Source organism: Cohnella yongneupensis (assembly GCF_042655785.1).
Taxonomy (GTDB): domain Bacteria; phylum Bacillota; class Bacilli; order Paenibacillales; family Paenibacillaceae; genus Cohnella; species Cohnella yongneupensis.
The window spans coordinates 1-57,671 of record NZ_JBHSNC010000012.1 but is presented as its reverse complement, the minus strand read 5'-3'; the positions used below and the strand labels follow the sequence as shown (position 1 = coordinate 57,671).

General features: G+C 50.9%; 57 protein-coding genes (1 of these 57 running past the window's edge). 8 read left to right on the top strand and 49 right to left on the bottom strand.

Going from position 1 to position 57,671, the window contains the following annotated elements:
• The 25 genes from ACFPQ4_RS04620 to ACFPQ4_RS04500 all read right to left on the bottom strand — a co-directional run.
• On the bottom strand, nucleotides 1-495 hold the 5' portion of the coding sequence (locus ACFPQ4_RS04620; RefSeq protein WP_378110599.1) for a carbohydrate ABC transporter permease. 402 nt of this gene lie to the left of the window's left edge; the window shows 495 of its 897 coding nt (coding positions 1-495); its start codon is at nucleotides 493-495; its stop codon lies off the left edge, out of view.
• Entirely contained in the window at nucleotides 492-3,071 is a 2,580-nt protein-coding gene (locus ACFPQ4_RS04615) for a DUF5696 domain-containing protein (protein ID WP_378110598.1), read from the bottom strand. The genes ACFPQ4_RS04620 and ACFPQ4_RS04615 overlap by 4 nt, the downstream gene beginning before the upstream one ends.
• 13 nt (nucleotides 3,072-3,084) lie before the next feature.
• On the bottom strand, nucleotides 3,085-3,702 hold the full coding sequence (locus tag ACFPQ4_RS04610; RefSeq protein ID WP_378110597.1) for a YIP1 family protein: 618 nt from the start codon (nucleotides 3,700-3,702) through the stop codon (nucleotides 3,085-3,087).
• Nucleotides 3,686-5,146 (bottom strand): gluconolactonase, encoded by a 1,461-nt coding sequence (locus ACFPQ4_RS04605; protein ID WP_378110596.1) that lies wholly within the window; start codon nucleotides 5,144-5,146, stop codon nucleotides 3,686-3,688. Before ACFPQ4_RS04605 ends, ACFPQ4_RS04610 begins: the two co-directional genes overlap by 17 nt.
• A gap of 14 nt (nucleotides 5,147-5,160) precedes the next feature.
• The gene (locus ACFPQ4_RS04600; protein WP_378110667.1) at nucleotides 5,161-6,027 is read right to left on the bottom strand and encodes a carbohydrate ABC transporter permease; all 867 of its coding nucleotides are present in this window, start codon (nucleotides 6,025-6,027) and stop codon (nucleotides 5,161-5,163) included.
• 5 nt (nucleotides 6,028-6,032) lie between these two features.
• Nucleotides 6,033-6,989 (bottom strand): carbohydrate ABC transporter permease, encoded by a 957-nt coding sequence (locus ACFPQ4_RS04595; RefSeq protein WP_378110594.1) that lies wholly within the window; start codon nucleotides 6,987-6,989, stop codon nucleotides 6,033-6,035.
• 14 nt (nucleotides 6,990-7,003) lie between these two features.
• A complete protein-coding gene (locus ACFPQ4_RS04590) occupies nucleotides 7,004-9,943 on the bottom strand; it encodes an extracellular solute-binding protein (RefSeq protein ID WP_417287992.1) in 2,940 nt (979 codons plus the stop codon).
• A gap of 124 nt (nucleotides 9,944-10,067) precedes the next feature.
• Nucleotides 10,068-11,441, bottom strand: a complete 1,374-nt coding sequence (locus ACFPQ4_RS04585; RefSeq protein ID WP_378110592.1) for an ABC transporter substrate-binding protein — start codon at nucleotides 11,439-11,441, stop codon at nucleotides 10,068-10,070.
• A gap of 438 nt (nucleotides 11,442-11,879) precedes the next feature.
• Nucleotides 11,880-12,893, bottom strand: coding sequence for a LacI family DNA-binding transcriptional regulator (locus tag ACFPQ4_RS04580; protein ID WP_378110591.1), 1,014 nt, complete (start codon nucleotides 12,891-12,893; stop codon nucleotides 11,880-11,882).
• Between the two features lie 407 nt (nucleotides 12,894-13,300).
• Complete coding sequence (locus ACFPQ4_RS04575; protein ID WP_378110590.1) at nucleotides 13,301-15,631, bottom strand: MMPL family transporter; 2,331 nt, start codon at nucleotides 15,629-15,631, stop codon at nucleotides 13,301-13,303.
• Between the two features lie 65 nt (nucleotides 15,632-15,696).
• Nucleotides 15,697-16,296 carry a TetR/AcrR family transcriptional regulator gene (locus ACFPQ4_RS04570; RefSeq protein ID WP_378110589.1) on the bottom strand — a complete coding sequence of 200 codons (600 nt, stop codon included), beginning with the start codon at nucleotides 16,294-16,296 and terminating at the stop codon, nucleotides 15,697-15,699.
• Nucleotides 16,297-16,704: 408 nt separating this feature from the next.
• On the bottom strand, nucleotides 16,705-17,367 hold the full coding sequence (locus ACFPQ4_RS04565; RefSeq protein WP_378110588.1) for a hypothetical protein: 663 nt from the start codon (nucleotides 17,365-17,367) through the stop codon (nucleotides 16,705-16,707).
• Nucleotides 17,368-17,391: 24 nt separating this feature from the next.
• Nucleotides 17,392-17,781, bottom strand: coding sequence for a DUF2500 domain-containing protein (locus tag ACFPQ4_RS04560; protein WP_378110587.1), 390 nt, complete (start codon nucleotides 17,779-17,781; stop codon nucleotides 17,392-17,394).
• A gap of 23 nt (nucleotides 17,782-17,804) precedes the next feature.
• The gene (locus ACFPQ4_RS04555; protein ID WP_378110586.1) at nucleotides 17,805-18,605 is read right to left on the bottom strand and encodes an APH(3') family aminoglycoside O-phosphotransferase; all 801 of its coding nucleotides are present in this window, start codon (nucleotides 18,603-18,605) and stop codon (nucleotides 17,805-17,807) included.
• Nucleotides 18,602-19,090, bottom strand: a complete 489-nt coding sequence (locus ACFPQ4_RS04550) for a P-loop NTPase family protein (protein ID WP_378110585.1) — start codon at nucleotides 19,088-19,090, stop codon at nucleotides 18,602-18,604. Before ACFPQ4_RS04550 ends, ACFPQ4_RS04555 begins: the two co-directional genes overlap by 4 nt.
• A 66-nt stretch (nucleotides 19,091-19,156) precedes the next feature.
• A complete protein-coding gene (locus ACFPQ4_RS04545; protein WP_378110584.1) occupies nucleotides 19,157-19,690 on the bottom strand; it encodes an AAA family ATPase in 534 nt (177 codons plus the stop codon).
• Nucleotides 19,687-20,223, bottom strand: a complete 537-nt coding sequence (locus ACFPQ4_RS04540) for a hypothetical protein (protein ID WP_378110583.1) — start codon at nucleotides 20,221-20,223, stop codon at nucleotides 19,687-19,689. Before ACFPQ4_RS04540 ends, ACFPQ4_RS04545 begins: the two co-directional genes overlap by 4 nt.
• A gap of 13 nt (nucleotides 20,224-20,236) precedes the next feature.
• A complete protein-coding gene (locus ACFPQ4_RS04535; RefSeq protein ID WP_378110582.1) occupies nucleotides 20,237-21,016 on the bottom strand; it encodes an alpha/beta hydrolase in 780 nt (259 codons plus the stop codon).
• Nucleotides 21,013-21,492 (bottom strand): GNAT family N-acetyltransferase, encoded by a 480-nt coding sequence (locus ACFPQ4_RS04530; protein ID WP_378110581.1) that lies wholly within the window; start codon nucleotides 21,490-21,492, stop codon nucleotides 21,013-21,015. Before ACFPQ4_RS04530 ends, ACFPQ4_RS04535 begins: the two co-directional genes overlap by 4 nt.
• A 42-nt stretch (nucleotides 21,493-21,534) precedes the next feature.
• Nucleotides 21,535-22,032 carry a DUF6933 domain-containing protein gene (locus tag ACFPQ4_RS04525; RefSeq protein WP_378110580.1) on the bottom strand — a complete coding sequence of 166 codons (498 nt, stop codon included), beginning with the start codon at nucleotides 22,030-22,032 and terminating at the stop codon, nucleotides 21,535-21,537.
• A 109-nt stretch (nucleotides 22,033-22,141) separates the two neighbouring features.
• Entirely contained in the window at nucleotides 22,142-22,519 is a 378-nt protein-coding gene (locus ACFPQ4_RS04520; protein WP_378110579.1) for a type II toxin-antitoxin system death-on-curing family toxin, read from the bottom strand.
• The gene (locus tag ACFPQ4_RS04515; RefSeq protein WP_378110578.1) at nucleotides 22,516-22,689 is read right to left on the bottom strand and encodes a DUF2281 domain-containing protein; all 174 of its coding nucleotides are present in this window, start codon (nucleotides 22,687-22,689) and stop codon (nucleotides 22,516-22,518) included. Before ACFPQ4_RS04515 ends, ACFPQ4_RS04520 begins: the two co-directional genes overlap by 4 nt.
• Nucleotides 22,690-23,473: 784 nt before the next feature.
• Nucleotides 23,474-24,292, bottom strand: coding sequence for a protein kinase family protein (locus ACFPQ4_RS04510; RefSeq protein ID WP_378110577.1), 819 nt, complete (start codon nucleotides 24,290-24,292; stop codon nucleotides 23,474-23,476).
• Nucleotides 24,293-24,721: 429 nt separating this feature from the next.
• Nucleotides 24,722-25,570, bottom strand: coding sequence for an alpha/beta hydrolase (locus tag ACFPQ4_RS04505; RefSeq protein ID WP_378110576.1), 849 nt, complete (start codon nucleotides 25,568-25,570; stop codon nucleotides 24,722-24,724).
• A gap of 18 nt (nucleotides 25,571-25,588) precedes the next feature.
• The gene (locus ACFPQ4_RS04500; protein WP_378110575.1) at nucleotides 25,589-26,251 is read right to left on the bottom strand and encodes an NAD-dependent epimerase/dehydratase family protein; all 663 of its coding nucleotides are present in this window, start codon (nucleotides 26,249-26,251) and stop codon (nucleotides 25,589-25,591) included.
• A 150-nt stretch (nucleotides 26,252-26,401) separates the two neighbouring features.
• On the opposite strand from ACFPQ4_RS04500, the gene ACFPQ4_RS04495 reads away from it, so the two are divergent.
• A complete protein-coding gene (locus ACFPQ4_RS04495) occupies nucleotides 26,402-27,490 on the top strand; it encodes a M24 family metallopeptidase (protein WP_378110574.1) in 1,089 nt (362 codons plus the stop codon).
• Nucleotides 27,491-27,564: 74 nt separating this feature from the next.
• Here ACFPQ4_RS04495 and ACFPQ4_RS04490 read toward each other — a convergent pair whose 3' ends face one another.
• From ACFPQ4_RS04490 to ACFPQ4_RS04480, 3 genes are read right to left on the bottom strand one after another with little or no spacing between them, the layout of a single operon-like run.
• Nucleotides 27,565-27,885 carry a YolD-like family protein gene (locus ACFPQ4_RS04490; protein ID WP_378110573.1) on the bottom strand — a complete coding sequence of 107 codons (321 nt, stop codon included), beginning with the start codon at nucleotides 27,883-27,885 and terminating at the stop codon, nucleotides 27,565-27,567.
• Complete coding sequence (locus tag ACFPQ4_RS04485; RefSeq protein ID WP_378110571.1) at nucleotides 27,882-29,150, bottom strand: DNA polymerase IV; 1,269 nt, start codon at nucleotides 29,148-29,150, stop codon at nucleotides 27,882-27,884. The genes ACFPQ4_RS04490 and ACFPQ4_RS04485 overlap by 4 nt, the downstream gene beginning before the upstream one ends.
• A 9-nt stretch (nucleotides 29,151-29,159) precedes the next feature.
• A complete protein-coding gene (locus ACFPQ4_RS04480) occupies nucleotides 29,160-29,531 on the bottom strand; it encodes a YhjD family protein (protein WP_378110570.1) in 372 nt (123 codons plus the stop codon).
• Nucleotides 29,532-29,677: 146 nt separating this feature from the next.
• Here ACFPQ4_RS04480 and ACFPQ4_RS04475 point away from each other — a divergent pair, with 146 nt between their 5' ends.
• Nucleotides 29,678-30,358 carry an SOS response-associated peptidase gene (locus ACFPQ4_RS04475; RefSeq protein ID WP_378110569.1) on the top strand — a complete coding sequence of 227 codons (681 nt, stop codon included), beginning with the start codon at nucleotides 29,678-29,680 and terminating at the stop codon, nucleotides 30,356-30,358.
• Here the strand turns inward: ACFPQ4_RS04475 and pyrH are convergent.
• The gene (gene pyrH, locus ACFPQ4_RS04470; RefSeq protein ID WP_378110568.1) at nucleotides 30,355-31,098 is read right to left on the bottom strand and encodes a UMP kinase; all 744 of its coding nucleotides are present in this window, start codon (nucleotides 31,096-31,098) and stop codon (nucleotides 30,355-30,357) included. The genes ACFPQ4_RS04475 and pyrH overlap by 4 nt on opposite strands.
• A gap of 286 nt (nucleotides 31,099-31,384) precedes the next feature.
• Between pyrH and ACFPQ4_RS04465 the strand changes: the two genes are divergently transcribed.
• The 3 genes from ACFPQ4_RS04465 (at nucleotide 31,385) to ACFPQ4_RS04455 (ending at nucleotide 34,159) form a co-directional block, all read left to right on the top strand.
• Nucleotides 31,385-32,230, top strand: a complete 846-nt coding sequence (locus ACFPQ4_RS04465) for a hypothetical protein (RefSeq protein ID WP_378110567.1) — start codon at nucleotides 31,385-31,387, stop codon at nucleotides 32,228-32,230.
• 105 nt (nucleotides 32,231-32,335) lie between these two features.
• Nucleotides 32,336-32,551 carry a hypothetical protein gene (locus ACFPQ4_RS04460; RefSeq protein ID WP_378110666.1) on the top strand — a complete coding sequence of 72 codons (216 nt, stop codon included), beginning with the start codon at nucleotides 32,336-32,338 and terminating at the stop codon, nucleotides 32,549-32,551.
• Nucleotides 32,552-33,181: 630 nt separating this feature from the next.
• Nucleotides 33,182-34,159, top strand: coding sequence for a Tle-like phospholipase domain-containing protein (locus tag ACFPQ4_RS04455; RefSeq protein WP_378110566.1), 978 nt, complete (start codon nucleotides 33,182-33,184; stop codon nucleotides 34,157-34,159).
• 78 nt (nucleotides 34,160-34,237) lie between these two features.
• On the opposite strand, the gene ACFPQ4_RS04450 is transcribed toward ACFPQ4_RS04455, so the two are convergent.
• From ACFPQ4_RS04450 to ACFPQ4_RS04400, 11 genes are all read right to left on the bottom strand, one after another.
• Nucleotides 34,238-34,771 carry an SRPBCC family protein gene (locus ACFPQ4_RS04450; RefSeq protein ID WP_378110565.1) on the bottom strand — a complete coding sequence of 178 codons (534 nt, stop codon included), beginning with the start codon at nucleotides 34,769-34,771 and terminating at the stop codon, nucleotides 34,238-34,240.
• 276 nt (nucleotides 34,772-35,047) lie between these two features.
• Nucleotides 35,048-35,803 carry a hypothetical protein gene (locus ACFPQ4_RS04445; RefSeq protein ID WP_378110564.1) on the bottom strand — a complete coding sequence of 252 codons (756 nt, stop codon included), beginning with the start codon at nucleotides 35,801-35,803 and terminating at the stop codon, nucleotides 35,048-35,050.
• Nucleotides 35,804-35,818: 15 nt separating this feature from the next.
• Entirely contained in the window at nucleotides 35,819-36,232 is a 414-nt protein-coding gene (locus tag ACFPQ4_RS04440; RefSeq protein WP_378110563.1) for a hypothetical protein, read from the bottom strand.
• A gap of 26 nt (nucleotides 36,233-36,258) precedes the next feature.
• Nucleotides 36,259-37,179, bottom strand: coding sequence for an SRPBCC family protein (locus tag ACFPQ4_RS04435; RefSeq protein ID WP_378110562.1), 921 nt, complete (start codon nucleotides 37,177-37,179; stop codon nucleotides 36,259-36,261).
• A 90-nt stretch (nucleotides 37,180-37,269) separates the two neighbouring features.
• Complete coding sequence (locus tag ACFPQ4_RS04430; RefSeq protein ID WP_378110561.1) at nucleotides 37,270-37,803, bottom strand: hypothetical protein; 534 nt, start codon at nucleotides 37,801-37,803, stop codon at nucleotides 37,270-37,272.
• Between the two features lie 59 nt (nucleotides 37,804-37,862).
• On the bottom strand, nucleotides 37,863-38,366 hold the full coding sequence (locus ACFPQ4_RS04425) for a GNAT family N-acetyltransferase (RefSeq protein ID WP_378110560.1): 504 nt from the start codon (nucleotides 38,364-38,366) through the stop codon (nucleotides 37,863-37,865).
• 41 nt (nucleotides 38,367-38,407) lie between these two features.
• Nucleotides 38,408-38,836, bottom strand: a complete 429-nt coding sequence (locus ACFPQ4_RS04420) for a hypothetical protein (RefSeq protein ID WP_378110559.1) — start codon at nucleotides 38,834-38,836, stop codon at nucleotides 38,408-38,410.
• Nucleotides 38,837-38,907: 71 nt separating this feature from the next.
• Nucleotides 38,908-39,516 (bottom strand): adenylate kinase family protein, encoded by a 609-nt coding sequence (locus ACFPQ4_RS04415; RefSeq protein WP_378110558.1) that lies wholly within the window; start codon nucleotides 39,514-39,516, stop codon nucleotides 38,908-38,910.
• A gap of 85 nt (nucleotides 39,517-39,601) precedes the next feature.
• On the bottom strand, nucleotides 39,602-40,096 hold the full coding sequence (locus ACFPQ4_RS04410; protein ID WP_378110557.1) for a hypothetical protein: 495 nt from the start codon (nucleotides 40,094-40,096) through the stop codon (nucleotides 39,602-39,604).
• 93 nt (nucleotides 40,097-40,189) lie between these two features.
• Entirely contained in the window at nucleotides 40,190-40,882 is a 693-nt protein-coding gene (locus ACFPQ4_RS04405; RefSeq protein WP_378110556.1) for a hypothetical protein, read from the bottom strand.
• A 333-nt stretch (nucleotides 40,883-41,215) separates the two neighbouring features.
• Nucleotides 41,216-41,467 carry a DUF6953 family protein gene (locus ACFPQ4_RS04400; protein ID WP_378110555.1) on the bottom strand — a complete coding sequence of 84 codons (252 nt, stop codon included), beginning with the start codon at nucleotides 41,465-41,467 and terminating at the stop codon, nucleotides 41,216-41,218.
• 100 nt (nucleotides 41,468-41,567) lie between these two features.
• Between ACFPQ4_RS04400 and ACFPQ4_RS04395 the strand changes: the two genes are divergently transcribed.
• The gene (locus ACFPQ4_RS04395) at nucleotides 41,568-42,104 is read left to right on the top strand and encodes a L,D-transpeptidase family protein (RefSeq protein ID WP_378110554.1); all 537 of its coding nucleotides are present in this window, start codon (nucleotides 41,568-41,570) and stop codon (nucleotides 42,102-42,104) included.
• A 5-nt stretch (nucleotides 42,105-42,109) separates the two neighbouring features.
• Here ACFPQ4_RS04395 and ACFPQ4_RS04390 read toward each other — a convergent pair whose 3' ends face one another.
• Complete coding sequence (locus ACFPQ4_RS04390) at nucleotides 42,110-43,942, bottom strand: ABC transporter ATP-binding protein (protein ID WP_378110553.1); 1,833 nt, start codon at nucleotides 43,940-43,942, stop codon at nucleotides 42,110-42,112.
• Nucleotides 43,923-45,680 carry an ABC transporter ATP-binding protein gene (locus ACFPQ4_RS04385; RefSeq protein WP_378110552.1) on the bottom strand — a complete coding sequence of 586 codons (1,758 nt, stop codon included), beginning with the start codon at nucleotides 45,678-45,680 and terminating at the stop codon, nucleotides 43,923-43,925. Before ACFPQ4_RS04385 ends, ACFPQ4_RS04390 begins: the two co-directional genes overlap by 20 nt.
• A gap of 190 nt (nucleotides 45,681-45,870) precedes the next feature.
• Between ACFPQ4_RS04385 and ACFPQ4_RS04380 the strand changes: the two genes are divergently transcribed.
• Nucleotides 45,871-46,626, top strand: a complete 756-nt coding sequence (locus ACFPQ4_RS04380) for a peptidylprolyl isomerase (protein ID WP_378110665.1) — start codon at nucleotides 45,871-45,873, stop codon at nucleotides 46,624-46,626.
• A 463-nt stretch (nucleotides 46,627-47,089) separates the two neighbouring features.
• On the opposite strand, the gene ACFPQ4_RS04375 is transcribed toward ACFPQ4_RS04380, so the two are convergent.
• The 7 genes from ACFPQ4_RS04375 to ACFPQ4_RS04345 form a co-directional block, all read right to left on the bottom strand.
• The gene (locus tag ACFPQ4_RS04375; RefSeq protein WP_378110550.1) at nucleotides 47,090-50,731 is read right to left on the bottom strand and encodes an Npt1/Npt2 family nucleotide transporter; all 3,642 of its coding nucleotides are present in this window, start codon (nucleotides 50,729-50,731) and stop codon (nucleotides 47,090-47,092) included.
• Nucleotides 50,732-50,816: 85 nt separating this feature from the next.
• The gene (locus ACFPQ4_RS04370) at nucleotides 50,817-51,539 is read right to left on the bottom strand and encodes an amino acid ABC transporter ATP-binding protein (RefSeq protein WP_378110664.1); all 723 of its coding nucleotides are present in this window, start codon (nucleotides 51,537-51,539) and stop codon (nucleotides 50,817-50,819) included.
• A gap of 14 nt (nucleotides 51,540-51,553) precedes the next feature.
• Nucleotides 51,554-52,204: an amino acid ABC transporter permease gene (locus tag ACFPQ4_RS04365; protein WP_378110549.1), complete on the bottom strand. Its 651-nt coding sequence runs from the start codon at nucleotides 52,202-52,204 to the stop codon at nucleotides 51,554-51,556.
• Nucleotides 52,205-52,292: 88 nt separating this feature from the next.
• Nucleotides 52,293-53,144, bottom strand: a complete 852-nt coding sequence (locus ACFPQ4_RS04360) for a basic amino acid ABC transporter substrate-binding protein (protein WP_378110548.1) — start codon at nucleotides 53,142-53,144, stop codon at nucleotides 52,293-52,295.
• 189 nt (nucleotides 53,145-53,333) lie between these two features.
• Complete coding sequence (locus ACFPQ4_RS04355) at nucleotides 53,334-54,398, bottom strand: LacI family DNA-binding transcriptional regulator (RefSeq protein WP_378110547.1); 1,065 nt, start codon at nucleotides 54,396-54,398, stop codon at nucleotides 53,334-53,336.
• Between the two features lie 105 nt (nucleotides 54,399-54,503).
• Nucleotides 54,504-54,908 (bottom strand): helix-turn-helix transcriptional regulator, encoded by a 405-nt coding sequence (locus ACFPQ4_RS04350; protein ID WP_378110663.1) that lies wholly within the window; start codon nucleotides 54,906-54,908, stop codon nucleotides 54,504-54,506.
• Nucleotides 54,908-55,285, bottom strand: coding sequence for a hypothetical protein (locus tag ACFPQ4_RS04345; protein ID WP_378110546.1), 378 nt, complete (start codon nucleotides 55,283-55,285; stop codon nucleotides 54,908-54,910). The genes ACFPQ4_RS04350 and ACFPQ4_RS04345 overlap by 1 nt, the downstream gene beginning before the upstream one ends.
• Nucleotides 55,286-55,661: 376 nt before the next feature.
• On the opposite strand from ACFPQ4_RS04345, the gene ACFPQ4_RS04340 reads away from it, so the two are divergent.
• Nucleotides 55,662-57,593: a methyl-accepting chemotaxis protein gene (locus ACFPQ4_RS04340; protein ID WP_378110545.1), complete on the top strand. Its 1,932-nt coding sequence runs from the start codon at nucleotides 55,662-55,664 to the stop codon at nucleotides 57,591-57,593.
• The last annotated feature ends 78 nt before the right edge of the window (nucleotides 57,594-57,671 follow it).

Here is a 57,671-nt window from a genome sequence, read left to right as displayed (position 1 = left end):
GGCGTCGAGCAGCATATACATAAGCGACATCGTATCGAATTTGCCGGAGGCGCTGTTCATCTCCTCTGCGATATTCGCATCACCCAGCAAGTTCAGCAGCCCTGCCGACTCTGCGGCGCTAACAGCCGCGGAGGCCAGAATGACCGGCAGGAAGAACATTGCTCGGGCGAACGAACGGCCAAAAAACTTCTGATTGAGGAGCGTGGCCGAGAACAGGCTGAAAAATAGGATCAAAGGGACGTTAACCGCCATCTCCCCGACAGCTTCGATCAGCAATCTGTTGAAGTTGGCATCCTCAAACAATGCGAATTTAAAGTTGCTCCAGCCGACATACTCTAGTTCGTTGGTTGTAACATTCAGTTTGCTCATACTGTAACGGATAGACTGAATTAGCGGCGTGGCGAACAGGAATATAAACCCGAACAGCCAAGGAGCGATGAACGCCAATCCGAGAAACACTCGTTTTTGGCTCAAGGTCAATCTGGATTTCCTCATCCTTGGTCACCGCCTACTGCATAATTATGAGCTTCTATCGTCGTTCCGTTCACCGTTACCGGCTGCTCGCCGTAATTGACGTACACCGAGCTTCCGTTCTCATAGTTCACTTGAACGACGCTATCACTCAACAAGATGCGTTCCGTCATCCTGACATTGCGCAAAGGGGCAAGGACGCGATCGGCTTGTTCATACATGTCAACCGCCTGCTTATACCAATCCTCGTAAGCGATCGAATACATCGTGTCGAACTGCGTAAATTTAACATTGGATGAAGATTCGTATGACCACGTGAAGTGCGGCGACGCTCCCAATTCGATCGATTTCAGCAATTGCTTGCGAACGTTCTGCTCATCGTCGATATTGACGGGCTCTCCCGAATAATCGATATATCCGTGGATAACCATCTGATAGAACGGCACGTCTTCGTCCGTAATATTGAATTGGCTAGATGATGTCGGCACGTTGATCAGATGCTTGGCGTATGGCCAAGAGTAGGCATTTCCGCCCGTAATCATCAGCTCCGGAACGTTGTCCGCAGCATTCGCCAGCTGTGAGACGACAATCCGCTTAGCTGTCTCGCGATTAATGACACGATCTTCCCGGTAATCGGAATGAAGATCGTCGCCGAGATCTCTGAGAGCCAGGCTCTTCAATCCATATGAGGCATAGCTGTCTAAGAAACGGTCTACCAAATAAGGAAGCTTCGCCGGAGACAGAAGGTAATACGTTCCCAAATCATCGTTCATACGATTGAAGGAGCGATTGTAAGGAGCTCGTTCAGCCGCTTCATGGGTAATGAACCGAGCTGCATCCGAAGAAGGCGTGAAGCGCGCCGAGCCGTAAATAAGTTGGAATGCGACATCCGGGTACAACGCGCCGCCGTTATCCGTTAATTGCTGTACCAATTGCTTGAATTGCTTAGAACCTCCAAGAACGCCGTCGAGCTTGACCTTACTCGGAACCCCATGCTGGATTCCCTCGTTGAACCAGCCCAAATATCGCATTCGGATGTTCGATACGCCATCCTGATGAAGCCGATCTACGATTTGACCCGCCTGTTCGAACGTTGTCATGGAGACAAGAGCATCATAGGGAACGCTCAACAGCGATTTCTGCTTCGATATGGCGCCGACCATATCAACATAGAACGGCAGCTTCGCTTCCTGAAGCGGTCGAAGTAAGCCATACTCCCGCAGCTGACGCTGATATTCCGCAGCCATTCCCGCATAGCTCGCGTCCTCGCCCGACAGGAAGCTGTAGCGAATCTCGATATTTCCCTGATAGAGCTCGTCGGACATAATGGGGACCTCTTTGGTCTTGCCTCCAGAGGTCATTTCCAGCGTATCCTCGCCGCGAATGTTGAATCTGCTGTAGACATAATTGTAGGAATTCAGCTTGCCGCTAACGTCGGCATTGATGCTGGCAATCGCATCGCCTTGATCGATGACGGCAAACCATGCTCCTGCATCCTTCTTCATTCCATATACCGGCATCCGCACGCTTTCGCTAATTTGCGCGCGACTGCGGGTGTTCGCTGTTGGATCCGTTCCATAGACGGCTTGCACATAAGAATCGTCATTGATCTTTCCGTTATTCAGATAGATCAAGCTGCCCGTTCCGTCAGGCACGAGCATGTACCCGTTCTCGTCCGATCCGGCCGCACCGAAAAATTTCATCAGCTCGATCGTACGAATGGAATATCCCGCCTGCTCTTCAATATCTCCAACAGGGAGCGAGACGACCAATTGGTTATCGATGAGCCGGTATTCCAACGGTATGACGAATTTAGGCTTGTCCGAGATACTCTCGCCGACGACCCCATTCTCTTCGTTATCGATCGCCAGGTCCTCTTCCGTATATCCGGCTTTATCGAATGCCGCTACCATCTTGGAAAGCACGAGATCCCTGGATACGGTCGTGTCGAGCCTCTCGAACACGTTAGGGTCGGTTTTTAATGGATAATAACGCGCAAATACGTATTTGGCCGTCGAATCATCCAGATTGTTCAATACCCGCTCTTCAAACCTCTGTTTACTAATATATTTGGGCAGTACTTCGATGCCCCTGGACATATCCCCGAGCGTATACGTAACCCGTATGCCGTCCTGAATGCTCTCAGCGGTAAATTGCCCCTTATCGATGCTTTGAGCGAAATTCGAGTAAGCGTTCAGCGTGGTCAGCTTGTCCCGGAATTGAATCGTGAACTGCGAGGACATATTCTCCTTCTCGAACGGCAACGCTTTATTGTCCTGATCGCGGCTTGGCGGGTTCGTGTACCAGATTTGACCGCTGCGACGATCCCGTACCGCTGCCTCCGTTGTTTCGGGGTTATAGTACAGAGCCAGACTGCCGGATTCCGCTACAAGCTTCATATCGGGAACGCCCTCGGAATCGTCCTTCAGAAAGGTCAGCTGGGCACCATTCTCCTGCTCTGCATGACCCGGTTCGAAGAGAGCCTTATCCGCCGCGGGCATACCGCGCTGAGACAGCACAAGCGCAATAACGAGAATGATCACGATAACGCCTACGGTTACGAAGCCTGCAGCCGCATATTTTCGTTTGTTGTTTAACATGGATGCGGCCTCCTTACACTCTGAATACCAGCTCGGTGTATAAATTACGGATAAAGTCGACGATTTGCTGAATCATGCTGAACATGAGCATGGCTAGAAAAACGATGATGGCCATAACGAGCAGCGTAAGCAGCATCGTAACCAGTGACTTGGTCGCCGTATATTGATGCACGGTCATCGTGCCGACGAACAATAGAAACACGAACCATAGGAGCGCGAACGAATTAAACAAGTAATAAAAAGAAGTCTCTTCCTGCGCCATGAAATTGCTAATGATCGTCATGGGCAAATAGATGAGAATAATCGGAACGAGCGAGTACGCCAATACCATCACGATATCTTTGAACTTGCCTTCGCCTTCCATTAGCGTCGTTACCGACCAATTCGATACGCACCATAAGAAGAAAGGAATCACGATGAATTTCAACTCGTCGATGCCGTTTATATAGCGCGGATCGTTCATGTTCACCAAGAACCCGGCATATTGCTTCTGCAAGATCATCACGATGACGAGGAGAAAGACGATCGAGAAAGCAACGCTCAACCGCCCTTTCCCCTCATGCTTCATGTCCCAAAACCCATCGAACGGGCGGGTAATCAACCGCAGCGGAAATTTAATCGAATTGTGCACGTCGGTCAATCCTCCTTCTTCTCCACGTTCTCCAAATTTTGAATGCGATCCAGGCCAGCAGCAGGATGACAAGCGATGTCAGGAAGGTTCCGACATTCTCTTTCATAAGTTCTTTGCGGTGCTGCTTGAAAGCGGTGGAGTAGTACTTGCGATTCATGCCCTGCTTGAAGTATGAGATCGCTTCTCCGCTTCGCTTCTCCATAAGCAGCGCCTTGCCGATTCCGATATAGGCGATGTCATAGTTGGCGTTCAAGCGAAGCACCTCTCTCCAAGCGTTGGCCGCATTATCTTCGTCCCCGTTATAGTGGTAAGCTACCGCATCGTTGACCTTCTGGCCGAATTCAGTCGTCTCGAACAACACGATCCTAGCTGCGCCTCGATCCAGAACAACGATGCTGTCTCCGATCGCTTCGACGGCTGCAGGCGATTTGAACGTCCCAAGCTGGTTGCCCATGCCGCCGAACATATAGAGCATATTGCCTTCGCCGTCATAGGTGAACAGCCGCCCGCGAAGCGAGTCGAGCGCGATGTACTTCCCGTTATCCAGCACTTTGATATCGGTCAGCTTAGACGGACCGTTCATCGCGCCGTAGATAGGAAAGCGGACATCTCCCTTCACCGGGAGATTGCCATATCGCTTCAGTACGTCTTCGCCGGACGGGTTCAGACGCTTAATCGGCACATCCGAGCCCGGGTCGATATTCGTCGCGTATACGAAGCCTTTGCTGTCGATATCTACGCTGGCAAACTCCGTCGGAACGTAGAGTGCCATCTTCTCCCGCTGCGCCTTCGTCGCAAATTTGCGCCAAAGCAAATCCGTGGGGTTGCTCTTGATCTTGATCGTGCCGACATAGCCGATAAACCGATCCTGCTCATCGAACTGCATAATGCCTTCGAATATGCCCCGTGCAATGACGAAGACGCGATTCGCGTTGTCGACGGTAATTTTGCGCGGATAAAAGGCAAAGCTCTGCGGCAGCACATCCGATTGCGGCTTCTGAATGACTCGGATCAGCATGCCTTCCGTCGACAATACGACGACCCGCTGATTTTCCGTATCCGCGACGTAAATGCGATCATCCTTGACGAAGATTCCTTCCGGATTGTTGAACCCGTCCGTCTTCCCGTTATTGTCGAATTCGGTCAGGATGCGCACGAGCTTCCAATCGGAATCCGCAACGACGATGCGATTGTTGCCGCTGTCCAGGACATAGATCAATCCCTCTTTCGAGACGTACATGTCCTTCGGTTCTTTGAAGCTTCCGGCGCCGAAGTCCGTTCCCGATATGGACTTGGATGGAAGATAAGGAGCCGGTATTGCGACCGCTTCTGCATAATAGTTATAGATATAGCTCTCATAAGGCGCTGAAGCATTCGCCGTTGGGGCGCTTGATAACAACACAACCCCTGCAACGATACCGAGCGTCCATTTTTTCAAATCCATCCGCCTCTCCCCCTCTAATCCTTCATCCCGGAAGTGGCCATCGTTTCGATAATCCGGCTTTGCGAGAAGACGAACAATGTAATCGGTACGCTCATGAGCAACAGCGCGACTGCGGAGCCTACGCCGGCGCGGGAGATCCCGCCTTGAATAATCTGGTTCGTAGCGTAGTGCAGCGTCTTGAGCTGCTCGCTATAGATAAACCCATTACCGTCCGTCCCCCACAGAATCTGGAACAGCAAGATGATCAGCGTCAGCCATGCCGGTCTGACGTTAGGCATGACGACAGTCCAGAATATCCGGTATTCGTTGGCTCCGTCGATCTTAGCAGCCTCCAATAACGCATCGGGAATTTGCTCCATGAATTGCTTCATCAGATACAATCCCAACGGATAAGCGAACGCTGGAATGATGACCGCCCAGTACGTATCGACCAGGTGCAGCCACGACATGATCATGTAGTTCGGAATCGCCGTGACCTGCGGGGTGAACATCAACGAAAGCACGACAATCGTGAAGAAAGTTTTCTTGCCTGGGAAGTGGTGCTTGGCCAGCGGATATGCCGCAGCCGATGCCAGCAGCACGTGACCGACAATCCCGAGACCGGTAATAAATACGGTATTGAAGATGTAGCGGGTGAACGGAACCCAAGATGTCGTGAGTAAGCTGAACAAATCCGAGAAGTTGCCCAACGTCGGATTGCGCACGAACAGCGTCGGCGGGAATACAAAGATTTCATCCAGGGGCTTGAACGCCGCATTGATCGCGTAGATGAGCGGCAGCACCATGAATGCGCCTATAGCGACAAGAAACACAAACAAAACCACAGTACCCGCAAAAGAACGGTTAACCCGCTTTCGGCGCACCCGCAAAGCAATATTCATGTTCGTCACTCACCTACCCTTCTCAGGAATTTTTGAACGATCAAGTTCGTTCCCACCATTATGCAGAAGAGGACCGTGGCGATTGCCGAAGCATAGCCCATCTCGAATCGAATCGTACCGAAGTCGATCAAGTGCGTGACGATCGTCTCCGCCGCATAGTTGACGCTCGGCGAGCCTGCAAGGTTAATGGAGACGTCGGCCACGGCGAATGAGGTCGTCAACTGAATGACGGCTCCGAACATCAATTGCGGCTTCATCGAAGGCAGCGTAATATACCACAGCTCCTGCCAGCGGTTTTTGATTCCATCTACGGCGCCGGCTTCGTATAGCGTTCTGTCGACCGTCTGCAGACCGGCGATGAACGCCAGGAATCCAGTCCCTAAGCTTAGCCACAATTGAACGAGAATAATAATGATCAGAATATAGTCTTCATTCTTCAGCCATTGAATCGGTTCCAATAGTACCCCAAGCTTGATAAGCAGACCGTTCGCGATCCCGTACCTGTCGCCCGAGAAGATCATCTGCCAGATGAAGTAGATATTCCCTGATATAGAAGGCGCATAGAACACCAGAGTCAGGATTGCCCGCATCTTCGGATTCAGCTCATTAATGATCCAAGCGAAGATAAAGCAGGCGATATAGCTGAGCGGACCCGTAATCGCCGCGAACAACAGCGTATTCTTGACGGCGATTAGGAAGATGTCGTCTTCAAGGAACAACCGGGTATAATTCTGCCATCCGATAAATCTTGGTGCCTCCAGCATGTTGAAGTACGTAAAGCTGAGGATGAGCGACATGACAACCGGCAATATCGTAAACAAAATAAATAAGAGAGAATAAGGCATCATCAAAAAGTAGGAATGCTTGGACGATTTGATTTGCTTTTTTCTATACGCCCACCAAGAGGGAGGCTTATGGGAAGGCTTGTTAGCTCCGCTGTTGCTGCTCATCGATTGTTGCATCCTTAACCCCTCCCTCAATTCGGCAGACCGAATTCATTACGCTTCAAGCGGATTTCATCTTGGACATATTGCGAATAAGTAATAATGGCTTCTCGCGGGTCAACCTGCTTATTGACGACCTTATAGAAAGCATTCATCAGATGACGTCCGGTGAAGTAACCTCCCGGCACCTCAGGGATCCCCTGCACCCATTCGAATTGAGCTTTCAAATTTTTATAGTCGTTAATCGGCCACGGCAATCGATCGAGCGCCTCGATATTGGCCGTCGGGTACCGTGCGGCAGCGCCCATCAGACCTTCCATTTCACGGCCGAACATCGTTTGAACGTCCGTGCTCGTCCACCATTTCATAAATTCCCACGCGGCATCCTTATCTTCCGCCTGCTTCAGCATAATGACGGCGTTGCCGCCGCCCGGCACCTCGCGATTGATCGTACCGTCTTGTTGAAGAGTACCCGGGACAGGCGCGAATCCCCACATCCCCCGAATTTCAGGAGCGGAGACGGACAGCTGGTTGTACGTAGTGTAATCCGCAATGCCGACTGGCATTTCCCCGGTTCTGAACCGGCTCGCAAAGTCGTATTCCACCGTCAGCTTGTAGTCCGTGTAGTATTCCGTCCATTGCTTGAACGCTTCGACACCCTTAGCGGAATCTAGAGAGGACTCTTTACCGTCATTCCGATAAAATTCGCCGCCCGATTGAAGCAGCTTCATGGCGTAGACCGAGTTCGGTGCGAGATTCTCGCCCGGATAGCTCGGCTGCGTCGTAATCGGAAGTCCGAACTCCATATGGTTCTTATTCAGCACGGCAAGCTGCTTCTCGACATCCTCCCACGTTTGCGGAACGTTCAGCCCAAGCTCCTTGAGGATGTCCTTGCGATAGAACAGCATATTGAACGTTTGCGTTTCCGGCAGCGCATATACCCCACTGTTGTAGGTGTACGGCACCATCGCACTGGACCGGAATCTTTGCGAGACGCTCTCGAAGTCGTTGAATCGCGCCAAATTCTCCACGGCGTTGCGCATGGCGTAGTTGACGGGTATATCGTTGCCGATTTGCATCGCCACATCCGGACCTTGTCCAGCCAGCGTCGCAGGAAGCAACGTTTGCATTTGTACTAGCTTCAAGTTAACGCTGATGCCCGTCTTGGGCGTGAATGTCTCGTCGATCAACGACTTGATCGTCGTCGCCTGATCGCGTCCGCTGCCGATCCATACGGTTATCGTCTTCTTGTTGCGATCGGCGACATCTCCGACCTGGTTATAGTCAATAATGAAGGAATAGAAGAAAGTAAGGATTAGATGCCACAGTCTAGCGAAGAACGACGCTTTGCCGCTTGGCAGCTTCTCCGAGGGAGAGGCGATGTAGATCGCATCGATCTCGAGCGGCTGCTCCTTGGCTTTTAATATCCATGTGCCGATACCACCCGTATTGACTTTGAATGCCTTCAATCTGCTTGGAATCGTATCGGGATTAGCGATCATTTCATCCAATTGCAGGCTCATCGTCTTGAGCAGCGCTTCCTGGTCGCTGCTCTGCCCGGATAACGACTTCAATCGATCGACAACCGTCTTCAACCGGTCGCTTTCGGTTTGAAAGCCTTCAATGAGACCGGGGATTTGTTTATCCAAGCGATAATCTCTTATCTCATCAGGCGCTGTACCGGTAACCATCAATATTTTGCGATACTGCGTATTCAGATTTAAGAGACTTTGCTCTACCTCGCGAATAAGCGCAGCATATTGTCCCAGACTGACTTCCAATCGAAGAACGTGCTTACCTTCGGTCAGATGGAACATATACGGATCATCATCGCCCATGACGTCCATGCGATAACTCTTGTTATACTTGAATGCAACTTCATCCATTTCGGCGAAAGGCACGCTGCCGTCAATCGTAAGTCTGCGGGTCGAATAGATGCCGCGGACGAAGTTCTGCTTCGATTTAAATCCGATTTTATACAAGCCGTCTTCCGGAACGGTAACTTCCCATTCGATCCACTGACCGGAAAGCCTCCAATTGTAACCGCCAATCGTATTGATTTTGACTTTGGATGCGCTGTAAGGGTAGACGGCCGGACTTGAGCGATCGGATAACGGATATAGCGTCGGCGATGATTTACTTGCAGCATCTTCGCCTTGAACTACGATCAATTGTCCTTCCGATTCCTTCAATCCCTGTTCCTCGTACTGTTTCCGAAGCTCTTCATACGGGAGCGGTTCATCCACTTGATATATTTTGAGATATCGAATGATCATCGGCTCTCTCTGCGAGACCATCGTCAACGTGTGTTTCCCTTGGGATAAGTAGAACAAATAAGGCGCCTCGTGATAGCCTTCCATGTCTTTAAAGACTTCTTCTTGCCATCTAGGACGCTCGACTTGCTTAGGGCGCAATTCATTGCCCTGATTGTCTGCTAATGTATCGGCAGATTCATTGCCCCACATGCGTTGAAACTGTAAATAGTTGGCCTCTTTGAACGGTATTGCCCCGTCGATCAGCAACGATCGCTCGATGTCCGAACTCTTTCCTTCCATAGGAAAGTACAGCGCGGACATGTTATATAGCCCATCTTCTTCTACGTTAATTTCCCATTCAATCGATCCTTGCTCTTCCGTTGCGATCGAAGTGCCTGCAACGCCTTCATAGTCCTCAAGCTTCCGCGCTTCCATTCCCTTGATGCCTGAATAGTCGGAAGCATTCACAATGATCTCCCGCTTCGGGCGGACTTTGTCCCCAAGTTGCACCATGTAATCTATATAAGGCATGCGATCGTCAGTAGCATCCAACAGATCGGAACCATAATCGAGAGGCTCCTCAATCGGATCAACATGATTCTCCAAGGCATAGGCGACCTGTAGTTTCCCGCCGGGGACTAGACCTGGGGTCGAGAACAGCAGAACAACAGCCATAGCCGTTAACATATATTTTTTGAACCCTTGTTTCCTTTTCAATGTCAGTCCTCCGTTACCCATTCCGCATCTCTTGCATGACGCCGACGATTGAAATAAAAAATTTGAACAGGAAATTTCCGTTTGCACGGAAATTTCCTGACCACTGGCAACTCTTCTTGTCCGATTATTTCTTATTGATCGAGTCCATGGAAGCTTGAGCTTGTTGTTTATATTTCTCTACGGTTGCCGTAACGGAAGCGTTATTGTCGATAATTTCCTGTACCGCCGTATACCAAGGATAGTCCGGATAAGCCGCATCCAAGGTCAGCAAGCCCGTTCCAACAATGTGCTCGCGCAGCATTTGGATGTCTTCCTCATGCTTGTAGCGCTCTTCCAAATAGTTTTGCGAAGGATATTCTTCGTATGCCGGAATGTTCTGCATTTCTTCGTAAATGTGGAATACAACATCCGGATTTTTTACGCCTTTAGGGATGAACAAGCCGTGGCCTTCAAGAGCGTACGTATAATCTTTGCTTCCTTTAGGGCCCATTGGAATCGGTACGAGACCGAAGTCGAACGGCAGCTCCCACATTTGCCAGTCTGCCGTAATGAACATTGCGACGTCCCCGTCTTTGAATGTATCTTGCTCTTCCCAGTTGGATTTTTTGCCCGTTTTGATTTTCACGACGTTGTCTACGTTATATAGCTTGTTAACGAACTCAAGCGCTTCGATCGTAGCCGGATTGGTCAAGCCTTCCGTACCCGTAGCATCGTCCGCGATCTTCGCGCCGTTCGATGCCGCGAAGTCTCTAGCTGCTTTTGCTGCCCAGCCGGAGAAGCCCCATACGTCGATTTTACCGTCGTTATCCGTATCCTTCGTCGCCGCTTTGGCGATCTCAAGGAACTTGTCCCATGTCCATTCGCCGTTGTTGTACAGTTCATGCGGGTCTGGCAAGCCCAGCTTCTTGAAGAGATCGCGATTATAGTGCATCATTACCGCATTGTTGCCGACTCCGTCGAAGCCGTATTCTACACCTGCGATTGGGGGCGCTTTCACAAGAAGCTTGTTTGCATTGTTAATATCAGAGGTCGGAGAAGCGAACTCGCTCATTGGCGTTAATTGACCGTTCAACGCAGCCGGAAGCGCTTTCGTGTATTCAATTCTGATAATATCCGCGAACGGTTCGCCAGCGAGCGTCGTCGTAACGAATTTCTCGTTAATTTCTTCCGATGGTAGAGAGATGTACTTGATTTTTACGTTGTACAGTTTTTCCAGCTCGGCGATTTTGTCCAACCGCGCCTTGCCTGCGGCAGTATCATCAGTTGGCGTACCATCCCAGTTTTGTGCAATTTGAATCGTACGACCACCCAAGTCGACCGGCGCAACTTCAGGACTGCTCTCCGGACTGCTCTCTGGGCTGCTTTCCGGGCTGCTAACCGCGCTGGCTGGCGCGCTGCTGCTCGCTTCGTTGTTTTTGTCTCCATTACCGCAGGCCGCCAGGATCGTCACTAACATTGCGCAAATGATAAGGGATGCAATATTTCTTGTTTTCTTCATCTTTATTCCTCCCAAATTTTCGACATAAATCGACAAAAATTACCATCACTGAATGATAGTATTTCGAGATTACCAGAAACTACATGAATCACAACTTGTTATGTTGTTTGGGACAATTCACTTCCGACTACTGCTTTAACGTCAAACGATGATCCTTTGCCGATCTTTAAAGTCAAACCCCGCAATGGAACGCATGTACTTGCCACAACTCGCCATTTTATTGAAAGCGCCACCACCATTCGACAAACTGTTATATCGTTAGCCAAAACTGATACTAACATTGTCCATAATTTAGGTCAATACTTTTTGCTGAAATAGATAACAAATGTTTTTTGATATCGAAATTATGTTATTTAATTGTTTGTTCGTTACGCAGGAATAAAAAAAAAGAACGAGCTCGCGCGAAGAAGCGCGATACTCGTCCTTTGGATCTTAAAACTATCTTTTGCCGTTGAATTCGCGAATAAGTACATCCGCATATACGAGTGTTTTCTCATAGCTGGACTGCCGATTCGCAATTCTCCAGAGCATAATGTCCACAGCCCGCATACCCAACAATTCCTTATTGACATGTACTGTCGCCAACGTTGGCAAATAATCATGCGTATGGTCAAACCCGGTTACCGCACATTGCGAAGGCGGTATGCCGCGATCCCTCAGCGCATCCAGTACATACCCGGCACTTGAATCGTTAGCGCACACGAACACTTCCGGTAGTTCATCCTCCGGAATTGCATAGATGACGTTGTAAGTGTCCTCCGCTTCAGCGCCGATCAGCGAAGGCCTCTGCTTGAACTCAAGCTGGTACTCGTCCAACGCAGCACGGAAAGCGATCCATCGCTCGTAGAAGCTCTGGGCATAGTTAATGTTCCCTAAAAACTGAAAGCTTCGATACCCTTTGCTCACCAGCTTGCTGATCATTTCCTTCATGCAGGTGAAATTATCTGTCAGGATCGTATCGCATTGCAGCGTGGAATCGCAATGGTCTACCATTACGACAGGTATATTCAGCGCCTTGATATCCATCAAGATCGAAGTCGAGATCGTCCCGACGGTAATGACGCCTTGGATCGCACCGGGATTCAACAGCGTGAATACATGATCGCTCGTCGGTTCCGTTAACGTCAAGATGTCCAAGCCCTTCTGGTTCAAGCCGGCTGAGACGCCATCGAAGATCGGTCCCCAGTACAATGAGTCTTTGTTCTGAAATCGAATATTCGGAAACAGAACGACAATTGACCCCGACCACTGACTAGTCGTATCTGCATTTCGAATAGCACCGTTATGCAACTTGGGCTCATTCACGAAATACCCTAACTGCCCGGCAGCTTTATGAATCATTTCCCTGGTTTTCTCACTAACGCCCGACTTGCCCGATAATGCACGAGAAACGGCAAATTTCGATACGCCAGCCAGATCCGCTATTTCCTGAATGGTTACTTTACGGCGCACAAATATCATCCTATAAGGTATTTTCATCATTCTTGCATTACGATACTAACATACCAAATAATTATTTTCAAAACAAAATTATAGTTTTGTTTTTATTATGTTTGTTTCTACAACTAACTAAACATTGTCCGATTGCTCTGCCAAGCAGAGTCTCGCTAATCGAGCGCGACGGATTCGCTCACTCTCTGTCAAATACTTCTTATGGTTTATTCTACCAGCGACTATAAAGATTATATGTCGACATTTCTCATTTAAATAGATGTATTTTGTTGAATGATATCGGAGTTCCAGTGAGGGGAGTGCACCGACAATGAAAAACCCAGTAAAAAAGTTGCTTTGGGTCTCGAAACAGAAAACGGTCTTAGCGCAGTCAATTCTGCGTAAGACCGTTTAATTATTTTGCATACTTACCTTCCCCGCAAATCCGCCACACTAGCGCGTTTCCGCTTTTCCTGCACATCCGCACTCTCCTGCCCCTGCGGCTGTGCCATCTTGCGCCCTGGGAACCACCAGTTATAGCGGCCCATCAGCTTCATCGCCACAGGCACGAGAAGCATCCGGATAATCGTGGAGTCGAGCGCGATCGCGACGGCCATGCCGAAGCCGAGCATCTGGATCGGCGGCACGCCGGAGAAAGCAAAGCCCATGAACACGGCAACCATAAGCACCGCGGCGCCCGTAATGAGCGGACCGGTCTTCTCCATCCCTTCCGCGATACTGTCCTCGTGCATGCCGGTGCGATCGTACTCTTCCTTAATGCGGCTGACGAGGAACACTTCGTAGTCGGTGCTCAGTCCGAACAGTAGCGCGAGCAACAGCATCGGCACGAAGTGAACGATATAACCGTTGGCTTCAACATCGAAAATTTCCGAACCGTACCCGAGCGCGAATACGAGCACTAGAATGCCGTAAGTCGCTGCCACGGAGAACAGGTTCAAAATAATCGCTTTGAGCGGAAGCAGCAAGCTTCGGAACGTCAGCACGAGAATCAGGAAAATCAGGACGAGCATGATACCGAGCGCAGGCAACAAGCTGTCGTTGATCGCCTTGGACGCTTCCATTCCGAAAATCGTCTCGCCGCCGATGCTAAAGTGCGTCCCGTCCGGTAGATCAGCAGCAGGCAGCAACTTATCTCTAAGCAGCTTTACGACGCCTCTAGATTCGTCGCTCGAACCGTACTGGTCGAGCGTAACTTCCAGTATGCTCGTATGCCGATCGTTGCTGAGATAACGTTTAGCCATAAGATTTACGTCCGCCGGCAGTGCGCTTCCGCCATTTTGCAGCAAACCGGATACGGTCGCGGCATCTGCGCCAGGGAAGAAGCTCGAGACGGAAGTAACGCTAACGACGTGCTCTTGGGTTTGCAGCTGGGCGGCCAATGCCGCGATCTTCGCGATCGCATCCTGCGTGCCAAGCTCATTGTTCTCGTTGCGAAGCACGATGCTAATCTGGCCCGTCGCGCCGATACCGAACGATTGCTCCATCAAAGTCGTGCCTTGACGTACGGCGGTATCCGCAGGCAGCGTGCGAATGTCAGGCGAATCCAGCTTCATGTCGAGCGCCGGATAGGCGGCCGCCATCAATGCGATTATTGTAAGGATCAAGAATAGCGCGGGACGGCGCATAATGGCCATCGTCCAACGTCTCCAGCCGCTGACTTTGCCGGCCGGACGCGTGCGCAGGAACGGGATTTTGCCTTTGTTGATGCGGGTTCCGAGGATGACGAGCACCGCCGGCAATAACGTTAAGCTCGCCAATCCGGCGACGAAGACGACCACGATGCCGCCGAAAGCGATCGCTTTGATGGCCGCGAGCGGAACGACGAACATGGCGGACAGCGCGGCGATAACGGTTAGCGCCGAGAAGAATACGGTATGTCCCGCGGTCGCGAGCGTCGTGGCGACGGCTTGCTGCTTCGTGACGCCAGGCTTCTCGAGCTCGGACTTGAATCTACTAACGATGAAGAGCGAGTAGTCGATGCCGACCCCGAGTCCGAGCATTAGAGCGGAGTTCGTCACGAACACCGATAGCTCGATTTCCCTCGCGACGAGGTATACGATTCCCATTGCAACCATGACGGACGCGATCGTAACGATAAGCGGCGTAATCGTCGCGACGATCGAACGGAACACGATAAGTAAAATAATGATGATCAGCGGGAAGACGATCATTTCCGCCTTCGCCAGCCCTTCCTGGCTTTGCACGCTGCTCTCGCCCCAGAAGGCTATGCCGCCGACGAGATAGCTCTCGATGCCGAGGCTCTTGCCTTGCTCGACGACGCGTTCTTGATAGTCCGGAATTTTGTTGATGACGAAGTCTGCCTTAATATCCATATCGACGAGCGCGATGCTCATGTTCGGATCTTTGCCGACGAGTCCCGCCGCGATGCCTTCCGATGCATTCAATATGCTGAAAACATCGGCCACGCCTTCTTCCGTCTTCAGCCGATCCACGAGCTGCTTCAGCTTCTCGTTATACTCCGGCGTGCCGACCGCATGCTGCGGATCGCGGATAACGAGCGTCATCGCACTCTCCGATCGCCCCTCGAACTGGCTTGACAGCAGCTTCTCCGCGGCTAGCGAATGCGACCCCGGGACGTCCCAGCCTCCCCCGCTAAGTAGCGGCGCGAGCTTGCCGAACGCCATGCCTCCGAGCAATAGACAGACGATCCACGCAGAGACGACGATCCACCTGAGCTTATGAATCCTTCCGCCCAAACCTAGCAATAACCTATGCATTTCTCTCCACTCTCCTCTTTGTCTGTTTGAACAGTCAAACAATATGCATCAAAAAGAGAAAAAACTTAGTCTTCTCTCTTCCCGCTAACCGATGCGTAGTGCGCACCCAGCATTTGCGATAGCATCGCATACGCTTCGTCGTATTTGAAATCGGGATCGGCGATTTTCTGAAGCGCCAATCCTTCGATAATGGCATGGAGGATTGCCGCCAGCGTACGCGATTGCTCAATCGGGAATCCGGTCAGCGGCTGTACCATCTGGGCGATATGCTCGGTTTTGATCTCCAGCATTTCCTTGAGAATCGGTCGCGCGGCGTCGTTGCGAAGTCCGATCGCGAACAACTCGTAGCGAAGACGGAACCATTCCGGCTCTTCGAGCGCTCTATTCTTCGGCACTTCGAGCAGCTCCGCGATCGAGGTCATCGTCAGCGGTTCCTTGCGTTTAACGTCTATGACTCCGTCGAAGGATTCGCAGTATCTTTCGGTCTCCCGTCGGAACACTTCCGCGAACAACTGATCTTTGCTCGGAAAATAATAATTGATCAGCCCCTGCGCAACCCCGGCCGTGGACGCGATTTCCTTCGTGGAGGCTTTATCGTAGCCCTGTTTGGATAATACGTCATAAGCGGCCGCAATTATTCTGTCGCGTTTGTCTGCATCTGTCATCGGCGCACCTCTGCTCGTAGGGAATTGTTGGTTCGTTGGCTGGTTCAAAGTTGAATGAACGTTCAAACAGATAGTAGCACGGTGGATGTTGGGATGCAAGTTGGTTTATAGAAAAATTTGGGTGGGGTGTGCGGTGGGATTGGAATGTTGATGACAATGAGCGGTTTTTCCGGCTATCTCGGAGGGTTTGGGGTTACTTTGACCCGAGATAGGCGGTTTTTCCGGTTATCTCGGAGGGTTTGGGGTTACTTTGACCCGAGATCGACGGTTTTTCCGGTTATCTCGGAGGGTTTGGGGTTACTTTGACCCGAGATCGACGGTTTTTCCGGCTATCTCGGAGGATCTGGGGTTACTTTGACCCGAGATAGGTGGTTTTTCCGGTTATCTCGGAGCCTCAAGTTGCCCCCTTCACCATCTCCCCCACATGAACGGAAACGGAAACCCGTTCAGCGTCAGCAAAAATCCCGCAGTGATGAACGCGACTATAGCGACAATAAGCGCGCTCAGCCGCCGCCGCTGCGGCTTAAAGTAACCTTGCACCCCGCAAAAAATAAGCGCGGATATAATGCTGATTATGACGCTGAATCCAAAACTCAACCCTACGACCATATGAACCAGGTACGGATAGAGCGCTCCCCCGATTCCGTACAACAGCGCCGGATAGATTTTCTTATCCAATTGGACGCCCTTTAAGAGCCAGTCGGCGAGCATGGAAAAGACGATCCCGTACGTATACGTAATGCTGGAGACGGTCAACGCCGTTATGAGTCCTACAGCCATTGCGACCGTCGGACCCGCCAGCATGAAGACAAGGGTCAGCAGTAAGGAAACGACCATATAAGTCCCGCCTGCCGCTGCAAATTTCAGCACAACGTAAGCACCTACTCCGCTTTGCAACGAGGCCGGAACTTGCATCCCCTTTTCCCGCTCCACCTCGGCGTTGCTGTGATCGAGCCCGCATCCCCAGCAATAATCGGGCAAATCGGTATGATAGCATTGCTCGCACAACGACTTGCCGCACTTGGCGCATGACTTAACCGCTTCGCTAGATTCATGGTAATGACACTGCATCGGTGTCCTCCGAATGGCTTTCGCCTACATAATCGTCCGATTGAATCCTTTGAATCTCGTGCCTTGGTAAGTCAACTCTCCTTGATCCCCCTGGGCGATCAGTCCGAACTGGTTAGACCGGATAGGCAACTCCACGCGGTTCCCATCCTCGAATTCAAAAGTGATATAGTAGTTCGTCGATGCGCTCGAATCTCCCGAACCGCCCCACACTTCGGTCCGCTTATCGATCACCTTGCATCTGGCCTGAACGACCGGGGACGCGTTATTGGAGCTCCAAGTTCCGACGCCCTTAACAATGACGAAGATGATAGTCCCCGCGATGGCGAGCACGACGAAACCCCCGAACAATTTAAAGAACAACGGCATCCCCGCAAAAAATCCCTGAGACTCGCCGAATTGATCCACCAGTAGCATATTCTTTTCCTCCCATCGGTAACTTAGAATAACTCATCCAGCAAAATATAATAGTCGACCTTATCCTCATCCAGCTCGCCGATCCCATAAGCCTCTATGAACGCCGACTTGTATCGATCTGACCCGTAGTTGTGCCGCAAGCTCCGGATCGCTAGCGCGATATCCTGGTAACGGTCCGCGACGCCTGCTCTGCCAAGATCAATAAACCCCGCGATCCGATTCCCGTCGATGATTATATTCGGCAAGCAATAGTCGCCATGCGTGAACACCAAGTCTTCGTGCGTCGGTCTCTTCTCGAGAAGCTGACTATAAATATCGATAGGCTTCCTCTGCTCATTCTCCTCTTCCAAGTCCGCTTCGTCCACTTTTCCTTCCCGGACTCTTCTTTCTCCCTCCGCCAGCTTATGACGCAAAGACTGATCCAGCGGGCAGCCCTCTATCGGGAGGCTATGTAAAAGCTTGATTCCTTCCGCATATAATCTTACCAATTGGTCCGGCTTGGACAGATGCGCCTCTCGCGAAGCGTCTTGCCCGATCACCTCGGAAGTGAGCATGTAGTCCATTCCATTAACCTGTTCGTAAAATAACAACTCCGGCACAGGCGCTTTCCCACTCAGCCAGCTTAGCGCCTCCATCTCCGATCGCAGCGTCGTGTCCCACTCGGAGGGGGATATTTTCAGATAGGCGGCTCCGCCCTTGAAGCCGTTAACGCGGTACACCGCGCTACCGGAATGGCCGACTCGGTTCGTCTCGAACGTGCATCCGGACAGTAAATCCTTGAGCCGTTCGGACAAAGGTTGCTGGATATTTCCGCTTCCACTCATTGCGTTACCTCCTTGCTGCCACCATGCTCATAACGCTGACGCATGTGCGCCAAAATGTGCGCGTTACGCCTAACGATGATTCTTTTGTCCACGTAGATTTCGGTCAGCGCTAGTATGTCTCGCATCCCCTGCTTATCGTATCCGCGGTTCCAGTCCATGATCATCGTGTACAGACTGCGAAGCGATTGCTTGTAGTTGCCCTTTTCAATCCCGAGACGCGTCTTAACGAATCTTGCGCACACCCTCAACTCTCGCAATAACCGGTTAGGCCGAAAAATATAAATAACGTCCGCTTCCTTAAAGCTGTCTTGCCCCCACTTATAATGAACGCCCTCGATAATCCATGAATCTCCGCCGATTATCTCAGCCAACATCGTGTCCCGCTGCTCGGTCGTATATCTCAGATTATCCTCGGTTCGATCCCACACTAGATTATCCGTCTCGTAATGGCGAATACCGAATTCCTTGGACAATGCCCGAGCCATATAGGATTTGCCGCTTCCGCATGCACCGATAATTCGAATTTTGATAGGACAGCGCCTCCATTGGTCTTAGCTTTCGGGCCGGAGTAGCTCAACTCCCGTCCCGTTCGCTATCCGCTGTACGATGTCTTCAACGGTCAGTTGGTCTGTATGTATGTGTTGCCCGAACATCTCGTGGGGAAGGCTGGCCACGCATCGGTCGATTTGCTGCGCGGTCCAAGAGTCGCTCCGTTCCCCTCTTTGCTCTAACCGTTGCAATAACGTCTCTCGGGAAGCGAGCAGCGCGAAATGCTTGATCTCGATTCCATCCGCCCTTAATCGGCCTACGATCTCATTGAAATATTGCGGGACGACGAGCGTCATGGGCACGATAATCGTTCCCTGGTAGCTATCGCTAATCAGCTTAAGCATTTCGTAATTGATCGTTCGCCATTGCCGCCAATCTTGAAAATCCCCGTTCTTGATCGACTCCGGCGCGACCTTCCATATAAAATAGCCAACGTTCTCCGGGTCGTAAAGATGCGAGTCGGGAATTCTTCTATGTAACTCTTGCGCCGCCGTCGTTTTGCCGGAGCCGAACGCTCCGTTGATCCATATGATCATAGGGTTTGCCTCTTTTTCGGATCGAATTGAATGCTTTTGACTAGGTGCTCGAAGATTTCGACATCATCCTTATATCCATCCTTATATTGAATGGAAACGACCACGGTAAGCGGCGACTGCGTGTTTACCTCATAGGCGATCGTATGGATGATAGCTTGATCTTCCTCCGCTTCTTCGGTCTTCTCGGTCTCTATTCTCTTCGCTTGATATCCGCCCACAAGCTCCTCGCTCTCGCTGATGATCTTGCCGTCGTCCACATAGAAGCGTTGAATGAAATCTTTAGCATCTTCGGTCTTCTCGCCTAAAATCATAATGACGGAGTCCTGAACTCCCAAGTACGGCTTGTATGGCTCTCTAGAGATGAATGTATAGAACTGCTCATCGGGATTATCCGGCATTACCCAGTCTTTGGGGTAGTCGAAAGTAAGGATCCCGAAATCCTTTGTCTGCCACTCCATCTTCGAACCGTTCGAGCATCCCGCGATCAGAAGCAGAGTTACCATTAAAGCAAAAATTATAGAGCGCTTTGCCACTTGTGCCACCTCATCAGGGAGTAATCGTTGCCGCAACGAAGTTCTCAATCTCGATTCTCGTCTCAAGATAATACTTGTTCTCATGCTTTCCATAGTTGAAAAAGCCATGCTCCATGCCCTCGTAAGTGACGAAGTCGATTCTATTGCCTGCTTGGACCATGAGATCGACGAACGTCCGGTTCTGCTCGTAGAGCTCGTCGGCCGTCCCGCACATCCATAGCGTCGGAGGCAGGCATTGACGGGGATGGTGCAACGGAGACATCGCGAGCGCTTGGTCTTGGATGTTCGGGAACAGTCTCCTCATGATATCTGTGCCGTCCATTCCCGCTGCGAAAACGATCAGAGCATTCGGCACGTGATCCGCACGATTGCCCTCTTCATCATCCAGATACTCGAACATAATAGCGGACACCGCGACATATCCCCCGGCAGAAGCACCGCATACCACGACCTTGTTCGGGTCGACGCCCAGTTGTTCGCTATGTTGTCTCACCCAACGGACAGCCGATTTTGCATCGCATATCGCTTGATCGGGCATAAACCCTTCGTCATAGCCGTTACGATAATCGACGCAGATCGCAACGATGCCTCGCGAGCTGCAATATTGCGCTTGATGTTGGAACTGCGCGGGCGACAGCGGGCCTTTCTTGAAGCTGCCCCCGTTGAAGAAGAGGATCACGGGCCTGTCCGTTCCGTGCTTGTCCGGCTCGAACACATACAGGATGATCTCCCGCTCGCCCACCACTTTATAGGTAAGCCGAGTAACGGGGTAGTCGAAAGTTATGTCTCTCATAACGCACGCTCCATCTCTATCGACGCTATTTTTCGGCCTTCATGATTGTCTATGATTTTGCTTCCGCAGGGGATAAATCCGTGATTGGTATAGAAGATCAATGCCCTCGTATTCGTATTATGGCAATACAGCTTTAGCCTGCTGATTCGGTGTTCCTCACGCGCTCTCGTCATCATGACGTTCAGCAGATATTCCGCGACGCCTTTGCCTCTATAGGCGCTTGCTAGAATGACATTACCCAGATAGCATGTCGACTGTTCGGCGTCTATATCGTATAGGTTCGCGTAAGCGATTGGCTGATCGTTGTCTGCGTTTACTACCACAGTGGGACTCGCTCGATTAACTAGCATGTTCACGATTTGCTCCGGCGTCAGGGGATATACGAATCTAGGGCCGATGTAAAAAAGCTCCTCTACCGATTGCGGAAAAGAGCTTATGGTTTCTAGGTCGTGGGTGGCTAGGTTTCTGTGCGACAACTTAGTTATGGTGATTCCCCCTATCTTTCTAGGCGCATTGCCTCAGATTCCAAGAGCCGCTTTCATCATCTGATCTGGGAAGCCTTTGAGTTTTACAATTGGGGAATGATTATTTTTCTTGTTTAGATCTATAATATTCATCTCTGAAATAGGTAAATAATCTTCAACTATAAACTCAGTCGTTTTGACCATGTCCGTCATAGATCCAAGCACGCTCCGATCGTACGTCTTCACAAATTTAATTGAATTTGCTTGTTCAATATATTCGTTTATTTTAGATTCTGGAATTCCCTCGGCTTGTAGATTTTCCTTTAGATATTTCACAAATAGTTGATTGAAATTTTTAAAATGCTCCTTCTTAATCCCAAATAAAATAAAGCAAAATCTAGTTTTATTATTCATGATTATTAGATTATTCTTTTTGGCCATGCGAAATATATTAGCGTGCCACTTGAAAAATTCATCGCTTATTTCAGTATCTAGTTCTTCAACAAACGAACTGAGTTCAAAAAGCTTCTTGGTACATGATATGGTTATCATTGGTTTGATCCCTTCTAGTCTATATTCCGAATGACCTGATGCGTGAATATGGTGTTAGATGATGTAGCGGCCCTCACGGTTTGCTATAAATAATTAAGGCATCAAGTAGCTACACTTGACGCCTCAATATCCAACCTGCTATATCTTCATCATTAAATTTACCTTCTGCAGTTCTTAATCCGACTTCCACAAGTTCTTCTTGTGTGTAATTAATTCTCAAACCATTTATTCTAATGAGCAGTAACATTACGGAGACTCCTACCCGCTTATTACCATCAATAAATCCATGATTCTTAATTAGAGAATATGTGATGACAGAGATCTTTCGTACTATACCATCATATAAGTCTTGTCCGTCAAACGTTTGATTTGCTTTGCTAATCGCACTTTCAAGCAACGAACGGTCTCTTACTCCATGCGATCCGCCAGTACTTGTAATAATCTTCTCATGAAATATTAGAAGCTGCTCAACAGTGATCGTATTCACTTTGCCAGCTCCTTAAGAGCGTCCTGGTTCTCATTAATTATGGTATCCATCAAGGATTCAATCGGTTGCTGTGTCTTTAACTTAAGGAATTCAACAAAATCGATTACTTCAATCTTCTTATCTTCTGGTAATGTAATAAAATCCTGAAGCAATTTCTCCTCAAGGCTCATTGGAATACCTCCATTTCCTTTCCTTACATTATACACCAATAAGGTTTGCGATTTAACATGTCATCTTTAAGGTATACAACTTACTTGCCGGTATTTCATCTGAGTAATCATCGATGTCAAACCACCTTAAGCCCGAAGGAGGACGCGATGCGGTTAGATGGTGTATCCGACCGGGTCCACTTTTTCGCTACTGAGATGCTTCTCCGAATTCACTTCTTAACTTCGCACCGGACCAAGGCAAATGCCGATGCGAGAATATGGTGTTAGGAGAGGTAATCATTCTTCCTTGGAATAGCTTCCATTCTTCATATCCAAAACAATTGTTACTCTCTCCCGTAGTTGCTCAATGTCAAATCCATCGAGATATTCAAGATTTGACGGAAAAAGTAATCTTAATTCTCCTTCAACTTCATCCAGTGGATTGTAATAGAAAATGTTTTCAAATGAGTGAGCAATTCGTTTTAAATCGTATTGGATTAGGGTAATTATTTCATGATTCGGCGCAAACCCCCAATGGGTGTTGTACATTAATTAATGAATAGGCGTACTCGACTTCTGATATCCATTAGATTTTTTAAGGATTATTCTAATAGCTGCATCAACAAAATCTTGATATTTAAACATTTGATTGCCCTGAGATATATATGGCGATTGCCCTTTCTTGTTTGGAATCACTTCTAACTTCATGACGGACCGAGGGCGAATGCCCGATGCGTGAATATGGTGTTATCGGAAGTAGCAAACTCCTTGAAATTGCTACAGATTTATTTCACTTGATACGAATCTAAACATAAGGTTGTTGAGCTCGATATTTTTTTTGCTCAAGCCATTTACGACGTTTTATCGGTTCTTTCATGATAAAAACAATATTTCTTCGAAAGCCCATATACATCTCTGAAATTCCTAATGAATCCGATTCTCCATGTTTTTCTTTATACATTTCATAAGCTATATTTATTTCATTGTCCCAAATGCTTATATTTTCAGTGAGAATCTCTCTAATATTTGAATGTATTCTTGTGATAGAGCTAATATATTGCCGAATGTACAATTTAAGATCGGCTTCATCGTCTATCTTCTCTAATTCACTGAGAACAGTTGCTTTGAATTTTCCGTCTTTTCTTAGTTCGCTCACTTTTAAGAATGGATTTATAACACGCTTAGTCAGATCGCCTTCCTTACTTACATTAAACGAAATAATATGAACTGGAAGCCCTCTGTGTTGAACATAGTTTCTTAAAGCCTCCAACACTCTATATCCCAGAACTTCCCCATATTCATCCCTTTTTAAGTTTTCGATAATATTTGAAATATTGGGGTTGTCATCTAACTCTTTTATATCATGAGAGATTTGATCTAAGTAAAGCCTCGAAGTAGTTAAAAAGTTAATCATTCTGCGATTAATTAAATGAATATCTCCTATAGATAAAGTCCAATCGCTAGAGTACAAAGGTGAAATCATTTTATTAAATGATACATTGACTATGTCCTTCTCAAGTTCTGAGTAATTCTCGATTAGAAAGTTAAGCTTTTCTTCTACCTTCAGTATTGCCCTTGTCGTCGTAATAAGCGCGGGACTTCGTCGCTCTCTTCCCGCACACATAACATTTAGCGCCTATCAACCAATTGAACATGCGGTCCGCCTCCCTAAGCTCTATGCTTCCCTTATCATAACTTGGGATTTTTTGTATGTCTATGATAGGTGTGGAAGAATTACGCAGTTAGATTTACTCGAACTACAGCCCATCCGACAACGCCTTTCTCGCACGCACTTTGGATTACTCAAACTGTAGCCAGCCAATCGCACTTTCCTCCGCACGCAGTTCGGGTTACCCAAACTATAGCCCGCCATTCCTACCTTTTCCTGCACGCAGTTCAACTTACTCGAACTACAACCCGTCAATCACGCCCTTCTCCGCATGCAGTTCGACTTACTCGAACTGCAGCGCTCTAGCCCATCGCGCGCAATGCAAAAAACCGCCAAGATCCTCTCTTGGCGGCCTTCTCTACTATATAAGAAAACTACTTCTCGCTAAGCCAGCTCCCGAAGCCACTTTTCGATCTCGCTGAAGGACCCCTCGCTCGACAGAATTCCGTCGTGGTCGCTGTCGAGAATCATGCGCACCTTCGCATTGTTATGCTCGGCGAATAGCGGGGCGTATTGACCCGGAATGAACACTTCTTCCTTCTCGCCGACGAGCACGAGCGTTGGTTGGGTCATCGCTTTCAGGTTGCGCTCGTACTTAGCGTTCGGCGCCCGCGATAGCAACAGCCTGTAGCTGAGATCGAGCGTCTCTCGGCCATGCCGATGCTCGGGCGCTTTGTCGTTGTGCATGACGGTTAAGCCGTTAAACCACCGAATGCCGATCGCGTTAATCATAGTCAGGACGACGATTCGCGGCATATTGATCTGGAGCGTGCTTCCCGGATCTTTCTCATGATTAATCGGCGCTTTCGGATGTATCGCCGGAGCCAGCAGCAAATACGCGCTAATCCGCTGCGCGATCGGCCGCACGGCAAGGCGGAGCGCGTTGCCTCCGCCGCCGGAATGCGCTGCGATAATGAGCTTATTCAGCTGTGGTTCGCTTGTCTCCAGCCACTTCGCCAAGTCCTCGATATCGTGATCGTGCTGACCGACGTACTCCACGTCGCCTCTGCGAACCGGATGTAAGCCGTACCCGCGTAGATCGGGCACGACGACTTGCGCTAGCTGCCGCTTCGAGATGAAATCGGCAAGCGGATGCAAATATTGTCCATCCTCCGAAATCCCGTGCAACATAATGATAAGCTTATCGCTATCCGCACGGTAATGGCGGTAGCAGAGGGATCTTCCGTCCCTCGCTTCGTAGGTCTGGATGGGGGGCAGCACTCTCTCGAACATGATTGGCCTCCGACTTGACTATTGACGCGCTAATTGATGAATATCTGGCGGATTGACGATCGTAGGGCCGCCGCTCTTCAACGTGGTGTTGATCATGGCGATCCCTACTTCCCTTAGCGTAACCAAGTGCTTCGACAGTATCGGACGAAGCAGCGGATACAACCAAGTTATCAATACGGCATACTTGGGTACGTTCTTAAGCCCTTTGGTTGGGTGCATGTAACCGGGACGGAACATGTACGCCCGCTTAAACGGCAGCTTCAGCAAGTCGTTCTCCGTCTTGCCCTTCACTCTCGCCCACATTCTTTTCCCTTGCTCGGTGCTGTCCGTTCCGGCTCCCGTAACGTAGCAGAACACCATGTCCGAATTCAATCGGGACAGCGTCTGCGCCACGTGCATCGTGAGATCGTACGTCACCTTGCGGTATTGCTCCTCTTTCATGCCGATCGAAGACACGCCGAGGCAAAAATAACAGGCGTTGTATCCGACGAGTTGGTCCTCGATAGCCGACAGATCATGAAAATCGCCGTGCACGACTTCCTTCAGCTTCGGATGCGATACGCCGCACGGCCTGCGGGTAAGGACGAGCACCTGCTCGACTTCCGGATGCTGCAAACATTCGTGCAGCACGCCTTCGCCGACCATCCCCGTCGCTCCGGTAACGATTGCTCTTATTTTCAATGCGAGACACCCTTTCCGGAGCATAACTGCGCATGCGATATAGATGAATACGTTTACGGATTATTATACCATAATCGCATGTCCGCGTTGAAAGAAGGAGGGCCCTGAGCGAAATGCGATATAATAGAGCGAGAAAGGCGGTCGATACCGATGAATTCACGATTACACAATCTATACGCTCACCTGGATAGCCATAAGATCGACTCGTTGTTGATCACGTCCCCCAAGCACGTCTATTACCTAACCGGCTTTGCCACCAATCCCCACGAAAGATTCCTCGGGCTGCTGCTGTCGCGCGGCGAAGAACCGGCGCTTCTCGTGCCGGCGCTCGACTACGAAGCCGCCGCCGCGGCGACGGGAATGGCGCGCATTCATACGCACTCGGACACGGAGAACGCGTACGATGTTCTTCGTAAGCTCATGCCAAGCTCCATCCATACGCTAGGAGTGGAGAAGGATCACCTCAGCGTGATGAGGTTCGAGGCACTCTCGGCGGCAATCGGCGCCGACGCTTACGTGGATGTCGGAAGTCCGCTTCGCGATATGCGCGCAGTGAAAAGTTCGAAGGAGATCTCCCGAATGAGGCACGCCGCGCGTATTGTCGAAGACGTTCTCCGGGAAGGCGTCGCCCGCGCGAAGCCCGGCGTTACGGAAATCGAGCTCGTCGCCGAACTGGAATACCAGATGAAGAAGCTCGGGGCGCAAGGCCCTTCGTTCGATACCATGGTGCTGGCCGGCGCCAAATCCGCGCTTCCGCACGGCAAGCCGGATGCGACGCCGATCCGCGAAGGCGACTTGCTTCTCTTCGATCTCGGCGTCTTCGCCGATGGCTATGCCTCCGACATTACTCGCACATTCGCGGTCGGCGACGTCTCCGACGAAGCCAAGCGAATCTACGCGGCGGTACTGGAAGCCAACCAGCGCGCGATCGAAGCGATTCGACCCGGCGTGTCGCTAGGCAGTCTCGATCGCGCCGCGAGAGCCGCGATCGAAGCCGCAGGTTACGGACCATATTTCATGCACCGGCTCGGCCATGGGCTCGGCATGGATATCCATGAATATCCTTCCGTACACGGCCTCAATGAAGATCCCGTGCGCGCCGGCATGGCCTTCACCGTCGAACCTGGCGTCTACGTGCCCGGCATCGGCGGCGTACGCATTGAGGATGACGTCGTGGCAACCGAAGACGGCGTCGATGTGCTGACGAGATTCCCTAAAGAGTTGACGGTCATCGGTTGATGTACCGACCAAGCGCAAATACCGAACGAAGATAGAACCTCCTTCGTTCGGTATTTTTGTCCGAAATTAATGCCCTACCCGCTCACCTCCACAATGCTAGCCAGCTTCACCCACTGGCCGCCGATGAAAATCCGGTAAGCGAGCAGGTCCAGCTTCACGATCGCGCCGCTGACCGTCCGATCCGCCTCGGGCTCCCATAACAGCAACGTAATCTCCTCGCCCGTCTGGCACGCCACGCTCAGCCGGTCATTGATCTCCTCCCACCGCTGCGGATCGAGCATCGGTTTCGACCGGCGCTCCGGCCGGTTGTTCAGCGCGATAATTCGCTCTTTATGCTCGGGCAGCATCATGCGGCTCGATTCCCATAGCCCGTTGTTCTCGAGCTTCTTCGTCATCTATAATGCCCTCCGATCTTGCCGGCTCTGTCCTTGGCTTGCCCTGCATCCGTCATCGACACGGCTCTCATGATCGCAGTGCTGCCGTACTTCTCCTTCAGCGCGTCCGTCGCCCGCTCCAGCATGCGGAACCGGTCACGCTCGTCGAACAGAGACAGCTGGTATTCCTCCTCGCCGGACAGCTGGCTGAGGCCGACCGCTACTTTGCGCACCGGCTCCCTTCCCCAGTGTTGCTCGAACAGCTGCACCGCCGCTTTGTACACTTGATTCGTCACGTTCGTCGGCTCCGGCATCTTCATCTGCCGGTAAAAACCCGTCGGCCGGTCGAAGTCGGCGCCCTGGCACCCGACCGAGACGACGAACCCCATGAACCCGAGCCCCCGGCACCGCCGGCATACGAGCTCGGTCAGCTCGAGCAGCACGACCTTCAAGTCCTCCATCGTCCGATAATCCCGCGGCAGCGTCATCTGATGGCCGACGCTCTTGGGCGGCGTCTTGTGCGTATAAGGGCTGACCGGACTGTCGTCCTTGCCGTTGGCTAGCCGCCAATACAGCTCCGCGTCGATGTCACAGTTTTTCTTGAACTTCTTGCGCATCATCTGCTTCAACGTAGCCAGCGGCGTCTGAGCCAAATCCCCGATCGTCGGCATACCCATCGCGTTAAAATGCGCGGTCATCCGGCTGCCGACCATGAACATTTTGTTGATCGGCTGCTTCCACAAAAGCTCCGGCAAATCCGCCTCATTGAGCACGAACAGCCCGCTCTCGTTCTTTTTCGCCCATAGGTCACACGCCATCTTCGCCGTCACCTTGGAATAGCTGATGCCAAGCCGCGTATAGATGCCCGTCTCGCTTCGCACCTGATCCTGGATCGCCTGCGCGATCTCGAGCGGCGTGCCGAACAAGCGCTGGCTACCCGTCACGTCGATGAACTGTTCATCGATCGAATACGGCTCCACCAGATCGCTATACGCGCGGTATATATCCGTAATCTGCATCGAAATATCGATATACAGCTGCATCCGCGGCCGGATGATGACGAGGTCCGGGCACTTGGCTACCGCCTCGCGCACCGTCTCGGCCGTCGTCACCCCGTATTCCTTAGCCATCGGGCATGCCGCCAAAATAATGCCGCTCCGCCGCTCGGGATCCCCCGCCACGACGACCGGCTTGTTCGCGTATTGCGGATTAGCCGCCTTCTCCACCGAGGCGTAGAAGCTTTGGCAGTCCGCCAGCATAATGATTCGCTCCGCGTTTTTCCCCATTTTCGTCCATCACCCGTCCGTTAGCTTAACTCCGGTATATTCGCTCGCCTTCCTTAGCGCCTCCGTCCGAAGCGTTCCCCATAGCAACGTCAACTGATGCTCGTAACCTCGGCACAAATACGCGACCTCCACGCCCGACCGCGTCCGCTTCTCCGGCAGCACCTTGATCCCGCGCTCCTTCAGCGCCCTTCGCACGACGTAATGCTCGTTGATCAGATCGTCCAGCACCTTCTGCAGCCCCCGCACGAGTATCAAGTCCAGCTTGAAGCCGGCCTTGCGGGCCGTATCGATATCGCTTTGGAGATAATCCAGCATGACGGGAATAACAATCGCTTCCTTCACCAAGCGCAGCTCTTCCTTGCTTAGCACAGGCGGTTTCATCGATCCTCTCCCTTGCCGTCCGATGCGCCCAAAAAAACACCGAACGAGTGTTCGTGTTAATCATTATATGCGAACGGGTGTTCTTTTATCCACATTTATTTTTTGGCTGGACAGGCTTATACTGAGAAAGAAGAGGAGGAGTTTCCATGTGCGGACGTTATACGATCGTGGTATCCATCGAGGAATTGATGCTGAGGTATCTTAGCGATTTGCCGACCAATCGGTACCATACGCCCCGCTACAACGTCGCTCCGATGCAGCAGGTGCTGGCGGTCGTGAACGACGGGGAAAAGAATCGCCTCGGGGAGCTTCGCTGGGGGCTTGTCCCTTCGTGGGCTTCGGACGATAAGATCGGCTCGAAGATGATTAACGCGCGCGCGGAGACGGTGCTCGAGAAGCCTTCTTTCAAGACTTTGATCCAGCGCAAAAGAGCGCTAGTGCCCGCCGACGGCTTCTACGAGTGGAAGCAAACCGGGGGCCAGAAGCAACCGATGCGGATTACGATGAAAGACGGCGGCATCTTCTCGATGGCCGCTTTGTACGATACATGGACAGGGCCGGACGGCCGCAAAATAAGCACGTGCACGATCATCACGACGACGCCGAACGAGCTTATGGCGGACATCCACGATCGGATGCCCGTTATTTTGCGACCGGAGGACGAAGCGTTCTGGCTCGACCGCGGCAACGCGAACACGGCGGAGCTGACAAGCCTGCTGCAGCCTTACGATGCCGGCGCGATGCGGGCTTATCCGGTGTCCGCGATCGTCGGCAACGTGAGGAACGATACCCCCGAATGCATCGAGGAGCAGGCGGTGCTGTTCTAATGGTCATCCACGGCCAGGACGGAGTCACCGCTAATGATCGTTCCGTCGTGACTGCCTTCGCAGATCGCCTTCATGACGCCCGGCTTGTCGAAGTTGAACACGTGGATCGGCAAGCCGTAATCCCGAGCCAGTATGAACGCCGATTGGTCCATAACCGTTAGGTTGCGCTGAAGCACGTCGTTATAATGCATCGACTTGAACTTGCGGGCGTCCGGGTCCAGCTTCGGATCGGCGCTCAGCACGCCTTCCACCCCTTGCTTGGCCACGAGTATCGCGGAGCATCTGACCTCGATCGCCCGTTGCACGGAAGGATAGTCGGTCGTGACGAAAGGCTGTCCGTTGCCGCCAGCGAAAATGACGATGTAGCCTTTTTCCAGATGGTGAACCGCTCTTAAACGTATGTATGGCTCGGCGACGGCGCTTACCGGCAACGCGGTCATGACGCGCACTTCCTTGTCCGTCTTCGCCTTCAGAACGCCGCGGAGCATCAGGCTGTTGATGACCGTCGCGAGCGTTCCGATGTTGTCGGCTTCCGCGCGTTCGATGCCCCATGAGGACGCCATGCTCCCGCGAAAAATATTGCCTCCCCCGATGACCAGGGACACTTCGACGCCCAGCTCGACGACGGACAAAATTTCGCTCGCGATATGCTCCAATCTCGCCGGATCGAAGCCGAATTGACCGCTGCCCGCGATCGCCCCGCCGCTTAATTTAATCAACACGCGCTTATACTTGAGCATCTCCCGCACCTCCGATGATCTACTCTATGTAAAGGGACGATGAATATACTATTCGGACGGCATCGCGGGTTTGAGAGTGGGTCCGAAGGTGGGTTTCAGACGCTCGCCGAACTTTTGCGGTCGCTTCGGCTGTTCGCTTGACACCGTTTCGGAGCCTTGGTATAGTGAACGCACACAACTGAATTCAGACCCGCTTACGATGGAAGCACCCGTAAGGTAAGGCGTTGATACGCCTATCCTGCGGGTGCTTTTTGGCATGTCTATTACCAATTTCGGAGGGATTGTCATGGTCAGAATGCGCAACAAAATCACGTTCGGTACGGGTAAAATCATCGTCGCGTTGTTACTTGCCTTATCCGCTTGGAGCTCCGTTCCCGCTACGACCGAGGCGGCCGCGATCGAGCTCACTTTGCCGATCAAATCCGACTTCGACAAAACCGTCGCGGCCGCCGATGTGGGGACGGGAGTGAAGCTTAAGCAACTCTATCCTTCGCTTCAGTCGCTGCTGAACGAGGACATTCAGCTCGAGGCGCAGATCAAGGCGCTGCACTATGACAACGAGGAAGCGTTGATCTCGCTGCGCAAGACGATTCGGGATATCGATAGCGCCAAGCTGGACAAGCTCGAAAACGAAGTGAAGCAGATCAAGGCGAAGTACAAGCCGCTGTTCGACGACTACACCGCGCTGAACAAGCAGATTGCCGCGGCGCGGGCGCTCAAGAGCAAGCTGCTGAACGAGGCGCTCCGTATTCAAGCCAATGCGATGAAGATGGCGACCCAGCTCGCGCGCGACAACATTCGGGCGAAGGAAGCGGCGCTGAAGACGGCCAAGGAGGCCGCGGCCGCCAAGATCAAAGCCGCCCGGACGACGCTCGGGGAGACGGATACGATCAAGGTGCAAATTCAAGCGATGAAGAGCGCCGCCGCTTTGCCGCGCAAGAGCCAATCTCCGGTCTGGACCAACTTCAAATACGCCATCAAGAAGAACGAGACTCGCAGCGCCTCCGATGCGCTGGAGACGCTCGTATCGCTTTCGAAGCAGATCGTGGAGAAGCAGCGGCAGACTTTGGACGCGGAGAAGAAGATCGCGGGGGTTATCGCGAAGACGAAGACGCAAATCGGGGTAAAGTGAGCAGGAGGCAGGAAGATGAAGAAGTCGAGGCTGAGTGGCAACGGGTTCTGGGATACGGGGCATTCTCCATGCTATGATAGAGGGCATGAAGGAGTGGACGAACTAATGGCTCAAAGCATTCGCCTGGAGACAGACCAGGATTTCGAGGAAGCCGTCCAGCGGCACGCCTCGGTGAGGGTGTTCAAAAACGATCATATGATCGACTCCGGAGGCATCATCCTTCGGTTCGACGACAACATCGTCGTCGTGCAGACTAGCGTCAGCGAACTGACCTACCACTCGCGGAAAGAGTGCGAGTTTTTCATGGTGCGGCAGCGGTAGGAGTGGTGGATGTTCGCGAGATCCCCGGAAATATCCGGGATCTCGCCTCTGCGCACGCCTATTGCTCCCGAGATCCCCGGAAATACCCGGGATCTCGCCTCTACGCACCCCCATTGCGCCCGAAATCCCCGGAAATACCCGGGATCTCGCCTCTGCGCACGCCTATTGCACCCGAGATCCCCGTTAAAACCCGGAATCTTCTTCTGCACCTATAGCAACGAAGCTACTCGGAACGCATTCACGACTGCATAAGCGAGACTGACGACGGCCAAGCCCCTAACAACTTTTTTATTGGATATCGTTCTATGGAAAAACTCCGGTCGAAATAACCCCATATAGCCAATACAAATAAAAATGGCAACTTCAACGGCATAATACGTAACCTCGCCCATCATGTTTTCATCTCCTTATTGTCTACATCCCGTCATCTTCACGGGGCATTTTCTTCCTCTGCTTTAATGGCTCCGCCAGCCCAGTAGGCACAACAACGGAACGAGAAACCTTAAAATCTTCTTCATGCTGTCCACTTCCCTTGGGAGTTTAAGTATTTTTTAGGATGAACAGAGGAGGGAAATGTGGGTTATTGTCGAATCCTGTCATTACCCTAAATTCCGAGAGGAGTCTTCATCTTTGAAACAGCTCAAATTAACGCTTATTTTCGCCCTAGTTCTCCTATTCCTCCAAGGATTTGCCATATCCGCCGCCACTAAGGAGCCGGCTCCACCAAGCGATCTACTGGGGGCCAGCGACATCGCCTACCTGGACTTCGCTGATTTCGTGAAAAAAACGGATAGCGAGAAACGGAAAGTTCTGGACCAGTATGGTCTTAAAAACTTCGTGTATTTAGCAAAACAGAATAAAGACGGCTTTCAGGCGGTAGCCTTCAAATCGACCGACTCCAAGAAGATTATCATCGCTTTTCGCGGCAGTGACCAATTCATGCAGGATTGGGTAGTTCAAAACGGCGGGAGCGTCGTCAGCGGGATCGCATCCGTACAGGCTGAGCTCGCCCGAAAGTTTACGAAGAAAATATTGGCCGATTCCGCCAAAGATAATAGCGATGTGTTTTTGACGGGTCACTCTCTAGGCGGTTGGCTAGCGCAAAGAATTGCGCTCGATCAATTCAATGAGAAACGCTTCAAAATGTGCGTGACCTTTAACGCACCCGGGTTTTACGATCCTAAAACGGCCAAAACCGTTAGCACGATCTACAAAAAAATCTTCTCCGCGGTTAACCCGCTGAATATGTTCATTGCAGACTACGTAATAGACTATTTGAAAGATACGAGCGACTCCATCTTTACCGATGCGCAATGGAAGGCGCAGCTGAATGGAACATACGACACCAAGGTTTGGAATTATGTCATCAATGGAGACCTCGTCGGGGATCTTCACGGCAATAAAGTAGGCAGGCATATCGGGAAAACCATAATGGTAACCACTAGCAAAAAAGTTTCGGGAACCATTACGCTGAACGATGCTCTGAAATGCGCTACTTCTCCATTAAGTATCCTGCTTAACCCCGTCGGTTGCGTGGCGGCCAAAGCTACAAAGAAGAAAATTGATAGCATAATCGCCCTTCACGGCATTGACAATTTCAAACCGTAATCCATGATCAAAAATGCTCCCTCAAGGTAAACAGGTGCAGGAATAGCACCTATCCTCCGCGGGGAGCATTTTTCATGTCTACGCACTTTCCGCCAATTCCTTAATATGTTCCATGACTTCCATATGCACGTTCCTAATGATGCTTCTAGTCCAAATATCGAAATATTGCGATGGCTTGACCTTCAGGTCGTACCAGCTGTTGCCGATCAAGGTGGTCGTCCCGTCCCCGTTATCTTGAAGCAGGAATTGCCCTTTGAGTAAGTTCAGATGGCCGATAATTTCGGGATCGTTGGGTTGTTCCGTAATTTCGAAAGTCAGCTTGGCGCCCGGCTCGAGCTCTACGATCTTCTCTTGGAATATCGCGCCGTTGCTGAAAATACATTGCCTGCTTGCCCCTACGTAATTTCCTTCCGCTATGGACTGAACCGGGCTCGGAAGTCCGATCCGGAATAGCCAGTAGTCCGGCTCGGTTTCGATCCGCGGGAACGATACGACATATTGCCACACCTGCTCCGGACTCGTGTTAATCGTGATCCGGTCCGATACCAAGTCGTTCGACGGCGTCACCGTAACGATATTGATTGCAAAGATGGCGAGGAACGATCCTAACACGCTGATTTTGAGCTCACTTCGACTAGAGGTGTGGCTAAATTAGCTTTCTGTTCTGACGTAATTCCACAAGCGGTTAGAATCAAGATACTAACCAAAAACAACATCGTTTTTCTGAAAACCATTTTTGCCTCACCATTCTGATATCCAAGTGCAACTCGTCCAGCTTTCTAATAAGAGCAGCTAAATCCGGGTCATCCGCGTTTACCTGAACCAACCGCAATTGTTCCATCGATTTGCTCCTATTTTGTACGTTCCCCGCATGCACGGGGCTGAATCCTAAAACAACATGAATTCTTCTTTTCGCTCTTTGCCGGCTTCGAGCAACTTTATGTAGAGAATTCTTTGATCGCTATCTTCCTTTTTCCCGATCGTGATTTGGAATGCCTTTTCATAACCTTTTTCTAATCTCCAGGCATGTCCGTTCCATCTGCCCGTTACTTTTTGATCGTCGGAAGCTACGATTTCGTCGTCATAGGTGAATTCTCCAAGCTCCGTGCTGATCGTGTTTCTCCGTGTATCGAGCGTGAATTCCTTTAAAACAGGCGATTCATCGTTGCGATACGAAATTTTCTCACCGTCTTTCCGTATCCGGATCTTAAAATCTTTTTGCTTGATCAGCTTCATGTATTGGTCCGATTGCTGCACGAACGTATACTCTTCTTCAGTGATCCCGAGTCTCTCGTCGTAAGGCATCGGTTCACCCTCTTCAAGGCTCGCTATCGTATTCAGATACCACTCCTTATGCTCGGCCAGACTTTCTTGCATTTGCCGGGTCACCCGCTCCATCTTTTTGCTTATCGCTCCGGGAAGACCGACAACCATCACTTCCGCGCTATAGCTACCATCGGTCAAGATCCCTTCAACGAAGCTCTTGATCGCTTCGTCTTCCGATTCCACCGCCGTTGATGCTTCCGCCGTGTTTAACTCTGCCTTTTCCGCGATTTCCGACTCCTTGTTGCGATCAGAATCCGTTGAACCGCAGCTAGATAAAAGAAACAACGATATTAAGAAAACGAGTGCTCTCACTTTCACTACTCCCTGACTCCCTCACACATCATTATTTATGTTCTTCGCATAGCTCTCCAGCTTGCTTATGGCGTAATCGAACAATAGGAACATGTACAACGAAGCTAGACCGTAAAGGATAACCTCAATCGTCAAATCATTTACGAATAGTTCCCATAGACCGGCCACGACTACGAACCCGGCTAGAGCGAGCGATAAGTAAACAGTAAGCACAATAACCTTATTATCGATCTTGGATACGGCGTGGTCGATGAACATCGATATCGGAGTCGCGATAAAACAGACGAACGCGAATACTAGGAAAAACACCGGAGAAACCAGCCAAAAGTACCTGTCGCCAGAATCGTCGGCGTAAGTCAGGAAAGCATAGATAGACACGATCATCGAAGTCAATAAAGCGCTCATCAATTTGCTCACTACGCTTCGTTTATTCAACCCGCTTGTCCTCCTAATGGTCGATGTCAGGCTGCATTTTCCGCCAACTCTTTAATATGCTCCATGACTTCCATATGCACGTTCCTAATGATGCTTCTAGTCCAAATATCGAAATATTGCGATGGCTTGACCTTCAGGTCGTACCAGCTGTTGCCGATCAAGGTGGTCGTCCCGTCCCCGTTATCTTGAAGCAGGAATTGCCCTTTGAGTAAGTTCAGATGGCCGATAATTTCGGGATCGTCGGGTTGTTCCGTAATTTCGAAAGTCAGCTTGGCGCCCGGCTCGAGCTCTACGATCTTCTCCTCGAATATCGCGCCGTTGCTGAAAATACATTGTCTGCTCGCCCCTACGTAATTCCCTTCCGCAATGGACTGAACCGGACTCGGGAGTCCGATCCGGAATAACCAGTAATCCGGCTCGGTTTCGATTCGCGGGAACGATACGACATATTGCCACACCTGCTCCGGACTCGCCTTAATCGTGATCCGGTCCGATACCATGTCGTTCGACGGCGTCACCGTAACGATATTGATTGCAAAGATGGCGAGGAACGATCCTAATACGCTGATTTTGAGCGTGTTTTTCTTGCTTCTGAACAGGAGCCTGCCTAGTAGGTGGCCCATCCACATAAATAGACCGATCAGCGGGGAAACGATAACCAAACAGATGACGCCTTCCCGCAAAATAATCGCGCATAAAAGAAGGCAAACCCCTAAGTTCAGCACTCCACACGCAAAAGCGTCTCCACCCGAGATCCGATCGACTTTCCAAAAATACGAAGCAATGACCCCCATCATCATCGGTAGCAGCACGAATTCGGATAAGAGGACTGTCCCCGTCTCGTCGCTGGCTAGTTGTAAGGCTAGAGTCGTGATCACCATACATAGGAAAGCAAACAGATTGGCCGCGATAATGCCCTTCCATATATCTTTTCTCTTCTCGCTCATTCAGGTGCTCCTCCGACAAATTTGGATAATATTTGTAACAGTATAACAAATAAAGATCCGCAACGGCTGCGGATCTGCGAAATAAGTCGATTATGCTTCACCAGATATAGGCTCGTCCTGAATTCCCATGTATTTCTCAATTTCCTTTTCGAAAAAAACAGCCTGCGAGCGATCGTAGATTCCGGAAAGTAATTTTAGTTTTTTATGGTTGTTCAGCACGGCGTTCAAACGATAACTTACGCTGTTCTTTTGCCTGACTTCCTCAACGTACAATTGAATAAAATCGCTTCGGTGAAGGGTCCTATTCCCTCTCCATGGAAGGGGGGTGTGCCTAATTCCCAATAGATCCGGGCTGACCGAAATGACCGTCTTATTCACGAATCCTGTAATAACGGAATAAGTAATCCCGATCCCCACTCCTACATGAAGTAAAGGAAACAGTGCAGCCATTGTGGGTACGCTGTCTCCCGACAGGAGCTGCTTATAAAATGAAAATAGAAATACGTCCCAGAATATAGCGAAAAATAATAAGAAGAATACCTTGCTCGAAAACCATCTCCTAGAGATGACTAGCTCGCCATAGCGATCTTCCATGCTGATTCCTTCGGGGATTGGATTGATCATAGCTACACCTTCTCCCATTTCGTATTTAATATCCCTCTTCCAACGTTCCACTTGGCAAGTCAGCGATTAATAAAAACTTGATAGAGAATAGGCAGTTGCCCCGCCAAACCATCTGCTTCGATGATCTCTTCATGCTCGGAATAATCGATTGCGTGGTCTTTATAGAACTTGTTCCAGAATCTGACCGCTGCCGTATTATTCTTTACTTGCGCTACTTTAACCCGGCCTTTGAATCGTTCCAACACTTGTTCCACCGACAGCTTGGCCAGACTCATGCCGCGGTACTTTTTCAGCAGAAATAACTCTTGGATGGAATAATCGATACCTTCATCGACGAACGGTTGCGAGGTAACTAAAATAAAGCCTACGTTTCTGTCGCCATGGCGAATGAAAAACGGATGAAGCTCGGCTCTTTCCAGGTATAAATAGGTGTTCGTCGGATCGAATTTCCCGCCCTTTGGATCTTCGCCTGTAAAGGGTGACAAGTCATACAAATATAGATTGTATAGGTTCAGAAATTCTTGTTTCTGACCTTTGGTAATTCTAGCTATTTGGATGGACATGCTAGCCTCTTTCCGCCCTTTGCATTCTGTTTGTATTACTATCAAGCCTTGTACCTTATGTTTACATTGATTGAGGTCTGTATAAAACTTGAAAGCTTGTCTCGTAATTGAGACTTCTCGCTAACATTCCAATCAATACAAAATCTCTCTATTTTATCTATAGTTTCTTTCCTTAATAATTCTAGACTTTTTGATACTTTAGAAATTTCAATTAAACCATAAATTAAAACCGCTGTTGAAATAATAAATATATAACTGACATAGGGTTTACTTAACATAGTCTGAAAAAGCGAATAAAAACTAAATCTGAACTTAAAGAGAATAAACACTTCTAAAGAAAGAGAAACCATAAGCATAATACTTAATTTATTCATTCGAACTTTCCTATTTCGTAATTCAATTAATAATTGCTTTGAATCGTTAGAGATCGGAAACGAATTCAGCTCATCAATAAAGTTATTAAGCTGCATTTCATACACCACCTTTTTATTAGTGTATGAACCAAGCCTTCTGAGTTTTCCGGTTTTATATGATTTCTTGTTTATCGACTTTTTGCTTTTAATTCGATATCATATTCAATTTGCTTTAATATACTGCTTCGGTCATGAGAGACATCGTAATACGTTATATTATGTTTCCGGAACGACTCCTCAAATAACTTATTACGACTTACTAAAGCCTCTGAATAATTCAATAGTTCATTATCATTCAAATAATAAGTCCAATCTAATATGGTGTCATACTTCTTCATTGTCTTATATATATCTTCTGCAGTTTTATTTGGATAACATATCCCAACAACTATAAAGTCATCTACTGTAAAATATTTATAGAACTCATTTAAGTCTATATCGCTGCCTTCAATTACATAATTAATGCCTTTCTTCCTTGGGGTATGATCGTTGAGCTCTTTTAAGTATTCAATTAAAAATGGAGTAAACTTGTCTACTTCCATTATTCCATCAGAACTTTTTACAACTTTAAAATCGGAATATGCCTTTTTAATTGCTTCGACTATAGAATCTAATTGAATTAAGTTGTATCTTAGTTTCTTACAAGTTTCAAAGGCTACTGTGGATTTCCCTGCTCTCGGCGTGCCCGTAATAATGATATTCTTGTTTGTTTCATGTAAATATTTGATTCTCTCCATTAGGATCTCTCCGACCTTGAATGATTCTAATCATGAGCAACTTGTCTGCCGAAGCGTGAATATGATGTTTAGTTGAAGGAGCCGACTAACCCTCGAATGTTTTCAGTGACTTTAAATTTATCTCTTTAATGAAGAACATTCCGATATATTTATATTTTATATATATCGATTTAATCTTTTCTTCAGATTCAATCCTCAAGTAATAATTACTACTACTTATGTCTTTCTCATTGTCTACCTTTTCTTTTGTTTTTGCTCTTGGCTTTAATTTCACTGTCTTTATCTCTGATGTTACACTCTGAGCATCATCAAAAGATGCGCTTCGTATAGCCGTTAAAGAGTTAATTAAACTAATTTCAATGTGATCTGGTTTAGCAGATTTATTTATTGAAACATTAATTAATTCAATGTCTCGCAGACCATGATTTTCTAATAATAGAATGATGCTTTGTTCACTTTGTGTGTTCGATTGTACTAATCTTTGAATTTCCAACTCATCTGAACCTCTAATGAATATATAACAAAAGACAAATGAAAATAATAAAATTGAAAGTACAATTGAAATGATTCTATTCCCCAATATAATAGACCCTCCAGTTGCACTTCTCCCCTGTGATTGAACGGTGTTATGCGCAGTTACTGTCTTCTTAGAAATACTTAAATCTGCACTTCTCTAGCCCCTCATAATATACGTGATCCTCCAATTGCCTTCTATTTTACCTACTGTTATTAACAAAGGAATTGATTCATTATTGAGACTAGTCTCTACTTCTAATACCTTGCTGTCATCCATTCCCATTTCTTGTTGAATAGAAGAAAGCTTTTTCTCCATTACTTTAATGATCTTTATATCACTATACTTTTGGGTTATTTTCATAGATTTCAGTCTATCCAAGCTTTCTTCCCAATCTTGGTCGTTAAGAGTTATTTTTAAGTCCATGAGTTCCGGATAAGACGATATCAATGCCCTCAGTCGATATTCATCCCAATATTTCATATAGGATAAAAACATAGTGATAAAATCATGCTCAATATTGTCAGGAATTGGGGCATCGGAATTAAGTTGATATGCCTGAAGGTAGTTGAAATAATTAGTTATATCATTAGCCTGATAATTTTCAATAATAGGAAAGCATTTTAAAGCATTATCAAAACTATTCTCATTTACTGCATTAAAGAATTCTTTGACTACTACCTCATAACTAGAAAATTCGTCTCCATCAGGTTGAGGAATATTATGTATCATATTATCTATAAATTTATCTGAAGCTCCAGGTTGAACCGATTGATTATTATTTGTTTTATTGCATGCGATAAGAAATAAGGAAATAAATAGAAATATTACAACTGTCTTAGGCTTGAACATAATTTGCCTCCTAGTAAATACAATGTAGTCTTTCAGTAATTGCGCATAACGTTGTTAATTACGAACCCCGCCCACCTTAATTGGAATATATTTGTAACCAGTATAGCATCCCCCACTGGAAAATACGTTAAATTCTATGCAAATTTCGACATTACCCGTGCGTGAATCTAATCCGAGAGCCTCTCGCCCCTTAGTCTCCCTCCTCAAAACCCCACAAAAAAAAGACCCGCAACGAATGCGGATCCTTACACTTTGTCCCTCTCTGATATACCCTCGTGCCCTTGAACTCACCTTGAACTCACCTTGAACTCACCTAGAACTCACCCACGAACCCTACACCTTAATAGCCGAAGTCCAGCCCCAGAAGAAGCCGTCCCGGTCCCAAGCGGCTTTGCCGCCGTGCATCTTCTTGAACGCCTTCTTCACTTCTTTGTCGATCGACTCGTGGCCGGCCTCGTTCACGTAGATGAACGAATCTCCGAAGTTGCTCCGAATATAAGCTACCGCTTCCTGTTGGTGCAGCGTTCCCGCCGTGCGCATCTGGTTGAACATCCAGGACGCGACATCATCCGCCGTAATACTCATTGTTTATTGCCCTCCCGTACCTAAAAGGTTGTTAAAAAACCCATATTCCCCGCGCCCCCCGCATATATAATGGCATCACCGAAGCGGGAGGCCTCGTCCAATGGGCGTTATTCATTCGGCGCGCATGCGCACGCTCGCCTTTGCGATCTTGTTACTGTGCTTATCTTTCATGCTGACCCTGCCTGCCTATGCGGCGGAGGCCAAGACGGAGGAGCAGTTCCAGCTAGCCGACAAGTACACCAAGTACGCGCAATTCATCGTCATCGACAAAAGCGAAAACAAACTCTACTTCTTCGAGCTTGGGGAACTAGTCAAATCTTTTCCCGTCGCTACCGGCCTTAAACCGTCCTACACGCCCGAAGGGCTGTTCAGCATCGTCGAGAAGATCAAAAACCGTCCCTACTACAAAGGACACATCAAGGGCGGCGATCCGAAAAACCCGCTCGGCGACCGCTGGCTCGGACTCAAAGTAATCAAAAACGGCAAAACCTCGTACGCATATGGCATCCACGGCACGAACAACGAGAAGTCGATCGGAAAATACATCAGCCAAGGCTGCATCCGCATGCACAACAAGGATGTCCACTGGTTATACGACCAAGTCGCGAACAAAACGCCGGTACTCATTCAGAAGTAAGTGACTCAAGCCTGATGCAAGCTGCTATAAAATCCTCCCGCCGCAAGCAGCTGGGAATGCGTGCCCCGCTCGATAATCCGTCCGTCCTTCAACACTAGAATCTGGTCCGCCTTGCGAATCGTGTTCAGCCGATGGGCGATCACGAAGCTCGTGCGGCCTTCCATTAGACGGTACAAGCCCTCTTGAATTTTAATTTCCGTCACCGTATCGATGCTGCTCGTCGCTTCGTCCAACACGAGGATCGACGGATCGGCGAGAATCGCCCGGGCGATCGCAAGCAATTGCTTCTGGCCTTGGCTGATGCCGCTGCCGTCGCCCTTCAGCACGTGCGAGTACCCGCCCGGCAGCCGCGAAATGAAACCGTGCGCGTTCGCGTGCTTCGCGGCTTCCTCGACTTCGGCATCCGTTGCGTTCAGCCGCCCGTACCGGATGTTATCGCGAATCGTTCCTTCGAACAAGAACGAGTCCTGCAGCACGAACGCCATGTGCGAACGCAGGCTGTCCCGCGTGATCGACGTAATATCGTGACCGTCCACCGTAATCGTGCCGCCGTTCGAGTCGTAGAACCGGGCTAGCAGCTGGATAAGCGACGTTTTGCCCGCTCCCGTCGGCCCGACGATGGCAATCGTCTCGCCCGGCTTCGCGGTGAAGCTGATATCCTTGAGCGTATTGTCCGCTTGCTCGTCGTAAGCAAAGGACACATTCTTGAACGCAACCTCTCCCCGCACCGCGTCCAAAGCTTTCGCATTCCCCTCGTCCGCGCTCTCCTCGCGTTCGTCCAAAATCTCGAACACCCGCTCGGCGCCCGCGATCGCGGACAGTAGCGTATTCCACTGGTTCGCCAAGTCGTTCAGCGGCCTCGTGAATTGGCGGGCGTACTCGACGAACACGATAATCGTGCCGACGGTAACGATATCGTGAATGGCGAGCACGCCGCCCACTCCGGCGATGATGGCGAAACTCAGATTATTGAGCCCGTTCATCAGCTTCGGAATAAAACCGGATATCGTCTGCGACCAGAAGCCGGACAGCTTAATACGGTCGTTACGCTCCTTGAACTCCCGCCGCACCCGCTCCTCCTGCGAGAACGCCTTGACGATGCGCTGGCCGGACAGCGTCTCCTCGATGAAGCCGTTCAGCTCCCCGAGATTTTGCTGGCGTTGCTTGAACAGTGAGCCCGTCCTTCTCGTAATCCACCGCATGCCGTATACCATGAGCGGAACGATGAGGAACGTCACGACGGTGAGCAGCCAGCTCAGCTTCAGCATGACGGATACCGTGCCGACAAGCATAAGCGCGCTCGAAAATAGTTGGATCGCCGAGCTCGCGAGCGTGGAGCTGACGTTGTCCATGTCGTTCGTCATCCGGCTCATGAGCTCGCCCTGGCGGCGTCGGCCGAAGAACGGAATAGGCAGCCGATGAAGGCGGGTGAACAGATCGATACGCATCCGAAGCACCGTCTCTTGGGCGATGCGTATCATCCATACGCTCTGCACATAGCCGATAATGGAGTTCAGCACGTATACGCCGGACAGCAAGGCGAGGAATCGAACCCACGACTGTCCTCCCGGTCCGCGCAAGTAGTCGTCGACGGCTTGCCCGATCATGTACGGACCGAGCAGCGACAGCCCCGTCGTAACGATGACGAGCAGCAAAACGACGCTGATGCTCAGCTTGCGGTAAGACAAGTAGTTCCAGAGGCGTCCTACCGTCTGACGCCAATCTTTCGCTTTCTGCACGGGACGGCGACCGCCCTGGCTACCAGCCGGCGCCGATGCTCCCCGCAATTCTATACGCGGGCGAGGGTAGCGGAACGGATCAGTGAACGTCTGACGCATGAGCCGCCACCTCCTCTCCGGATTGCGATTCGTAGATGCGCCGATAGAGCCTGTCCGAAGCGAGCAGTTGCTCATGGCTTCCTTGCGCGAGCAGCCTGCCCTCGTCCATGAGCAGGATAAGGTCGGCGGCTGCGGCGGTCGATATTTTCTGCGTAATAATCAGCTTCGTCGTGCCGGACAACCCGCCGAGCGCTTGCAGCAACGCCGCCTCGGTGCGGGTATCGACGGCGCTCATGCTGTCGTCGAACAGCAGGAACGACGGCCGCCGAACGAGCGCGCGCGCGATGGACAGCCGCTGCTTTTGGCCGCCGGACAAGTTCACCCCGCGCTGTCCTAGCTGCGTGTTGTATCCGTCCGGAAATTGCGCGACCGTCTCGTGAATTTGCGCGAGCTTAGCCGCCGCAACGATTTCCTCTTCGGTTGCGCCGTCTTTGCCCCATCCGATGTTGTCTCGGATCGAGCCGGTGAACAGCAACGACTCCTGCGGCACGTAGCCGATCGAGCCGCGCAGCCTATCCAGCGACACATTGCCCGCCACTTCGCCGCCGATGCGAATAATGCCGCTATCCGGCTCGTAAAAGCGCACGATCAGCTGCATAAGCGTCGACTTGCCGGAGCCCGTCGCGCCCATGATCGCGACCGTCTGGCCAGGCGCGACACGGAACGAGACGTTTTCAAGCGACGGCGCCTCCGTCTGCGGATAGCGGAACGTCACGTCTTCGAAGCTAAGACCGCCTTCCAGTGGCCGCTCCATTTCCGCAGACTTCACGCCGCCAGCCTCCGCGATCTCCTCGTGTTCCGCCGTCGTAAGCACTTCCTCGACCCGCTGCGCGGAAGCTCTCGCCCGCGACACTGTGCTCACGATCGAGCCGAGCATCGACATCGCGATCGTCGTACGGAGCGAGTAGTTCACGATCGCGACGACTTCGCCGAGCGTGGCGGTTCCGACCTGAATTTCCTTGTGCCCGAACCACAGCACCGCGATAATGCCCGCATTCATGAGGAACACGATGAACGGCTGCGTGAACTCGGTGAGCGTCATCGCCGATACCGAGCTTCGCATCAGCTCGCTGCCTTGCTTAGCGAACCGCTCGCCCTCCACGTCCCGCCGGACGAAAATCCGAATGAGCCGCATGCCCGTGAAATTTTCCTGCATGACGCCGTTCAGCGTATCGAGCCTCGTCTGCACTTTGCGGAAGAGCACCGACGCTTTTTTCATGACGTACATTACGAACCCGACCAAGATCGGCACCGTCACGGCGAGCAGGAATCCAAGCTGCGCGTGAACGACGAGCGCCATGATCATGCTTCCGACGACGAGCAGCGGCATCCGAAGGAAAAACCGCAGCCCCATGAACACGACGTCCTGCAATTGGTTCGCGTCGTTCGTCAGCCGCGTGATCAGCGACGACGTCGGAAAACGGTTAAAAGCCTTATACGCCATCCCTTGGACTTTGGCGTACAAAGCTTCCCGAATATCGTAGCCGAGGCTTTGGCTCGCGTGGCCCGCCACGAACGAGCTCGTAATGCCCGCCGCGAAAGCCGCAAGCGCGCCGAACGTAAGAATGCCGCCCCACATAAGAACGACGGACATATCGTGCTTCGCGATGCCTTGGTCGATGATTTTGGAGATGAAATACGGCTGCATAAGCTCAGCCAACAACTCGACAAGCATGAAGCAGATCGCCGTGCCTGCCGCCAACCGATACGTGTTAAGAAATTTGAAAAAAGTGCGCATAGCTGTTTCCTTTCACTGGAAGTTGAGAGCCGCTAGTTCTAAGCTCACCATAGCGAATCCGTTAACGGGATGCAAGAGACATGCGATGCGATTATTTGAGTCGATACCCTTGCCCTTCGAGTGGATTCGCGCTGTGCGAACATGGTATGATACGGAAAGTGAACAAGCATGCAAGGGGGAACCGAAGTTGATCGCGGCAAGAAGACGGACAAGCTTCGCGGTATTGGCGCTGATCGCCCTGCTGATTGTAGCGGGATGCGGCAAGCGCGACAATTCCGGCACGAACACGAACGACGTGAACGGCGCGAATGGCTATGAGGCGTCGGCAACAGCTTCACCATCAGCTTCATCACCAGCTTCAGCTTCACAACCAGCAGCAACCAATTCAGAGGAGGCGGACGCCACGAGTACCGTAGACACATCCGGCAACAACCCGATCGTCACGATCGAAATGGACAGCGGCAAGACGATCAAAGTAGAACTGTATCCTAAAGTAGCGCCTAACACCGTTAACAACTTCGTATCCCTCGTACAAAAAGGGTTCTACGACGGCACGATTTTCCACCGCGTCATCCCGGGCTTCATGATCCAGGGCGGCGACCCGGACGGTAACGGCATGGGCGGTCCAGGTTACGGCATCAAAGGCGAATTCACGAAAAACGACTTCAAGAACGAACTGAAGCATACGAAGGGCGTTATCTCGATGGCGCGTTCGGGCAACCCGAACTCCGCGGGATCCCAATTCTTCATCATGGTCGCTGACGCTCCGTTCCTGGATGGTGACTATGCGGCTTTCGGCAAAGTAACCGAAGGCCAAGACGTCGCGGACGAGATCGTCAGCGTGCCGACTGGCTCGCAAGATCGTCCTAAGACGCCACCGGTCATGAAAAAAGTAACGGTAGACTTGAACGGCTACGAAGCTGCGGAGCCTGAAACCGTTAAGTAAGCTTATGCGTTAGTTAAAGGCGGGGGAGCTTTGGGGCTCCCCCGCCTTTGTTGTGTTCCGGATTCCGAATCGGAGTGGACGGACACTGAGGACGCTATTCGGCGTATTTCAAGCTATTCCGGCCGATCGCCGGACACAACAGCTCTTATTACTCGCCAACACTCCACATTTCCCGCCAATCCACACGAATAACGCCCCTCATGTCCGTACTGCCTACTAAACTCGCTACTTTCCTACGAATAACGCTCCTACGGTCCGCCGGGAGGGGGTTCGGTGTCGGTGTCGGTGTCGGTATCGGTGTCGGTGTCGGTATCGGTGTCGTGTCGGTGTCGGTATCGGTGTCGGTGTCGGTATCGGTGTCGGTGTCGGTGTCGTGTCGGTTTCCGCAAAAACGGCGTTCGTTCCCCGAACCAGTGTTCAACTGGTAGGGAGAACGAACGCCGTTTATATTTTTCCTTAGAGCTCACCCGAGCTCGCGCAACCGATCGGCCAGCACCTTCATCATGCCCTTGAGCGCATCGATCTGCTGGAAGCAGAACGAGAATACCTGCTGACGGCCCAGCTTGAGCAGCACCGTGCGTTCGACCGCCGTGCAATCCGCGGAGCGCGGTCCGCTGTCGATGATCGCCATCTCGCCGAAGCATTGGCCGACGCCGAGCACCGCCAGCTTCTCGGAGCCCCGATGCACTTGTATGCTGCCTTCGATAATGCCGAACATCGAATCTCCATGCTCGTCCATGCGGCAGATCGCTTCTCCGGGCGCGTAGACGACTTCTTCAACCCGGTTCGCGAGCCGGACGAAGTCGTCTTGGGACAAATGCGCGAACAGATCGATCTTCTGCAAGACGAGCACTCTGCGCAAAATCACTTCGTTCGTCATATCGGCATTCGTCTCGTTAGAAGGCCGTTGGTCCTCATCGTTCAAGCGTTCCTCCGCTACAGCGACTGTCGGCGATTCGCTTGTCGCCGCGGCTTCGACCGACGCTTGCCGTCCTTCGGCTTCAGCCTGCCGCCGTTGCTCCATCGCGGAGCGAAGCTTGCGGGACAGCCGTTTCATCATTTCGAGCGCCAACTCCGTCCGATCGAACAACGCCTCGTAGAAGTCGGAGGAGCTAAGCCGCAGCAACTGCACGTCCGTCTCCGCGCGGACCGTAGCCGTTCGCAGCCTTCGCGTCAGTATCGCGGTCTCCCCGATATGCTCGCCAGGTCCCCGTTCGGCTAACAACGTCTCTCCGCGATATACGCCAGCTCGCCCTTCCCGGATCATGAATAGCGAATCCCCGGGGTCTCCCGCGGCGAACAACCGCTGCCCTTCGGCAATGTCGATCACTTGCAAATAATCGACGAGCGGCAACAAATCTTTGCTCTTGAACCCTTCGAACAAGCTGGAGCTTCTAAGCATGTGCAAGCGGGTCATCCGCTCGCGCAGCGCTTCGCCTTCGGCGGCGTCGACGAACGGGAGGCCGCGTCTGCCCGAGTTGTCCGCTGCCGCTCCGATGGCGGAAAAACGAATCGTCTCGCGCAGCATCTCGTCGCCATGATCGTAAAGCCAGATGAGTTGATCCTTCGTTACGTTCTTGTCCCCATTCGCTCCAGCCGTGCGCGACGCGAGCATCCATTTGGTCAGCTCCGTCCGGACTTCGCCCTGCAACAGCTGATCTATGACTTCGGCCGCGTTAGCTTGACGCCTTGCGTCGCCCTCCGACCACCCGAGGTAGACGGCATCGATCGTATTCGGGTCATGAATCAACCCCAGCAAGCCGAATACCCGTCTGATCAACGAAGCTTGCACTTGCTCCGCGGCAGCCTTCAACTCCGAATCGTTAGCTCTGCGCGGCATCCAATCCGTATTCTCGGCGAATCGTCCATAGTGATCGAGCTCGATTAACGTCAACCGCCAGACCTCGGCCGCATCGATCTGCAGTTGCTCCCGCTCCATCGCTTTCATCGCTTCCAATAGCCGATCCCGCATATCGAAGCTCGCCGACTCATAGTGACGAAGCAGTATAGAAAACGCCAGTTGCGTTCCGATCCGTTCGAATACTTTTGGCACGTGCATTGAAGCCGACTCGCCTGACAAATAAGGCTCTAGCAACGGCAAGACGGCTTTATCCTCGTAAGCCGCCAACGCTTCGATCGCTTCTCGGCGAGTCCGGCTTTCCCGCAGCAGCGGCACGATGTACGGCACGAGCTCTGGAACGACCAGTTGTCCGGCCGACTGCAGCGCGCATCTGCGCACTTCCGCCGACGCGTCCTTCAGCATCGGAATAAGCGGCTTGTAAAATTCCCTGATTCCGATCCGTCCGAACAGCGATGCCATCGCCGTACGTTCATTGTCTTTCCAGCTCTCGATAAGCGCCTTCAGCGTTCCGACCGCGCGGAACATGCCTTCGATGCCGTAGTACTTGATCAAGCCCGCGATAGCGCCGGCTCTAATCTCTACTTGCTCCGCCTCAAGCCGCTCGGTCAACGCTTCTAGGTTAGCATCCTGACCATAGGCGGCGAGGGCGATCAGCGCCTGTGCTTTGACGCTGTCCTGCACTTGCTCCGTCAGCAGTTGCCGCAGCTCCGGCTCCATGCCGGCGGGAGTCGCCCGTTCGATGTATCGCAACGCTTCCACGCCGACGTCAGAAGCCTGATGGCGCAGCAATGCCGGCAAATAAGGCGATAAGTCGAACGCCTCCAAGCCGGATAACGTCCGGAACGCATACAACGCTTGCTGACGATCTGCACTGCCGAGCGCGCTTGCCAGAAGCCCGCGGCTGGCCGGGTCCATCAGATCGAGCTCCGAGTCCGCCAGCTCATTTCCGCGCGTCTCGAGCGTCGATAGCAGCATGCGCAAATACGCGCTTTTGACGCGGATCGCCGCGTATATGCCGACGCCTACGAGTGCCAAGACAATGAAGCTGAACTCCCGAATGCTGAGCAGCGGAGACAGGACAATCAGGCTGATGGCCGCAAGTCCCTTCGCGCCGTTACGTACGACGCCGTCGAGGAAGCTCTTCGCGCGGTTCCGGAATTCCGGCGAAATCGGGAACATAATGAGCTGGTTAACCGAGGAATAGATCGTGTCCCCGAGCACTTTGTCGCTCCCTTTGACGAGCAACGCTAGCGCTAGCACCGGGGCGAGCAATACGCCGATGCTTCCGGCGAACAACGCAATCGGGAAGACGAGAATCGACATCATGACCCCGAAGCGGCTGAGCAGCTTGCCCGCGACGAACAACTGCACGAGCAACGCGCACAAGCCGGAGAAGCCGTAGAAGCTTCCCATGAAGCCGGCCAACGCCTCGTTTTGCAGCGAGCCTCTAAGAATAACCTTGAATTGATAATCGATAAGCGTGAGGGAAATGACGAGAGCCGCGGATAGAATCGCGATGTACCTAAGATGGGGAACGCTAGCGAACAAGCCCGCGCCCTTCTCTTGCGACTGCTTCGCTTGCTTGTCCTTCGATCCGGCCGAGGAGTTGCCGAACGTCTCGTTCGGCGATGCGACCGTGCGGTTGATTCTGACGACGGAACTTAGCGCCAACAGCTGCAATCCGGCATAGACGAACAGCAAATTATCCGTACCGATAAGAGGTACGAGCAGCTTCAGCCCGAATCCGCTGAGGATCCCGCCGACGATGCCGCCGCTGCCGACAAGCGGAATCGTGCGCTTCGCCTTGCGCTGATCGAGCACGGACGAGGCGAACTGCCAGAAGCACACGACCATAAGGAAGTTGAAGATGTCGTATACGACATAGACGACGGGATATACCCACCTAAGCTCCAATCCGACTCCGACGCGTGACAGCAGCACCAAGCTCGAAACGAGCGGAATAAGCAACAAAAGCAGCCGATCCAGGCGGATTCGGCTGCCGTATCTTTGAAATAGAAATCCGACGAGAATTAATGACGCCGCTTGCGGCAAATACATCATCGAAAGCTGAGAAGCATCGAAGTGAGACAAGAACAACGTATCCGCAGCCGTTCTCCCTACCGTCGAAGCCGATACGACGCAGAACAAATAGACGAACAACCAACGCACGCGCGCGCCGTCTACTCCTGCCTGTCCGAATTCGCCGAGCGATAACCGCCAAGACTTGCCGCCATTTTTACTCATCCGACACCAAACTCCCTTATGTACAATCCCATTAGGTAAATTGTACTACAAGAGCGTCCGGAAACCTATATCCCTAGCTTAGCTTTTACAATACTTTGGACAAAAATGCGCGGGTGCGCTCCTGTTTCGGCGCCTCGAAAACTTGCTTCGGCTCGCCGATCTCCACGATTTTGCCTTGCTCCATGAAGACGATCCGATCGCCGACCTCGCGCGCGAAGCCCATCTCGTGGGTCACGACGACCATCGTCATGCCTTCTTTGGCCAGTTGCTTCATGACGGCAAGCACTTCGCCGACCATCTCCGGATCCAGCGCGGACGTCGGTTCGTCGAACAGCATGACCTTCGGCTCCATCGCCAACGCCCGCGCGATCGCGACCCGTTGCGACTGACCGCCGGATAACGAGCTCGGCTTCGCGTCGGCTTTTTCGGACAAGCCGACTTTGGCAAGCAACTCCAACGCTTTCGCGCGCGCCTGCTCCTCGGTCTGCTTCCGTACCTTCATCGGCGCGAGCATGATATTCTCAAGCACCGTCTTGTGCGGGAACAGATTGAAGTTTTGGAACACCATGCCGACTTCGGCGCGAATTTCCTCGATCTTCGTTCTCTTATCGAATAGCGACTGCCCCTCGATCAGAATGTCGCCCGACTCCGGCTTTTCCAGCAGGTTCAGACAACGAAGGAACGTCGACTTGCCCGATCCGGAAGGACCAATGACAACGACGACTTCCTGCCTCCGAATTTCGATGCCGACCTCTTGGAGCACGACGTTCTTACCGAACGCTTTGGATATATTCTTAACTTCTATGATCGGATTCATGGGCATCACATTTTCCTCTCGACGAGTTTGAGTACCTTGCTCAAGGAATAGGTCAGCACCAGGTAGACTAATGCGGCGAACAAGTACGGCTCCCATACTCTTCCGTACTGCGCTGCCGAAGAACGTACCCAATACATCAGTTCAGGTGCTGCGATAATGGCCACGAGCGAGGAGTCTTTGATTAGCACAATGAACTCGTTGCCGAATGCCGGGATCATGCGTTTAATCGCCTGCGGCAAAATAATGCTACGCATAGCTTGACCTCTGGTCATCCCTAAGGATAACGCAGCCTCCGTCTGTCCCTTGTCGATCGACTGAATGCCTGCCCGATAGATTTCGGCCGTGTAAGCGGCTGAATTCAAGGCGAGCGCCATTACTGCCGCGACAATCGGGTCAGAATGCCCTAACAGTTGAGGGACGACGCCGAAGTGCACGATGAAAATTTGCAATAGCAGCGGCGTTCCGCGGAATAAGTGAATATAGCCTTGCGTAGGCAAACGCAAATACCATCTATGCGACATGCTCCCAAAAGCGATAATCAGTCCCAACAAAGACCCGAGAATGATCCCGCCGATCGAGATCTCGATCGTATAGAGCGTCCCTCTCATAAATAGCGAAAAATACTCCTGAATAATATGGAAATTAAAATCGCTCATCGGACACTTCCTTCCCGACTAAACTTTTATCGTTCTCTTCCGCAAAAAAAGCATGCGCAATGTTCCATTACGCATGCTTCCCAATCTCTTACTTCTGATTCAGCACGCCGGTCAAATCCGGTTCGCCGCCGATCCATTTTGCGTAAATTTCTTTGTACTTGTCGCTCTCCAATACTGTCTTCACCGCAGGCGCCAGCTTCGTTGCCAGCTCGCTGCCTTTAGGGAAGGCGATGCCATAGTATTCGGAAGCAAAGTTCTCACGGTCGATAATGCTCTTATACTTAGCTTTCGGATTGCTTTTCAAATATTCTTGAACAACGGCGATATCCGCGACCACGGCATCTACGCCATTATTATTCATCTCCATGAACGCGAGCGCGTTGCTCTCGAAACGCTTCAGGTCCGAGCTGCCTTCGCCCATAATGCCGGTCATTAGCGTATCCGCTGTAGTTCCGGTCTGGACGGCTACCTTCTTGTCTTTAAGATCAAGCGCGTTCGCGATCGTGCTATCTTCTTTGACTAAAATCATGTTCGTCGATTCGAAGTAAGCCGGCGAGAAATCGTAAGTTTCTTTACGCTTATCGGTAATCGACATGGCCGAAATGCCTCCGTCGAATTCCGTGCCTTGCTGCACGCTCGTGAGCAAAGTCTCCCAACCGATATTCTTAATGTCATACTGGAGACCAGCTTCCTTCATTACCGCGTCCAGGAAGTCTACGTCGAAGCCAACGATCTTATCCTTGTCCATGTTTTCCATCGGAGGGTAGCTAGCATCCGTCGCGAAGTGATAAACCTTAGTATCGGCGGGAGCACTAGCCGTAGCCGCGTTGTCTTTCCCTGCATTGTTATTTCCAGCATTGTCATTCTCTTTTTTGCCGCAAGCAGATACTACTAGAGCGAATACGATAACGATTATGGCAAATAGCCCACTTTTTCTCATGTGATGTCCCCCTAAGAATAACAAGTCATATTAAATGAAGTTTATCAAGCAACGAAGTCGCTTGCAACGTAAATCTCTTCCAGAATGTTATGCAAGTTGACATTAATAAATGAGAGCGATTTCATATGTTAAAAAAAACAAAAGCAGCCATGCCTTATTGCTAGGATCGCTGCCTTCGATATAGCCATTCTATGCTTTATTGAAAGATTCCCGCAACATAACATTACCATTAATAAGCGTCTTCTCGAACGGCCGCTCCGGATCCGCCAGCCTCATATATAACATCTCCACCGCACGCTTGCCCATCATCCGATTCGGTACGTGAATCGTGCTTAGGCTCGGCACCTGCAATTGCGGGTCGGTCTTTTCATCCGTATGGTCGAACCCGGTGACCACGACTGTGTCCGGTACCTTGATGCCCATCTTGACGAGCGAGTTCATCACGGTATACGCGATAAAGTCGTTCGCACAAACAAAAGCGTCAGGCAGCTTGTTGTGCGCGATCATCTGGTTGATTTCCCGTTCGATAATTACATATTCGTTCTCTTCGAGCTGCAACAGCGGATCTTCATTCGGGCTCGTTACGGGGAAGCCTTGCTCCTCCATCGTAATCCGGTAAGCGATCCAACGATCGTGGAAGCTTCGGGAATAACGAGGACCGCCGACGAAGCGAATGTCCTTGTGTCCGGCTTGTACGACGAGAGATGCCATTTGCCGCATGCAGTCGTAGTTGTTCATGAACACGGTGTCCGACGGAATCAACGTATCCTCGTGATCGACTAGCACGAACGGAATACCGAGATGGCGAATTTCGAGCAATAAGTTAGTCGCGATATAACCGATGCCGATCAAGCCGAGCACTCCGTTAGGGTTAATGCTCTTGAGCGAGCGCTCCGAGTAGTTCTCGGTCACCATCATGACGCCTACTTCGCGCTCGGCGAGCGCGGCGGAGACGCCGTCGATAATTTTGCCCCAGAACAACGACTCCCGGCTTTGGAAGCGAACGTTCGGCATCAATATGATGACCGTCCCTTTGGCCGTACCGTCGGCAGCTTTGTTGCCGCCTTCCGCGGAGAAGGTCGAAATTTTCTTTATCATCTTCGTCTTCCAGAAGTAACCTAACTCGTTAGCTGTCTGGACGATTCTCGTCCTCGTGTCTTCGGCAACGCCTGGCTTTCCGGATAACGCTTGAGATACCGCGAATTTAGAAACACCGACTTGCTCGGCGATTTGCTGCATCGTTACCTTTTTCAATCCGGCTCCACTCCGTTTTATGAACTAACGTTATTGTACCAGAACCAAACGAAATCGCCATGTCTATTCCTATCTTTTTCTGACGTTTATCATTCGCTAAATGGATTACATTTGTTTCCCTTTGAATTCTTTGGCGCTGTAGCCGGTGTACTCTTTGAATTTCTTATAGAACCAATCCAATTGGCGATAGCCGATCTCGTGCGCGATCTCGTAGATTTTCATATCGGTCGTCTTCAGGAGCTCCTTGGCCTTCTCCATGCGGACCTGAATCAAATATTCGTTAAAGGTTACGGATTGATAGGATTTGAACAATCTGCCCAGATAAGCCGGGTTCACGTAAAGCTTCTTCGCGATCGTCTTCAAGCAGACGCCGTCGCCGTATTCTTGCTGGAGCAGCAGCTTTGCTTCCTCCACGAAAGGATGGCTGTCCGGCTCATTGGCGTTCATCTCGTTGTCGACCGCCTGAAGCGCCGCGACGAGCGAACGGTTCAAATCAAGGAAAGTGCTCATCAAGTCGCCAACGCCGATCGCCGCGCGGACTTTCGCGTATTTGGCAACGTGCAGCCTAAAAATGCCGCGAACGTCTCCATCGACTCGTCGGTCAATTCTTTCTTGGAGCCGTAAAGGACGAGCCCCAGCGTACAGGAGCCGTTATAAAATACCGTGCCAGCTTTGCCGATCAAATCCTCCAGCACATTCATGACGGCGAATTGCGCGAGCTCTCGGTCTTGCGCCGAGGCCGCTTGTTCTTCGCGCCATTTCACGACCATCGTCCGCTGATAGCGCTGTACGGATTCCTCTCTGGATTCTGTTAGGTCTAACAACTGATTAATCGGACCCGGATAGGCCTTCGTCGTTTGGGCTGGAACCGCATTCATAACCGTCATCCATAACGCCCCCTTTTGGTATATCCTAATTTTACTATAAGTTATTCTAAATACAATATAATTTATGCTAACTTTATAAAATATTTTTCGATGCTATTTTCGGTTTATCGGCAAATTAAGCGCTTTCTTATAACGAAAAACGTTTTCTATGAAGATTGTAATGTTTTGTTATCCTAATAATTAAGAATGACCGGGAAGTTTTGTTGAAAAACAAAAATGCCATGCCGCATAGTCGGTATGGCGTCAGGCTGTCGAGAAGATTTTTTCACACAGTTTCCTAACAAATACCACGTAACTAAACAAACAACTCTTGCTTATCTTTTATCAAGTAGCACGGTAAAGACTTAACTTAACCAATATTCCTGAGGTGAATCTAATGTTAAAGAAAAGATTCAGATTATCCAGCATCGCGAACACACTGGCAATATTGGTGACTTTAATCAGCTTAATCACGTTTTCGGTATTAGGCACGATTATGTATACCTATGTAAAAGGCATGATCGTCGACAAGCAAGAAGAGTTAATCCAATCCAAGACGAATGCGATCGTGGAACAGATAGACGCCCTCTTCAAGGAAAAAGGCACGCTTGTTAAGCAAATGTCGACCAATCGCGTTTTTCAGAAGTATATAGAGACGACGCCGAATTCGGCCCAAGCGAAAACATCGCCTTACGCCGCCGAGACGTTAGCGACAATGGCAGATATCAAAGATTCGGACCCTACGCTTCTCGACACATGGGTAGCTAGTAATACTGCCAATGGCGGCAACGGCTTATGGTACGAGCATGATGACGTGGTGTCCGGCGCGGACTTCGTTCTGAACGTTCGTCCCTATTACGAACCCGTTCGCGCGGCGGATGGAGTCTACTTCTCCGATCCGTACGTAGACTCGTCTACCGGCAACATCAATCTGGGTATTTTCCATCCGGTGAAGGACAATAGCAATAAGTTTATCGGGTTCGTAGCGGCGGATATCGCGATGACGGCTATGCCATCCATTATGCAGAGCTACTCGTTAGGCGAATCGGGATACGCCATCTTGTTATCCAAATCCGGCGATATCCTATACCATCCGGATAAAGACAAGGTGCTGAAGGAGAAGCTTACGGACGACAAGGGCGAGCTTGGAGCAGTCGCCAAAAAGATGGTCGAAGGACAATCGGGACTTCAGCTGATCAACGATAATGGCGTAAACCGATACATCGGTTATGCGACAAGCAAGGATACGGGATGGTCGGTCGGCTTAACGATTACGCAAAAAGAAGTTATGAGCGACTTGAAAACGTTCACGATCTTGACCGTTAGCGGTTTCTCGATAAGCGTTCTCTTCTTGGTTATCATTACCTACTGGGCGCTACGTTACATACTGAGGTCGATTCCGCAATTGTTGGCTAAGCTCAAGCTGATCGAGAACGGCGATTTGACCGTGCAGTTCGACTCGAGCTCCGGCAATGAAATCGGTCAAATCGCGCAAGGAATCCGCAGCATGGTGCAGCAAGTGTACAATATGATTCGAACGATCGCCGATACTTCTCAAAGCTTGACGTCGTCGGCGGCCGAAATATCCCTCACGACGGAAGAAGTGGCAAGAGGCAGCATGCAGCAAGCGGAATCCGCGCAGACGGCTTCCGAGCTGGTGAAGGATCTGACGAATGCCGTAAGCGTCGTATCGAAGAGAGCGCAAGAAGCGGTCGAGTTGACGGAAAAGACGAACCGCGGCGCTTTGGCGGGCGGAGACGCCGTCCGCAAAACGATAAACAGCATGGATCACTTAACGGTGCGAATGTCCAACTTGGAGCAGGACTCGAACAAAATCGGCGACATTATCCAAGTCATTAACGAGATTTCGGAGCAAACGAATCTACTGGCGCTAAATGCGGCTATCGAAGCCGCGCGTGCAGGGGAACAAGGCAGAGGCTTTGCGGTAGTCGCGGACGAAGTTCGCAAGCTGGCGGAACGAAGCGGCGAAGCGGCGAAGCAGATCGCGGCGATCATTACCGGCATGCAGCACAGCACGCAGGAGAGCGTCAAAGCCGTAACCGAGACGGCGGACCTCTCGCGTCAGACGGGCCAAGAGCTCGAACGAATCGTGAACATGGCGGGCGAAGTGGCGCGTCAGTCGGAGGAGATCGCTAGAGACAGCCAGAATCAGTCGGTCAAAACGGCAGAGGTCATGAGAGAGATCGAATCGATCGCGGCCGTAAGCGAAGAAGCGGCTGCGGCGGCCGAGCAGACGGCCAGTTCCTCCCAGACGCTGACCTCGCTGTCCGAGTCCTTGAACAGCGTCGTTAAGAGATTCAACGTTTAGTCATTATATTAGAAAAGGGGCTGTCCCAAAAGGTCATTTAGCTCGCTAAAAGACAGCTCGCATGGAAGAAGATAGATC

Excerpts from the sequence above, each read along its gene's own strand:
- ACFPQ4_RS04395 (WP_378110554.1), top strand. The coding sequence starts at position 41,568 with ATGGGCGTTATTCATTCGGCGCGCATGCGCACGCTCGCCTTTGCGATC.
- ACFPQ4_RS04465 (WP_378110567.1), top strand. The coding sequence starts at position 31,385 with ATGGTCAGAATGCGCAACAAAATCACGTTCGGTACGGGTAAAATCATC.
- ACFPQ4_RS04585 (WP_378110592.1), bottom strand. The coding sequence starts at position 11,441 with ATGAAGAAAACAAGAAATATTGCATCCCTTATCATTTGCGCAATGTTA.
- ACFPQ4_RS04385 (WP_378110552.1), bottom strand. The coding sequence starts at position 45,680 with ATGCGCACTTTTTTCAAATTTCTTAACACGTATCGGTTGGCGGCAGGC.
- ACFPQ4_RS04475 (WP_378110569.1), top strand. The coding sequence starts at position 29,678 with ATGTGCGGACGTTATACGATCGTGGTATCCATCGAGGAATTGATGCTG.
- ACFPQ4_RS04595 (WP_378110594.1), bottom strand. The coding sequence starts at position 6,989 with ATGCAACAATCGATGAGCAGCAACAGCGGAGCTAACAAGCCTTCCCAT.
- ACFPQ4_RS04495 (WP_378110574.1), top strand. The coding sequence starts at position 26,402 with ATGAATTCACGATTACACAATCTATACGCTCACCTGGATAGCCATAAG.
- ACFPQ4_RS04340 (WP_378110545.1), top strand. The coding sequence starts at position 55,662 with ATGTTAAAGAAAAGATTCAGATTATCCAGCATCGCGAACACACTGGCA.
- ACFPQ4_RS04405 (WP_378110556.1), bottom strand. The coding sequence starts at position 40,882 with ATGTTCAAGCCTAAGACAGTTGTAATATTTCTATTTATTTCCTTATTT.
- ACFPQ4_RS04615 (WP_378110598.1), bottom strand. The coding sequence starts at position 3,071 with ATGTTAAACAACAAACGAAAATATGCGGCTGCAGGCTTCGTAACCGTA.
- ACFPQ4_RS04535 (WP_378110582.1), bottom strand. The coding sequence starts at position 21,016 with ATGAGAGACATAACTTTCGACTACCCCGTTACTCGGCTTACCTATAAA.
- ACFPQ4_RS04430 (WP_378110561.1), bottom strand. The coding sequence starts at position 37,803 with ATGATCAATCCAATCCCCGAAGGAATCAGCATGGAAGATCGCTATGGC.
- ACFPQ4_RS04350 (WP_378110663.1), bottom strand. The coding sequence starts at position 54,908 with ATGAGCACTTTCCTTGATTTGAACCGTTCGCTCGTCGCGGCGCTTCAG.
- ACFPQ4_RS04515 (WP_378110578.1), bottom strand. The coding sequence starts at position 22,689 with ATGAGCCTTGAGGAGAAATTGCTTCAGGATTTTATTACATTACCAGAA.
- ACFPQ4_RS04420 (WP_378110559.1), bottom strand. The coding sequence starts at position 38,836 with ATGCAGCTTAATAACTTTATTGATGAGCTGAATTCGTTTCCGATCTCT.
- ACFPQ4_RS04480 (WP_378110570.1), bottom strand. The coding sequence starts at position 29,531 with ATGAAACCGCCTGTGCTAAGCAAGGAAGAGCTGCGCTTGGTGAAGGAA.
- ACFPQ4_RS04485 (WP_378110571.1), bottom strand. The coding sequence starts at position 29,150 with ATGGGGAAAAACGCGGAGCGAATCATTATGCTGGCGGACTGCCAAAGC.
- ACFPQ4_RS04550 (WP_378110585.1), bottom strand. The coding sequence starts at position 19,090 with ATGGCTCGGGCATTGTCCAAGGAATTCGGTATTCGCCATTACGAGACG.
- ACFPQ4_RS04545 (WP_378110584.1), bottom strand. The coding sequence starts at position 19,690 with ATGATCATATGGATCAACGGAGCGTTCGGCTCCGGCAAAACGACGGCG.
- ACFPQ4_RS04490 (WP_378110573.1), bottom strand. The coding sequence starts at position 27,885 with ATGACGAAGAAGCTCGAGAACAACGGGCTATGGGAATCGAGCCGCATG.
- ACFPQ4_RS04425 (WP_378110560.1), bottom strand. The coding sequence starts at position 38,366 with ATGTCCATCCAAATAGCTAGAATTACCAAAGGTCAGAAACAAGAATTT.
- ACFPQ4_RS04415 (WP_378110558.1), bottom strand. The coding sequence starts at position 39,516 with ATGGAGAGAATCAAATATTTACATGAAACAAACAAGAATATCATTATT.
- ACFPQ4_RS04565 (WP_378110588.1), bottom strand. The coding sequence starts at position 17,367 with ATGCAGTGTCATTACCATGAATCTAGCGAAGCGGTTAAGTCATGCGCC.
- ACFPQ4_RS04560 (WP_378110587.1), bottom strand. The coding sequence starts at position 17,781 with ATGCTACTGGTGGATCAATTCGGCGAGTCTCAGGGATTTTTTGCGGGG.
- ACFPQ4_RS04505 (WP_378110576.1), bottom strand. The coding sequence starts at position 25,570 with ATGTTCGAGAGAGTGCTGCCCCCCATCCAGACCTACGAAGCGAGGGAC.
- ACFPQ4_RS04570 (WP_378110589.1), bottom strand. The coding sequence starts at position 16,296 with ATGACAGATGCAGACAAACGCGACAGAATAATTGCGGCCGCTTATGAC.
- ACFPQ4_RS04575 (WP_378110590.1), bottom strand. The coding sequence starts at position 15,631 with ATGCATAGGTTATTGCTAGGTTTGGGCGGAAGGATTCATAAGCTCAGG.
- ACFPQ4_RS04365 (WP_378110549.1), bottom strand. The coding sequence starts at position 52,204 with ATGAGCGATTTTAATTTCCATATTATTCAGGAGTATTTTTCGCTATTT.
- ACFPQ4_RS04360 (WP_378110548.1), bottom strand. The coding sequence starts at position 53,144 with ATGAGAAAAAGTGGGCTATTTGCCATAATCGTTATCGTATTCGCTCTA.
- ACFPQ4_RS04435 (WP_378110562.1), bottom strand. The coding sequence starts at position 37,179 with ATGAGCGAGAAGAGAAAAGATATATGGAAGGGCATTATCGCGGCCAAT.
- ACFPQ4_RS04400 (WP_378110555.1), bottom strand. The coding sequence starts at position 41,467 with ATGAGTATTACGGCGGATGATGTCGCGTCCTGGATGTTCAACCAGATG.
- ACFPQ4_RS04345 (WP_378110546.1), bottom strand. The coding sequence starts at position 55,285 with ATGACGGTTATGAATGCGGTTCCAGCCCAAACGACGAAGGCCTATCCG.
- ACFPQ4_RS04510 (WP_378110577.1), bottom strand. The coding sequence starts at position 24,292 with ATGTGTGCGGGAAGAGAGCGACGAAGTCCCGCGCTTATTACGACGACA.
- ACFPQ4_RS04600 (WP_378110667.1), bottom strand. The coding sequence starts at position 6,027 with ATGAATATTGCTTTGCGGGTGCGCCGAAAGCGGGTTAACCGTTCTTTT.
- ACFPQ4_RS04390 (WP_378110553.1), bottom strand. The coding sequence starts at position 43,942 with ATGCGTCAGACGTTCACTGATCCGTTCCGCTACCCTCGCCCGCGTATA.
- ACFPQ4_RS04460 (WP_378110666.1), top strand. The coding sequence starts at position 32,336 with ATGGCTCAAAGCATTCGCCTGGAGACAGACCAGGATTTCGAGGAAGCC.
- ACFPQ4_RS04555 (WP_378110586.1), bottom strand. The coding sequence starts at position 18,605 with ATGAGTGGAAGCGGAAATATCCAGCAACCTTTGTCCGAACGGCTCAAG.
- ACFPQ4_RS04375 (WP_378110550.1), bottom strand. The coding sequence starts at position 50,731 with ATGAGTAAAAATGGCGGCAAGTCTTGGCGGTTATCGCTCGGCGAATTC.
- ACFPQ4_RS04605 (WP_378110596.1), bottom strand. The coding sequence starts at position 5,146 with ATGGATTTGAAAAAATGGACGCTCGGTATCGTTGCAGGGGTTGTGTTG.
- pyrH (WP_378110568.1), bottom strand. The coding sequence starts at position 31,098 with ATGCTCAAGTATAAGCGCGTGTTGATTAAATTAAGCGGCGGGGCGATC.
- ACFPQ4_RS04525 (WP_378110580.1), bottom strand. The coding sequence starts at position 22,032 with ATGATAACCATATCATGTACCAAGAAGCTTTTTGAACTCAGTTCGTTT.